Annotated in this window: 40 protein-coding genes and 1 tRNA gene (1 of these 41 running past the window's edge); 34 read left to right on the top strand and 7 right to left on the bottom strand. The window is 42.1% G+C overall.

All coding sequences use genetic code 11. From position 1 onward, the window contains the following. A protein-coding gene (locus WKT12_RS09830) for a SusC/RagA family TonB-linked outer membrane protein (RefSeq protein ID WP_445323133.1) crosses the window boundary here: on the bottom strand, positions 1–820 show its 5' end (the start). The gene continues 2255 nt to the left of window position 1, outside the view; 820 of the gene's 3075 nt are visible here — the first part of the coding sequence; the start codon lies at positions 818–820; its stop codon lies off the left edge, out of view. 367 nt (positions 821–1187) lie between these two features. Between WKT12_RS09830 and WKT12_RS09825 the strand changes: the two genes are divergently transcribed. The 7 genes from WKT12_RS09825 (at position 1188) to WKT12_RS09795 (ending at position 10263) form a co-directional block, all read left to right on the top strand. After that, positions 1188–2339, top strand: a complete 1152-nt coding sequence (locus tag WKT12_RS09825; protein ID WP_340319587.1) for an N-acetyltransferase — start codon at positions 1188–1190, stop codon at positions 2337–2339. Between the two features lie 21 nt (positions 2340–2360). Beyond that, positions 2361–4295 (top strand): DNA topoisomerase IV subunit B, encoded by a 1935-nt coding sequence (locus WKT12_RS09820; RefSeq protein WP_021970237.1) that lies wholly within the window; start codon positions 2361–2363, stop codon positions 4293–4295. Between the two features lie 38 nt (positions 4296–4333). Continuing rightward, complete coding sequence (gene coaD / locus WKT12_RS09815) at positions 4334–4792, top strand: pantetheine-phosphate adenylyltransferase (RefSeq protein ID WP_340319586.1); 459 nt, start codon at positions 4334–4336, stop codon at positions 4790–4792. A gap of 14 nt (positions 4793–4806) precedes the next feature. Continuing rightward, positions 4807–6393 carry a S41 family peptidase gene (locus WKT12_RS09810; protein WP_340319585.1) on the top strand — a complete coding sequence of 529 codons (1587 nt, stop codon included), beginning with the start codon at positions 4807–4809 and terminating at the stop codon, positions 6391–6393. 372 nt (positions 6394–6765) lie between these two features. Beyond that, entirely contained in the window at positions 6766–7455 is a 690-nt protein-coding gene (locus WKT12_RS09805) for a succinate dehydrogenase/fumarate reductase cytochrome b subunit (RefSeq protein WP_340319584.1), read from the top strand. 34 nt (positions 7456–7489) lie between these two features. Beyond that, positions 7490–9472, top strand: coding sequence for a fumarate reductase/succinate dehydrogenase flavoprotein subunit (locus tag WKT12_RS09800; protein ID WP_340319583.1), 1983 nt, complete (start codon positions 7490–7492; stop codon positions 9470–9472). A 35-nt stretch (positions 9473–9507) separates the two neighbouring features. Beyond that, a complete protein-coding gene (locus WKT12_RS09795) occupies positions 9508–10263 on the top strand; it encodes a succinate dehydrogenase/fumarate reductase iron-sulfur subunit (RefSeq protein ID WP_022232475.1) in 756 nt (251 codons plus the stop codon). Between the two features lie 303 nt (positions 10264–10566). Here WKT12_RS09795 and dprA read toward each other — a convergent pair whose 3' ends face one another. Both dprA and WKT12_RS09785 read right to left on the bottom strand, forming a co-directional pair. After that, the gene (gene dprA, locus WKT12_RS09790) at positions 10567–11682 is read right to left on the bottom strand and encodes a DNA-processing protein DprA (protein ID WP_340319582.1); all 1116 of its coding nucleotides are present in this window, start codon (positions 11680–11682) and stop codon (positions 10567–10569) included. Next, positions 11679–12086 carry an acyl-CoA thioesterase gene (locus WKT12_RS09785; protein WP_340319581.1) on the bottom strand — a complete coding sequence of 136 codons (408 nt, stop codon included), beginning with the start codon at positions 12084–12086 and terminating at the stop codon, positions 11679–11681. The genes dprA and WKT12_RS09785 overlap by 4 nt, the downstream gene beginning before the upstream one ends. 60 nt (positions 12087–12146) lie before the next feature. On the opposite strand from WKT12_RS09785, the gene WKT12_RS09780 reads away from it, so the two are divergent. The 6 genes from WKT12_RS09780 to WKT12_RS09755 all read left to right on the top strand — a co-directional run bounded on the left by WKT12_RS09780 (position 12147) and on the right by WKT12_RS09755 (position 19019). Next, positions 12147–13088, top strand: a complete 942-nt coding sequence (locus WKT12_RS09780) for a tRNA-dihydrouridine synthase family protein (protein WP_340319580.1) — start codon at positions 12147–12149, stop codon at positions 13086–13088. Between the two features lie 302 nt (positions 13089–13390). Then, on the top strand, positions 13391–13891 hold the full coding sequence (locus tag WKT12_RS09775) for an RNA polymerase sigma-70 factor (protein WP_340319579.1): 501 nt from the start codon (positions 13391–13393) through the stop codon (positions 13889–13891). A gap of 72 nt (positions 13892–13963) precedes the next feature. Further along, the gene (locus WKT12_RS09770) at positions 13964–14773 is read left to right on the top strand and encodes a FecR family protein (RefSeq protein ID WP_340319578.1); all 810 of its coding nucleotides are present in this window, start codon (positions 13964–13966) and stop codon (positions 14771–14773) included. Beyond that, complete coding sequence (locus WKT12_RS09765) at positions 14773–17373, top strand: TonB-dependent receptor (RefSeq protein WP_340319577.1); 2601 nt, start codon at positions 14773–14775, stop codon at positions 17371–17373. Before WKT12_RS09770 ends, WKT12_RS09765 begins: the two co-directional genes overlap by 1 nt. Before the next feature lie 5 nt (positions 17374–17378). Next, positions 17379–18359: a DUF4249 domain-containing protein gene (locus tag WKT12_RS09760; protein WP_340319576.1), complete on the top strand. Its 981-nt coding sequence runs from the start codon at positions 17379–17381 to the stop codon at positions 18357–18359. A gap of 36 nt (positions 18360–18395) precedes the next feature. Next, positions 18396–19019: a hypothetical protein gene (locus tag WKT12_RS09755; protein WP_340319575.1), complete on the top strand. Its 624-nt coding sequence runs from the start codon at positions 18396–18398 to the stop codon at positions 19017–19019. Here WKT12_RS09755 and WKT12_RS09750 read toward each other — a convergent pair whose 3' ends face one another. Continuing rightward, positions 19020–20291 carry a DUF2851 family protein gene (locus tag WKT12_RS09750; protein ID WP_340319574.1) on the bottom strand — a complete coding sequence of 424 codons (1272 nt, stop codon included), beginning with the start codon at positions 20289–20291 and terminating at the stop codon, positions 19020–19022. Positions 20292–20373: 82 nt separating this feature from the next. Between WKT12_RS09750 and dapB the strand changes: the two genes are divergently transcribed. The 9 genes from dapB to WKT12_RS09705 all read left to right on the top strand — a co-directional run bounded on the left by dapB (position 20374) and on the right by WKT12_RS09705 (position 31500). Then, positions 20374–21129, top strand: a complete 756-nt coding sequence (gene dapB, locus WKT12_RS09745; protein ID WP_340319573.1) for a 4-hydroxy-tetrahydrodipicolinate reductase — start codon at positions 20374–20376, stop codon at positions 21127–21129. 3 nt (positions 21130–21132) lie between these two features. Next, on the top strand, positions 21133–22557 hold the full coding sequence (locus WKT12_RS09740; protein WP_340319572.1) for a S26 family signal peptidase: 1425 nt from the start codon (positions 21133–21135) through the stop codon (positions 22555–22557). Positions 22558–22582: 25 nt separating this feature from the next. Next, positions 22583–23494, top strand: coding sequence for a signal peptidase I (lepB, locus tag WKT12_RS09735; RefSeq protein ID WP_340319571.1), 912 nt, complete (start codon positions 22583–22585; stop codon positions 23492–23494). Between the two features lies 1 nt (position 23495). Then, positions 23496–24140 (top strand): WbqC family protein, encoded by a 645-nt coding sequence (locus tag WKT12_RS09730; RefSeq protein ID WP_340319570.1) that lies wholly within the window; start codon positions 23496–23498, stop codon positions 24138–24140. Between the two features lie 12 nt (positions 24141–24152). Further along, positions 24153–24830 (top strand): rhomboid family intramembrane serine protease, encoded by a 678-nt coding sequence (locus tag WKT12_RS09725; RefSeq protein WP_340319569.1) that lies wholly within the window; start codon positions 24153–24155, stop codon positions 24828–24830. Further along, the gene (locus tag WKT12_RS09720; RefSeq protein WP_021971194.1) at positions 24802–25698 is read left to right on the top strand and encodes a rhomboid family intramembrane serine protease; all 897 of its coding nucleotides are present in this window, start codon (positions 24802–24804) and stop codon (positions 25696–25698) included. Before WKT12_RS09725 ends, WKT12_RS09720 begins: the two co-directional genes overlap by 29 nt. A 68-nt stretch (positions 25699–25766) precedes the next feature. After that, positions 25767–26849, top strand: a complete 1083-nt coding sequence (locus WKT12_RS09715) for an endonuclease/exonuclease/phosphatase family protein (protein WP_340319568.1) — start codon at positions 25767–25769, stop codon at positions 26847–26849. A gap of 267 nt (positions 26850–27116) precedes the next feature. After that, a complete protein-coding gene (gene secDF, locus WKT12_RS09710; protein ID WP_340319567.1) occupies positions 27117–30098 on the top strand; it encodes a protein translocase subunit SecDF in 2982 nt (993 codons plus the stop codon). Between the two features lie 262 nt (positions 30099–30360). Next, positions 30361–31500, top strand: coding sequence for an OmpA family protein (locus WKT12_RS09705; RefSeq protein ID WP_340319566.1), 1140 nt, complete (start codon positions 30361–30363; stop codon positions 31498–31500). Between the two features lie 65 nt (positions 31501–31565). Here the strand turns inward: WKT12_RS09705 and WKT12_RS09700 are convergent. Next, a tRNA-Arg gene (locus tag WKT12_RS09700) sits at positions 31566–31637 on the bottom strand. Between the two features lie 162 nt (positions 31638–31799). Here WKT12_RS09700 and WKT12_RS09695 point away from each other — a divergent pair. From WKT12_RS09695 to WKT12_RS09650, 10 genes are all read left to right on the top strand, one after another. Next, positions 31800–33653 carry a 2-oxoacid:acceptor oxidoreductase subunit alpha gene (locus tag WKT12_RS09695; protein ID WP_340319565.1) on the top strand — a complete coding sequence of 618 codons (1854 nt, stop codon included), beginning with the start codon at positions 31800–31802 and terminating at the stop codon, positions 33651–33653. Between the two features lie 3 nt (positions 33654–33656). Then, positions 33657–34667, top strand: coding sequence for a 2-oxoacid:ferredoxin oxidoreductase subunit beta (locus WKT12_RS09690; protein WP_021971510.1), 1011 nt, complete (start codon positions 33657–33659; stop codon positions 34665–34667). 114 nt (positions 34668–34781) lie between these two features. After that, positions 34782–37712 carry a helix-turn-helix domain-containing protein gene (locus tag WKT12_RS09685; protein WP_340319564.1) on the top strand — a complete coding sequence of 977 codons (2931 nt, stop codon included), beginning with the start codon at positions 34782–34784 and terminating at the stop codon, positions 37710–37712. Between the two features lie 285 nt (positions 37713–37997). After that, positions 37998–40331 (top strand): GH92 family glycosyl hydrolase, encoded by a 2334-nt coding sequence (locus tag WKT12_RS09680; RefSeq protein ID WP_021970035.1) that lies wholly within the window; start codon positions 37998–38000, stop codon positions 40329–40331. 2 nt (positions 40332–40333) lie between these two features. Further along, positions 40334–41143 (top strand): basic secretory protein-like protein, encoded by an 810-nt coding sequence (locus WKT12_RS09675; protein ID WP_340319563.1) that lies wholly within the window; start codon positions 40334–40336, stop codon positions 41141–41143. Positions 41144–41145: 2 nt separating this feature from the next. Further along, positions 41146–43461 carry a GH92 family glycosyl hydrolase gene (locus tag WKT12_RS09670; RefSeq protein WP_340319562.1) on the top strand — a complete coding sequence of 772 codons (2316 nt, stop codon included), beginning with the start codon at positions 41146–41148 and terminating at the stop codon, positions 43459–43461. A gap of 44 nt (positions 43462–43505) precedes the next feature. Continuing rightward, on the top strand, positions 43506–46805 hold the full coding sequence (locus WKT12_RS09665) for a SusC/RagA family TonB-linked outer membrane protein (protein ID WP_340319561.1): 3300 nt from the start codon (positions 43506–43508) through the stop codon (positions 46803–46805). Positions 46806–46816: 11 nt separating this feature from the next. Next, positions 46817–48772 carry a RagB/SusD family nutrient uptake outer membrane protein gene (locus WKT12_RS09660; protein ID WP_021970031.1) on the top strand — a complete coding sequence of 652 codons (1956 nt, stop codon included), beginning with the start codon at positions 46817–46819 and terminating at the stop codon, positions 48770–48772. Positions 48773–48798: 26 nt separating this feature from the next. After that, complete coding sequence (locus WKT12_RS09655; protein ID WP_340319560.1) at positions 48799–50415, top strand: hypothetical protein; 1617 nt, start codon at positions 48799–48801, stop codon at positions 50413–50415. 27 nt (positions 50416–50442) lie between these two features. Next, entirely contained in the window at positions 50443–51642 is a 1200-nt protein-coding gene (locus WKT12_RS09650) for a basic secretory protein-like protein (protein ID WP_021970029.1), read from the top strand. Between the two features lie 368 nt (positions 51643–52010). On the opposite strand, the gene upp is transcribed toward WKT12_RS09650, so the two are convergent. Next, positions 52011–52664 (bottom strand): uracil phosphoribosyltransferase, encoded by a 654-nt coding sequence (gene upp / locus WKT12_RS09645; RefSeq protein ID WP_021970024.1) that lies wholly within the window; start codon positions 52662–52664, stop codon positions 52011–52013. Between the two features lie 564 nt (positions 52665–53228). Between upp and pckA the strand changes: the two genes are divergently transcribed. Both pckA and WKT12_RS09635 read left to right on the top strand, forming a co-directional pair. Beyond that, positions 53229–54833 (top strand): phosphoenolpyruvate carboxykinase (ATP), encoded by a 1605-nt coding sequence (gene pckA, locus WKT12_RS09640; RefSeq protein WP_340319559.1) that lies wholly within the window; start codon positions 53229–53231, stop codon positions 54831–54833. A gap of 236 nt (positions 54834–55069) precedes the next feature. Then, positions 55070–55720, top strand: coding sequence for a nitroreductase family protein (locus WKT12_RS09635; RefSeq protein ID WP_021970692.1), 651 nt, complete (start codon positions 55070–55072; stop codon positions 55718–55720). 109 nt (positions 55721–55829) lie between these two features. Here WKT12_RS09635 and WKT12_RS09630 read toward each other — a convergent pair whose 3' ends face one another. Beyond that, positions 55830–57647 carry an LTA synthase family protein gene (locus tag WKT12_RS09630; protein WP_340319595.1) on the bottom strand — a complete coding sequence of 606 codons (1818 nt, stop codon included), beginning with the start codon at positions 57645–57647 and terminating at the stop codon, positions 55830–55832. Between the last annotated feature and the right edge of the window lie 24 nt (positions 57648–57671).

Genomic DNA, 57671 nt, shown 5'->3' with positions numbered 1-57671 from the left:
CAGCATTCGAGAAGCCACCAGATACATTCAGCGTTACCTGAGCTTTTCCGGCACTACCTTTTTTTGTCGTGATAAGGATGACTCCATTTGCTGCTCTTGAACCGTAAAGAGAGGCTGCTGCTGCATCCTTTATCACTGTAATGTTTTCGATATCAGAAGGATTCAGCGTACTCATAATGTTGGTTTTTGAGTTGTTCATATATGCTGCATCTGAACCTCCGGCACTAAGACTACCTGAAGTAACTGGTACTCCATCAATGACGAACAGAGGCTCTTGGGAAGCATTGAACGAACCCATTCCTCGGATACGGATATTTTGATTGGCTCCTGGTTGACCGGAACTACTGGTGATATTGACACCGGTTGTCATACCTTGGAGTTTTTGTTCTACACTCATGACCGGAATGTCCTTTAGCATATCAGCTTTTAGCGTATTGGCTGATCCGGTAAAAGATGATTTAGTAAAGTTACCATAACCAGTAACAACTACTTCATCCAGATTCATTGATTCCGGTTCCATAACAATGTTCAATACCGAATTTTTACGTGGCACATTGACCTCCATAGTCTTCATTCCGATATACGAAACAATCAATGTTTGATCTGGTTCCGCTTGCAAGGTATATTTTCCGTTTATATCGGTTATGGTACCTACACTTTCGTTACCTTTTACCGTTATGGAAACCCCTATCAAGGCTTCTTTTTCATCTGCCGAAGTTACAACTCCAGAGATAGTTCGCTTTTGTGCAAAGAGTTGTTGAGCAACTATACAAAATAAAGCAAATGTAAAAAACAGTTTTAGCTTTTCTTTCATTCTCATAATTTTTATTTTTGAAATTTTTCTAACAATAATTACACCAATTTTGTTCTTTCTTATTTATAAATGTGCAATGTTTTGATTAAAAGGTGTTTATGTATCTGTAGCTATCTTTCTGGAATAACAGAATTTGTGGATTTTTTACTCAATTTTGAGTAATGTTTCTACAGGCCTTTAGGCGGAAAATTTGTGTAAATCAGATTCCTTTTGTCATTTTATTTTTTGTATTTTGTGTTGCTTATTCTATGTTTCGATGAAAAGAGAATATAGAAATGCAAGAAGAATATGTGTCAAAAACGTTGAAAGAGAACCACTCTTCGGATAAAAAATTGTATCTTTACCCCCTGAAATTTCATACTATAACGAACAGATGGCCATTATCATTAAGAAAGTTAGTTCTAAAAAAGAATTACAGACATTTATTCGCTTCAATTACGAATTATACAAGAACAATCCTTATTCCGTACCCGACCTGTACGATGATATGTTGAATACTTTTAGTCCGAAAAAGAATGCTGCATTCGAGTTTTGTGAAGCAGATTACTTTTTAGCTTATGAGAATAATAAAGTAGTAGGACGAGTTGCAGCTATCATTAATCATCGGGCAAATGAAACTTGGAAGAAAAAAGAGGTCCGTTTTGGCTGGATTGATTTTTTTGATAAACCTGAAATCTCTGAAGCGTTGCTCAAGACTGTAGAAGAATGGGGTAAGGAACGAGGAATGGAAGCTATTGTTGGCCCGTTGGGCTTTACCGATATGGATGCCGAAGGTATGTTGATTGAAGGATTCGATCAGTTGGGTACCATGTCGACTATTTACAATTATCCTTATTATCAGCAACACATGGAACGGTTGGGCTTTGAAAAAGAGGCAGACTGGGTAGAGTTTAAGTTGACTGTACCCGATAAGATACCTGAAAAGTTCGTTCGTATCTCAGAAATTATTCTTGAAAAATATAAGCTGAAAATCAAGAAACTAAAGCGCAGTGAGATTAAGAGTCAAAATTACGGGCAGAAGATATTCGATTTGATAAATGAAGCTTATGCACCTTTGTATGGTTATTCGCAGATGACTCAGGGACAGATCAATCAGTATATTAAGATGTATCTTCCATTGATAGATTTGCGCATGGTTTCTCTTGTAGAGGATGAAGCTGGTAATTTGGTTGCCGTTGGTATTTCTATGCCTTCTCTTTCGGAAGCATTGCAAAAGGCGAAAGGAAAGATGTTGCCTTTCGGGTGGTTCCATTTGTTGAAGGCTTTGTTTATTAAAAAGCCAAAGGTACTCGATTTATTGCTTGTAGGTGTGAAGCCAGAATATCAGAGTAAAGGAGTTAATGCGCTGCTGTTTTACGATTTAGTTCCGGTTTACCAACAGATGGGCTTTAAATACGGTGAAAGTAATCCAGAACTGGAGATGAATAAAAAAGTACAGTCACAGTGGGGAGCATTTGAGGCTGTTCAGCACAAACGCCGCCGTGCTTATAAAAAGGTATTTATTACAGATAAAAAAGAAAATTAGTCTATCGTTTAAGCATTGCTTATGGAAGAAGAATACAATGAACAAATATCGAATCCCGTTTCGTATACCGAAGAGAATATTCGCCATCTGAGTGACATGGAGCATGTACGTACCCGTCCAGGTATGTATATCGGTCGTTTAGGGGATGGATCTCAAGCGGAGGATGGTATCTATGTCTTACTTAAAGAGGTAGTAGATAACTGTATCGACGAGTTTAAGATGGGAGCGGGAAAACGCATTGAGATAGAGATGGAGGATAATCTGCGTGTTTCCGTACGAGATTATGGACGTGGTATTCCCTTGGGAAGTTTGGTCGATGCTGTTTCCATGCTGAATACAGGTGGTAAATACGATACGAAAGCTTTTAAGAAAAGTGTCGGTCTGAATGGAGTGGGAGCCAAGGCGGTTAATGCGTTGAGCTCTCGTTTCATTGCGCGAAGTGTGCGTGACGGCCAGATGCGTGAGGCTGTCTTCGCAAAAGGTGAACTGATAAGCGATACCACTCAGGCTACAGATGAAGAGAATGGTACATATATTTTCTTTGAACCTGATAATACACTATTTTTGAACTATCATTTCCGACCGGAATATATCGAAACCATGTTACGTAACTATACGTATTTAAATACCGGGTTATCGATTTATTATAATGGTCATCGTATTGTCAGTCGTAATGGTTTGGAAGATCTATTGAACGACAATATGACATCTCAGGGGTTGTATCCTATTATTCATTTAAAAGGAGAGGATATAGAGATAGCCTTTACGCATAGTCCCCAGTATGGAGAGGAGTACTATTCGTTTGTTAACGGGCAGCATACAACTCAGGGCGGTACTCATCAAAGTGCTTTTAAAGAGCATATTGCACGTACCATCAAGGAATTCTATGGCAAAAATATGGAGTTTCAGGATATCCGAAATGGATTGGTAGCAGCTATTGCTATCAATGTGATAGAACCTACATTCGAAAGTCAGACAAAGATCAAACTTGGTTCGTTAACAATGGCTCCGGAAAAGGATTCCGATGGAAATCCCTATCCATTGTCGGGTATCAGTGTCAATAAGTTTATCGGCGATTTTGTAAAGGAAAATGTAGACAATTACTTGCATAAGCATCCTGATGTAGCTGATATCATGCTTCAGAAGATTCAGGAATCAGAAAAGGAACGTAAGGCTATTGCGGGTGTTACTAAAATAGCTCGTGAACGTGCGAAGAAAGCTAATTTGCATAACCGGAAATTACGTGATTGCCGTATTCATTTGAATGATTTGAAAGGAACAAAAAAGGACGAAGAAAATGATCCACGCCTGGAGAGTTCTATCTTTATAACTGAGGGAGATTCGGCAAGTGGTTCCATTACCAAAAGTCGCGATGTAAATACACAAGCTGTATTCAGCTTGCGGGGTAAGCCTTTGAATTCGTTTGGATTGACTAAAAAAGTAGTATACGAAAACGAAGAGTTTAATCTGTTGCAGGCTGCATTAAATATAGAGGACGGACTGGACGGATTACGATATAATAAGGTTATTGTGGCTACTGATGCTGATGTGGACGGTATGCATATTCGTCTGCTGATGATAACTTTCTTCTTGCAATTCTTCCCAGACTTAATAAAGAAAGGGCATGTCTATATTCTTCAGACACCACTTTTCCGTGTTCGTAACCGTAAAAAAGGTGTATACGAAACAATTTATTGTTATACCGATGAGGAAAGAATTGCTGCAATCGAGAAGCTGGCTCCCAATCCGGAAATAACTCGGTTTAAGGGTTTAGGAGAAATATCGCCTGATGAATTTCGTAATTTTATAGGAAAAGATATGCGTCTGGAACAAGTTTCTTTGCGTAAGACAGATGCGGTAAAAGAATTGCTGGAGTTCTATATGGGTAAAAATACCATGGAGCGTCAGAATTTCATTATTAATAATTTGGTAATAGAAGAGGATTTGTTGAGTTAGAACAAATGCTTTTCTCTATTTATGATTTGATAATTAAAATGAAAAGAGCAATATTTCCCGGGACGTTCGATCCCTTTACTATTGGACACTTTTCTGTGGTAAAGCGTGCCCTGACTTTTATGGATGAAATTATCATTGGCATTGGCATTAATGACAATAAAAAGACTTGGTTCCCAACTGAAAAACGTGTCGAGATGATCAAGAAGCTGTATAGTAATGAACCTCGTATTCGAGTGGAAGCATACGATAGCTTGACTGTTGACTTTGCACAAAAGAAAGAGGCAAAGTTTATTATCAGAGGTATACGTACAGTACACGATTTTGAATATGAAGAAACTATAGCCGATATCAATCGGAAGCTTGCTGGAATCGAAACGATTTTGCTTTTTACGGAACCGGAACTGACAGCTATCAGTTCTACTATAGTACGTGAATTATTGCAATATGGTAAAGATGTGACGCCGTTCCTTCCAGAAGGATTAAATATTAATTTATGATGAATACGAGCCTTATGAAAAAAAGATTTTGCTCAATATTATGTGTTTTGATAGCTGCTACTGCTGTTGTTGCGCAAAATAAGATACTCAATTCTCCGTCGCGTAAATTACAGCTGGCCGAATTTGCTATATCAAACTTGTATGTCAATAAGGTAGATGAAAATAAGTTGGTCGAGACGGCTATTATAAGTATGCTGGAGCAGTTGGATCCTCATTCTACTTATTCCGATCCGGAAGAAGTGAAAGAGTTGAATGAACCGTTGCAGGGTAATTTTGATGGCATCGGAATTCAGTTTAATATGGCCACTGATACATTATTTGTTATCCAACCTGTATCAGGAGGGCCTTCTGAAAAGGTAGGTATATTGGCAGGCGACCGTATTATAGAAGTAAACGATACTATTATTGCCGGTGTAAAAATGAGTACAGAGGATGTAATGCGTCGCTTACGAGGGAAACGTGGTACGGAAGTAACAGTAAAAGTTATGCGTCGTGGGGTAAAGGAATTACTTCCTTTCACTATTAAGCGTGATAAGATTCCTGTATATAGTCTTGATGCTTCTTACATGGTTGACCGGAAAATTGGTTATATCCGTGTGAATCGTTTTGCTGCTACTACTGGAAAGGAGTTTGCAGACGCACTTCATCGTTTGCAGAAAGAAGGAATGCGTGATCTTATTCTCGATTTGCAAGGAAACGGTGGTGGTTACCTGAATGCTGCTATCGAACTGGCAAATCAGTTCTTGGGTAAGAAAGAATTAATCGTTTATACAGAAGGACGTCGTAATCCTCGTGCTGAATTTGAGGCTGAAGGAAATGGTGACTTTTTAGATGGCCGTTTGGTGGTGCTGGTAGATGAGTTTTCTGCATCGGCAAGTGAGATTGTTACAGGTGCTTTGCAGGATTGGGACCGTGCAATCGTTGTTGGTCGTCGTAGTTTCGGTAAGGGATTGGTTCAGCGTCCGGTTGACTTACCTGACGGTTCTATGATTCGTTTGACTGTTGCTCGTTATTATACGCCTTCCGGTCGTTGTATTCAGAAACCTTACGAGAGTATTGAACAGTACAATAAAGATTTGATAGATCGCTACAATCGTGGGGAAATGTTGAGTGCAGACAGTATCCATTTTCCGGATTCTTTGAAATACAAGACATTGAAGCTGGGACGTACTGTTTATGGTGGAGGAGGTATTATGCCCGATTATTTTGTGCCTGTAGATACGACCATGTATACTGATTATTATCTTGCCTTGCGCGATAAGGGAGCTATTGTACAGATGAATCTGAAATTGGTAGATACGCATCGCGAAGAATGGTTGAAAGAATATAAAGATTTTCGTCATTTTGATAAAGGCTTTGAGGTGACTCCTGAAATGTTGGAGGAGTTGAAAACGTTGGGTGAACAACTTGGAGCAAAATATGATGAGAAGCAGTATCAGACAGCTCTTCCGTTGATAAAGGCTCAGATGAAAGCATTAATTGCCCGGGATTTGTGGGACATGAGTGAGTACTTTCAGATCATGAACCGGATGAATAATAGCGTGCTCAAGGCTGTTGAATTATTAGAAAAGCCGGGAATGAATTTTCCTGAGCGGAAATAGAATAATACCTTTACGGTACTGATGATATAAGAAAGCCGTTTCAGTTGTCCATTAGGAGGGTGCTGAAGCGGTTTTTATCGTTTGTACTTACCAGAATGTTTGTGCGTGCAAGTTAAAAATTGCATTTACAGAATGCAGATTTTAGCCTTGGGGCTCGTTCCTTATTTTTGTCCTTGTCCTTTAATGGAAGTCGTATGGCTGTAAAAGAATAAGAAAAATCCCTTCTTAGAACTGTTTCCTGTGAATATATTAAAGAATTATTTCCGTAATCCTTGTATTATCTATGGAAAACTCCTAATTTTGTATCGTATTTTAGTATATGTGGACAGAATTTTTAGTTCTAACAATTAAATAATTTAAATTCAATCATTTATGTGGTTAAGTAATTCATCTATTGGAAGGAAAGTGGTGATGAGTGTAACTGGTATCGCCCTTGTCCTGTTTCTGACATTTCACATGGCGATGAACTGTGTTGCTTTGTTCTCGGGCGAAGCTTACAACATGGTTTGTGAGTTCCTGGGTGCTAACTGGTATGCACTGGTTGCAACTGTGGGATTGGCTGCCTTGTTTGTAATTCACATTATCTACGCTTTCTGGTTGACAATGCAGAACCGTGCAGCTCGCGGTAGCGAACGTTATGCTGTAAGTGCTCGCCCGAAAAATGTGGAATGGGCTTCTCAGAACATGCTGGTACTTGGTATCATCGTAATCTTGGGTCTGGCTCTTCACTTTATGAACTTCTGGTACAAAATGCAGTTCGCTGAAATTATCGGCAACCCTATGATGGGTGGTCTTCATGCAGCCGACGGTTATGGCTATATCATGCAGACTTTCTCTAATCCATTGTTCTTCGTGTTGTATATTATTTGGCTGATTGCTTTGTGGTTCCACTTGACTCACGGTTTCTGGAGCGCAATGCAGACTTTGGGTTGGAACAACATGATTTGGATTAACCGCTGGAAATGCATCTCTAACATCTATTCTACCATCATCGTTCTTGGTTTCATGCTGGTAGCTATTGTATTCTTCCTGAAGAACATGATGGGTTGCGGTGCTTGCTAATTTAAGTGTAACTGATTTAAACTGAAAAAACATTATGACTAAAATAATTGATTCTAAAATTCCTGAAGGCCCGATAGCTGAGAAATGGACTAATTATAAGGCTCACCAGAAATTGGTAAACCCGGCTAACAAACGTCGTTTGGATATCATTGTGGTAGGTACAGGTTTGGCTGGAGCATCAGCTGCAGCTTCTCTTGGTGAAATGGGATTCCGCGTATTCAATTTCTGTATTCAGGATTCTCCACGTCGTGCACACTCTATTGCTGCACAGGGTGGTATCAATGCTGCAAAAAATTATCAGAACGATGGTGACTCAATCTATCGTTTGTTCTATGATACTGTAAAGGGCGGTGACTACCGTGCTCGTGAAGCAAACGTTTATCGTTTGGCTGAAGTTTCAAACAATATTATCGACCAGTGTGTTGCTCAGGGTGTTCCTTTTGCTCGTGAATACGGAGGTACATTGGCTAACCGTTCTTTCGGTGGTGCTCAGGTTTCTCGTACATTCTATGCTAAAGGTCAGACTGGTCAGCAGTTGCTGTTGGGTGCATACTCTGCATTGAGCCGTCAGGTAGGTGCAGGTACAGTAAAACTGTACACTCGTTACGAAATGGAAGATATCGTAATCGTTGACGGTCGTGCACGTGGTATCATTGCTAAGAATCTGGTTACTGGTAAATTGGAACGCTTCGCAGCTCATGCTGTAGTTATTGCTACTGGTGGTTACGGTAACACTTACTTCTTGTCTACTAACGCAATGGCTTGTAACTGTACTGCTGCAATGTCTTGCTACCGTAAGGGAGCTTGGTTTGCTAATCCTGCTTATGTACAGATTCACCCGACTTGTATTCCGGTACACGGTGACAAGCAGTCTAAGTTGACTTTGATGTCTGAATCTTTGCGTAATGATGGTCGTATCTGGGTTCCGAAGAAATTGGAAGATGCGAAAGCTTTGCAGGCTGGTACTAAGAAGGGTAGTGATATCCCTGAAGAAGACCGTGATTACTACTTGGAACGTCGTTATCCGGCATTCGGTAACTTGGTTCCGCGTGACGTTGCTTCACGTGCTGCTAAGGAACGTTGCGACCACGGCTATGGTGTAAACAACACTGGTCTGGCTGTATTCCTTGACTTCTCTGAATGTATCGAACGTCTGGGTATCGATGTTGTTCGTCAGCGTTATGGTAACTTGTTCGATATGTACGAAGAAATCACCGATGTAAATCCGGGTGAACTTGCTAAAGAAATCAACGGAGTGAAATATTATAATCCGATGATGATCTATCCGGCTATCCACTATACAATGGGTGGTATCTGGGTTGACTACGAACTTCAGACTTCTATCAAGGGTCTGTTCGCTATCGGTGAATGTAACTTCTCTGACCACGGTGCTAACCGTTTGGGTGCTTCTGCTTTGATGCAGGGATTGGCTGACGGTTACTTCGTATTGCCTTACACTATCCAGAACTATTTGGCAGACCAGATTACTGTTCCTCGCTTCTCTACCGATTTGCCGGAATTTGCTGAAGCAGAAAAGGCTGTTCAGGCTAAGATTGATCACCTGATGAACATCAAGGGTAAGAAGTCTGTAGACTCTATTCACAAGGAATTAGGTCGTATAATGTGGGAATACGTCGGAATGGGACGTACTGCTGAAGGCTTGAAGACAGGTTTGGCTAAACTGAAAGAAGTACGTAAAGAGTTCGAAACAGAATTGTTTATCCCTGGTTCTAAGGAAGGCATGAATGTCGAATTGGATAAGGCTATCCGTCTGAACGACTTCATTACAATGGGTGAGCTGATTGCATACGATGCATTGAACCGTAACGAATCTTGCGGTGGTCACTTCCGTGAAGAATATCAGACTGAAGAAGGCGAAGCTAAACGTGATGATGAAAACTTCTTCTACGTTGCTTGCTGGGAATATCAGGGAAGCGATGACAAGGCTCCGGTATTGTACAAAGAACCACTGGTATACGAAGCAATTAAGGTTCAGACTCGTAACTATAAGAGCTAATCAGTGAAGTTAAACAATTAAAGAATCTAAGTAAAATGGATAAAAATATATCATTTACGCTGAAAGTTTGGCGTCAGAACGGACCTAAAGAAAAAGGTCATTTCGATACATTCCAGATGAAAGATATCCCGGGCGATACTTCATTCCTGGAAATGTTGGATATCTTGAACGAACAGTTGATTGAAGAAGGCAAAGAACCGATCGTATTCGACCATGACTGTCGTGAAGGTATCTGCGGTATGTGTTCTTTGTATATCAATGGACATCCTCACGGACCTGCAAAAGGTGCTACAACTTGCCAGATTTATATGCGTCGTTTCAAAGATGGCGATGTAATTACTGTTGAACCATGGCGTTCTGCCGGTTTCCCGGTTATCAAGGACTTGATGGTAGACCGTTCTGCTTACGATAAGATTATGCAGGCTGGTGGTTTTATCAGCGTACGTACTGGTGCTCCTCAGGATGCAAACGCTATCCTGATCCCGAAACCGGTTGCTGACGAAGCTATGGATGCTGCAACTTGTATCGGCTGTGGTGCTTGTGTAGCAGCTTGTAAGAATGGTTCAGCTATGCTGTTCGTTTCAGCTAAGGTTAGCCAGTTGAACTTGTTGCCTCAAGGTAAACCAGAAGCTTTGCGCCGTGCAAAAGCTATGTTGTCTAAGATGGATGAACTGGGCTTCGGTAACTGTACTAACACACGTGCTTGTGAAGCTGAATGTCCGAAGTGCGTTTCTATCAGCAATATTGCTCGTTTGAACCGCGACTTTATCAAGGCTAAACTGAAAGATTAATGCTTTGCTGTAAAGCTTTTATTTGATAAAAAATCCCTGTCGAAGTAAAATTCGGCAGGGATTTTTTCTTTTTTATAATAAACAAACTGTTAGAATGTGTGCGCAAACGCTTTTAAATGTAAAATAGTTTTAAACATTTTGTAATAGTGTTTCCTGCTCTTGCGTGATATGTTGCAAATTGGTACATTTGCACTGTGATTTTTTTCATAGTATTAGATTTAAGGTTAACAAGGTTGGGAGAAAGCGTTCTCCCATTTTTTTTGTCCTTTGGTAAACCTTGTCCCGAAGGTTGTAAGTCGGATATTATATCAGCTTGTATACTCCTCCGGCAAGTGTACGGATAATGCCTTTCATTTCCAGTTCAAACAAGATGCTTGTCATACGGTTGATGGCAATATTGCTCTCTACGACGAGCGAATTAATTTGAATTCCGTCGGGATGCTTTTGGAGCAAAGCCACTATTTTCTCTTCGTTTTCGTCCAGTTCAGGGAATAACTGACGTTGTATGACAGCAGGAGCTTGTGCTTCGCTGTCCCAGTTCATAGCCTTTACCAGTTCCTCTGCACTTTGAAGCAGTATGGCACGGTTGGAACGTATCAATTCGTTGCATCCCGCCGAATATGTATCATGAATGCGGCCCGGAAAAGCGAAACAGTCACGATGATAACTTTCTGCAATTTCCGCCGTAATCAGCGAGCCTCCTTTGTTTGCCGATTCAACCACAATTGTTGCATCGCTAATGCCCGCCACGATACGGTTTCGTTTGATGAAATTCTGCCGGTCAGGATTAGTCCCGCTCATAAATTCGGTCAGCAACCCTCCACATTGCGTCATCTCGGCAGCCGTACGTCGGTGTACCGACGGATAAATTCTGTCCAGCCCATGAGCCAGAACACCTATCGTTTCCATCTGATGCTGCAGGGCGGCGCGATGAGCATGGATGTCGATACCATAAGCCAGTCCGCTTACGATTAATACATCGGGCAACAATTCTTTCAGCTCACCGATAAACCGTAAACATATATCCTTGCCGTAATCGGTCGCATTGCGGGTTCCCACCATGCTGATGATATGCCGCTGGTTCAAATCACTGGTTCCCCGATAGAACAGAACCAGTGGAGCATCGTCGCATTCACGAAGGCGGGAAGGATAGGCCTCGTCGTCGCTGGTAAGGCAGGCTATGTGGTTCTTCTCTGCGAACAAGAGTTCTGCTTCGCAACGGCGCAGTACTTCCGGCGCATCGAAGGCATGGATTATCTTAGGAGAAATCCCCGGAACAATATCTTCCAGTTCTTTGGCATGGTCGAAAAGCAAGGCAGCCTGTCTGTTTACAGCCTGTAACAAGTTATGAGCACCCACGATTCCTATTCCCGGAAGCTGAGTCAGTGCCAGACGGCAGAGTAATTCACGGTCTTTCATTCGGCAAGATAAGGAGCAAAGGTCGTATCAAAAAGTTCGCTGCTGCCCAGTCGCCCGTTGATGACACACACCGTTTCCACTGTCGATTTAATGACAACCTTCATGTCGGGCAGCCGGAATATATCCTGATAGAAGACATATTTTATTCCTTCTTTCTTGAGATATAATTTCGAAACAAACTCGTCACCGCTTTTCAGAGGCGTTTTAAACGCCATTGTCAGGCGTGCTACGACCGGATCTATCCCTTCCTCGTGCAACCGGGCGAAACTGATGCCTGTCGAAGTAAGGAACTCATGTCGGGTATGTTCGATATAATGCTGGTAATTCGCATTGTTTACGATACCTTGCAGGTCGCATTCATAGTCGCGCACCTTCATTTTCAGTTCATAAATATATTTATCCATGGGGATGATTTTTTAATGTATTCTACAAAGGTAACGAATAATCCGTATATTTGCGGCTGTATGAAACAGAATATACCGGCAATATATGCGGCACCGTTGCAAGGATTTACGGAGGCTGCCTGGCGTAATGCGCACGAACAGACGTTCGGGGGCGTAGATGCTTACTATACTCCTTTTATTCGTCTGGAAAAGGGAGAAGTCCGTAACAAAGACAAGCGGGAAGTGATGCCCGGACAGAACACCGTAAGTCACCTGATACCTCAACTGGTTGCGTCGGAGCCGGAAGAACTGAACCGGCTTGCCGGTTTTCTCGCCTCGCAAGGTTATCGGGAAATAGATGTCAATATGGGATGCCCTTTTCCGCTGATTGCCAATCGTGGAAAGGGGGCAGGCATATTGCCTTACCCCGAAAAAATCTCCGCATTACTGGAGGAAATGCGGCAGTTGCCGGAAATCCGTTTCTCCGTCAAGATGCGGCTTGGCTGGCAGGATGCCGATGAATGGAAGCAGGTATTGCCGTTGTTAAACCGTTCGTGTGTGGTTCAGGTAACTCTTCATCCGCGTATCGGGAAACAGCAGTACAAGGGAGAGGTGAATCGTGCGGCGTTCCAGGCATTCTATGCGGCCTGCGAACTGCCGTTAGTCTACAATGGCGATTTGCGTACGCTGGAGGCTGTTCAGAAGCTGATGGATGCCTATCCGCGATTGAAAGGCGTTATGCTGGGCAGAGGCCTGCTTGCCGACCCGTCGCTTGCCCGTTCCATTCGCGAAGGAAAAGCTCCGGATAAGGCTACGCTGTATCGACAGGTAGCCGAAATGCACCGGTTGATGTACGAACATTACAGCCGGACGATTGAGGGAGGAGAGGCACAGTTGCTCGCCAAACTGAAAACCATGTGGGAATATCTGCTGCCCGACATGGAGAAGAAACCTCGTAAAGCGATTCTGAAAAGTAATCGTCTGGATGCTTATCTCAGGGCGGTAGCAGAGGCACTGCGTTGATTTGAAGGAAGCATCGGCAGGAAGTGATGAAAACGTCCTCGTCTTTTTTTATTTTTTGTACAAAACAAAAAAGTTTTTGTACAAAAAACGGGAGGAATGTGCCGGCTCGTTTTTGAATGTGCGCAGAGGACTTTTCCTGCACTGCCTGAAACTTTTCTGCTTCCTCATCTTTCTCTTCTTGTTATCTGAGGTATTCCTGATAAATTAACTTCTTTTGGCAAATGCATCGTAGTGACTTGCCTGCGTTTGTGAGTCATTACAGAAAACCGGATTTCATAATATCAGAAATAAAAGTAAGTAATATGGACTTTGATACGTTGTTCAGATACCATTACCGACCTTTATGCTTGTATGCCATACACTATGTTCACGATATAGATGCAGCGGAAGATGTGGTACAAGAGTGCTTTTCTGTTCTGTGGGAAAAAACGGAACAGGAAGGCGGGGAGATAGCTAATGTCAGGTCGTACCTCTATACGATGGTCAGAAATCGCAGCCTTGACTGGCTGAAACAAAACAGCATGTTCGATACGACTCTTTCTCCATCCGATCTGGAAGACAGGTTACCCGAGGAAGATGTAGAAGAACGTACGATCATGGAGGCACGTATCTGGACTGCCATCGATTCATTGCCCGACCGTTGCAGGGAAGTGTTTCTGCTGAACAAACGGGATGGCATGAAGTATAAAGACATAGCCGACAAGTTTCATATCTCCGTTCATACGGTTGATAACCATATACAGAAAGCACTTCGACTGATACGTGAGGGAGCATATAAAGTATATACTTTCTTTTTCGGCTAAAATTATTCTGTTGGCAATAGTGAATTTCAGCATTCGTACAGTCTTGTCTATGAAACTTAAAATCGAAAAAGTATGAAAGATTTAGAAGAAAAATGTCTCCGGTTCGTGCTGAAGCATTACCGTGTAAATAAACTTGACACACAGAAGGCATTGCAGACTTTTAGGCACAAACATGCTATATCCGAAAGCAAGTCAGGTTCTGGTTCGTATGTGATGGCTTTTGCGGGGATAGCGGCTACCGTACTTTTGGTATTTGTCATAAAGATATACCTGTTTACTGATGCGAAATGGACGGAGATTACGGCATACGAGCATCCGGTCGATTGCCTGTTGCCGGATAGTTCTGCCGTAGTGCTCTATCCTCATTCTTCCATCCGTTATTGTTCCCGTGAATATTTGTCTGTCCGTCGGGATGTCCGTCTACGGGGAAAGGCCTCGTTTAGGGTTCGTCATCATGCTGCCCGACCGTTTACGGCAAGTGGCAGATTGTCGGAAGTAAAGGTTTTAGGAACTCGTTTTCTGCTGGATGAAAGCCGGAATGATACGGCATTTGTACACGTTGAGGCGGGAAAAGTACAGTATACGGCTGTAGGACAACCGGATGCGGTGATTCTGACACGTGGAATGAGGGCGCAGGTTGTCAAAGGGCAACGGAAACCTCAAGTACTTATGCAGGGAGTACAGACACGTAAAGGTAGCTTTGTGTTCAGCAATACGCCTTTGCAAAAGGTACTCGATGAGCTTTCCAAGTATTACAATGTCCGCCTGACGGCTGATGATACGGATAAACGGCTGACTGCCAATTTCAATTCCCGAAGTCTGGATGAAATAATCGAGATAATAGAAAAGGTGCTGAAAGTAAAAATTGAAAAGAAGAAGTGATGAGAACATTTTTCTGCGCTGTTCTGCTGTGGCTGCATGTGGCGGCAAATGCTTCGTCTGAATCCACAGAGATGACAAGAGCAATAGATACCATGCAGGAGGTATATCATGTAAGTTTTGTATACGATTCTGCTTTGGCTGATGTGATACCTTCGGGCAGACCGTTGCCCGACAAGACACTGGCGGAGAATCTGAATATTGTTTTTGGCGGGACTGGCATCAAGTGGGAAATCAAGGATGAATATGTGCTGTTGTTCAGGCAGAACAAGTATACCTTTTCGGGTTATGTCTGTCAGGATAATGGTGAATCACTGATTAATGTGACGGTGTATGACAAGACTACGCGTACCGGAACGCTAACCGATGAGCATGGCTTTTTCAGTATTACTTTACCTGAAGGGAAGCATGTACTTCGTATTTCTTATATCGGCTATGAAGAAGTGGTAAAGGAACTCGATTTGCAGTCTGACTATTTTGGAACTATTTATCTGAAGGAAAGCACAACTGCACTGGCAGGTGTGGAAGTTACAGCTAATCTGAATGATCCGCTTTTTACCACTCAGACCGGAAAGGTTTCTTTTACTCCCGAATTGCTGAATACGGAATTCTCTCTGTTGAGTTCTCCGGATCTTGTCAAGTCCATTCAGAACTTGCCGGGTGTTTCTTCCGGCACGGAATTGCTTTCCGGGCTGTATGTACATGGCGGGCGGAATGATGAGAATCTGTTTTTGCTGGACGGTACTCCGTTGTATCAGGTCAATCATCTGGGCGGATTGTTTTCGGCATTCAATACGGACGTGGTGAAGAATGTAGACTTCTATAAGAGTGGTTTTCCGGCGCGCTATGGAGGAAGAACGGCGTCGGTCATCGATGTTCGAACCAAGGAGGGGGACATGAAAGAATATCATGGCACTTTTTCCATCGGACTGCTGGATGGCAGGTTCCAGTTTGAAGGACCTGTCATCAAAGATAAGACTTCCTTTAGTTTTGGTATGCGAAGGAGCTGGATGGATCTGCTGACCACACCTGCCTTGTGGATAGCGAATCGAAATTTTTCGGATAAAAATATTAAGACCCGTTATGCTTTCCACGATATCAATGCTAAACTTACGCATCGTTTTTCCGATCGGAACAAGTTATCGCTCAGCGCATATTCTGCCCGCGATTTGTTCAAGTCGAGAGTGCTGCAACAATTCCCGGAAGGATATATGTTCCAGAAGTACGAGGAACGGGATGAGAATACATTCCATATCCGTTGGGGCAACTTGTCGGTCGGACTGAACTGGAACGGTCAGCTTACGCCTAAACTGTCGGGCAATGTATCACTGGTGTATGCCCGTAATCTGGCAAAGTATAGTTTCTTGTCGGACGAAAGCTATTATGAACAAGACAAGAGAGTGTCGATGGAACGGATGCAAAGAAGCAATTATTCGACGATTGATGATGTAGGTTACCGGATGGAGTTCAGTTATCGTCCGGCTGCGAGTCATCATATTCGTCTGGGTAGCAACTATTTGTTTCATTTGTATCATCCGCAGCGTATCGCTTCGCAAGATATAAGAGAAACGGCAGGGATTGCCGATACCTTGTTGTCGGCGGGTGAAGGTCGTTATCGGGGGAGTGAAATCTCTTTTTATGTGGAAGATGATATGCAGCTGACCGGAAAGCTGCGGGTAAATGTGGGGCTGCATTCTGTCTTGTATCGGGTTACGGGAGCGACTTATCATTCCTTGGAACCGAGATTGTCGGTCGGTTACCGGCTTTTCGATTGGGCTACCTTGAAGGCTTCTTATACTGAAATGAGTCAGTTTGCCCATCAGCTTTCGAACTCTTACTTGAATCTTCCTACCGACTGCTGGGTTCCTTCTACCAGTCGCATACGTCCGATGCGTTCACGTCAGGTGGCGGGAGGCATTTATATGAAGCTTCCATGGAACTTGAGCATGGATATAGAAGGCTATTTCCGTACCACCGACCGGATGCTGGAATATGATACCGGTGGTAGCCTGACACTTCCTGCCGATAACTGGGAGAAATGGGTGAGGGTAGGCAAAGGAAAATCGTATGGCTTGGAAGCCTCACTGGCGTATCGTCACGCAAAGAATGTCTTTCAGGCCAGTTATACGCTGTCGTGGAGCAAGCAGAAATTCGAAGATTTTTACCCCGACTGGTATGCCAGCAAGTTTGACAACCGTCATAAGCTGAACCTGATGTTCCGTCATAAGTTTAATAACCGTATCGATGCGTATGCAGCATGGACTTTCCGTAGTGGCGATCGGGCTACTGTGCCTATGCAGTCTGTAGAAAATCCTTCTCTGCCTGGAACCGTCCAGCCGTCTGATGCGGCAGGAAGCTGGGCCTACGAAAAGCCGAACAATATTACCCTGCCAGCCTATCATCGGCTGGATGTAGGCATCAATTTCCGGCGGACTACCAAACGAGGTTTCGAACGTATCTGGAATATCAGTATTTACAATGCCTATTGCCGGATGAATGCTTTCTATACTCAAGTAGAACGGCAGGCTGATGGTAGTTTCAGAGGCAAGGCGATAGGACTGTTTCCTGTGATTCCTTCTTTCAGTTATACTTTAAAATTCTAATAAGGATGATGGTAAAATATATTTCTTTCATGATCATACTTGGGGTATCCTTACTGTTTTCATCTTGCGTATATCATTTCGATCTGGATGAGGCGGGAGGAATCCCTAAGTTAGTTGTATACAGTTATCCCGGGAGTGGAGATACAACCGTGGTACGTCTTTCACGTAGTCTTCCAGTTACAGGCAAGGGAGAAATTGTTTCTGGTTTGACAGGAACGGATGTCCGGCTGGAAGTAAACGGTACACCTGTCGGTCTGTTGTGGACGGACAAAGCTTTACCGGGTGTTCCCGCCAAAAGTTATTATACGGTGCAGAGATACGAGGAAGGCGATCGTATCCGGCTGACAGCTTCTGCAGAAGGTCTGGAAACCGTTTCGTCTGTTACGACAATTCCCGCTCCGTTTCCGTTGAATTCTGTTCATATGGAACGAAAGCCATCCGATCTTGGTACGCTTCAGTTTCAGATAAACTTTACCGATGAGGCAAGTACAGTAAACTATTATGCCGTAACGGTGAAAGAAAGAGCGAAGTACTGGAAAGATGGAGATTCACGGGTGTATTATGACAAAGAATATACTGCGTATATGGATTGGAACGATGAACCGCTCCTGAAGGTTTCAGCCGGTTTGGATGAAATTCTTATGGGCGACTATACCTATTATGAGCAGTTGTATATTTGGAGCGATGAGAAGATTCAAGGGAAGAACTACACACTTCGGTTGAACAAGACTTATATATCCGATTATGAAACCTCTATTCAGGATGAAGTTTATACAAACAGGAAACAATATAAGGTTTGTCTATATAGTTTGTCGGAAGAGTTCTATCATTATCTGAAGTCGATGAATGAACAGGTAAACAATAAATTGGGAGAATCGGAATTGGCTCCTGTACGTCCTACCTATACCAATGTAGCAAATGGACTGGGATTGGTAGGAGGTTGCCGGATGATACAAACGGAATGGATGGATAGTGTGAAAGAATAAGTTATAAGTAGTTGATTAAACATAAGAATTGATTGTATGATAAAGCGTTTGACTATACTTTTATTATTGCTTAGTGGCTGGTTGGTTACTTACGGACAGACAGGTCAGTCCTCAGGTCTGACAATTTATGGAGGAAAGGATATGGTAAGTTATGATATGGTTGCTCCATCAGCCGGGTTACCTCCTTTTGATGCCGGGAAGACTTATTTTGATTCCAGATTCTCTTTTGGTTTCGGTTATCGTTGGCGGTTGAAGCCGATTGATTCCCGATGGTTTTTCGATCTTGCGATAACAGCCGGATATCATCGTTATAAGTATGGATTAAGCTATCTCTCTCCGGACGAGCACATAACTTATGCGGGAAATGCAGGAGTTTGCAATTTGTTGTCGGTTTCTCTCTCCGGAAGTGTGGGATATTATTTGTATAAAGGATTGAATTTGTCTGTAGGGTTCGAGCCAGCTTATTATTTTTATGATAAAGATTTTGTGAATGTACCAGTGTTTGCCCGTTTGGGCTATGACTTTGGTTGCATGGAAATTGCCATACAATATAAGCGGGGAATAACCCGGAAATTCGATTTATTCCCTTTTGTGAACAACCGTTTGTCTGGTTGGGAGCTGATGGTATACATACCTTTGTCTAAAAGAAAGACAAATTAATTACTCTTCTTTCTTCTTGAAATATTCATACCCGATGCGGCAGTACAAGCATTTCTTCAGGTCACAGTAATTCTTTTTGAGCTGGATCAGTGCCTGACTGTCGCCTGCATGTGAGGCTTCCAGTCCACATTCTTTCCACATACGGATGATGTAATTGTTTTCCGGCCTCAGCTCCTCCAGCAGTTGGGTGGCACGCAGGCATAAAGCATCGTTCGACTTGTGTTTGCCGTAGGCATAGAGAAATGGAACTACCGTATTGATGATAAGCAAATCGGTTGAGCTTTGGCTGATAGTTTTGGGATGCGAAGGAGAGGGAGTACCGAACGTATAGTGTGTCAGCCAGTATTCCGATGTGCCCCCTTTCAGGAGATTGCGCAGCTCTTTCAGCGATTCCGTTTCCATCAGTTGCGAAAACAAACCTTGCGAACGGTGGTACAGGCAGGCAAGCTGTGCGATACGGATATGCGGAAAGTTGCCCGGACGTAGGCGGAGCAGGCGCCAGCGGCAGTCGGAAGAAGGTTGCAGACCGAATTTCTGCTTCAGATAATTGTATTCCTTGATCATGTTTTCCGTATACGCATCAACCGGCAACTCTTGCAAAAGGCCTGCTTGCCCGAAGAAAAAAGCCTCTATCTGAAACAGATTATCACGGTGTTTGTTGACGGCTGCCAGCGGAATATTCTTTGCCCAAATTTCAAAGGCATCGCTGTTTACTCCAAATCCGAAATTGCGTGCCAGCGTAATGAAAAACACATTTTCCCAGTCGTGGTTGTATTCCTGCAAGAGTTTTTCTATTTGTTGCGTTTTGTGCTCGAAACGTTCCACCTGAAGAGTGGACAGCCAGCTATGCAACAGGAAGGACGGCAGTTGGGGGATGATGCGGAAACAGGCCGGATAGCGGTCGGCACGGATTAGCTCTTCATAATTTTTCAGCAAATAAGGCGGGTAGTGCAGTTCCATTTGTGGAATCACCTCTCCATTACTTCGCGTGGGAGTAGCGTCAATGTCCGAAGCCACGTGCAGGATAACCGAGTCGTATGCCGGATCAAGGTGATGATTGTGGCGAAACCAGTCGGAAGCCTGCTGGTGTATTTCAATGTTTCCCACCCAGGTTACATCGTTTATCTTGATTTTTGCATTGAAAAAATCCGGTCCGGCGTGCATGTTTGCCAGTCCCGGGTCGATGATTTCAATCGGTTGTCCGTCGGTAGTCTGCAAAGGTTTCAGTGCGAAAAGCTTGTGTTTCCACACATAGTGCAAGAGTTCTTCCATGTTAATGAGGTGTAAATGTTCGCTAAATGTAATGATTAATAACGAAAAACGTTATCTTTGTGCCTAAAATAATTTGAGATTTATGAAGATAGCATTAATAGGATATGGTAAGATGGGTAAGGAAATCGAAAAGATTGCAGTTGCCCGCGGACACGAGATTGTAAGTATTATTGATATAAACAACCGTCAGGATTTTGCTTCAGAAGCTTTTCGTTCGGCTGATGTAGCAATTGAATTTACAGCTCCTTCGGTAGCGTATGGAAACTGTCTGGAAGCTTTCAAGAATGGTGTGAAAGTGGTATCGGGCAGTACCGGCTGGATGAATGAGCACGGTGAGGAAATGCGTCGTTTGTGTACAGAAGAAGGAAAGACCCTTTTCTGGTCGTCTAATTTCAGTCTGGGTGTGGCCATTTTCTCTGCGGTCAACAAATACCTGGCAAAGATTATGAATAACTTCCCCAATTACGATGTGTCGATGGTAGAAACACACCATATTCACAAACTGGATGCTCCGAGTGGAACAGCTATAACACTGGCCGAAGGTATTCTGGAGAACTTAGACAGAAAGAACAAATGGGTAATGGGTACACTTACGGCTCCGGATGGTACAGTCAGCGGAACAACCGAATGTGCTGCCGACGAACTGCCTATCAGCGCTATTCGTGAAGGAGAGGTTCCGGGTATTCATACCATTCGTTATGAATCGGAAGCCGATTCCATCATCATCACTCACGATGCGAAGAACCGTAAGGGATTTGCTTTGGGTGCCGTGCTGGCTGCCGAATATACGGCAAAACACGAAGGATTTTTAGGTATGAACGATTTATTTCAGTTTTAAGTTATGATACAGGCCTCACGTAAGCAGTGGATAAAGTTTGGCATCGTACTGGTGCTGTACCTGATTTTTCTGATCTGGTTGCAGAGCTGGCTGGGACTGATTGTGGTTCCTTTTATCTTCGATGCTTATATTTCAAAGAAAATTCCATGGACTTGGTGGAAGAAATCGAAAAATAAGACCGTCTTGACTGTCATGAGCTGGGTGGATGCAATTGTCTTTGCACTGGTAGCCGTGTATTTTGTCAATCTGTATTTCTTCCAGAACTACGTTATACCGTCGTCTTCACTCGAAAAATCGTTGCTGGTAGGCGACTACTTGTTTGTCAGCAAGATGAGTTACGGAGCACGTATTCCGCAGACTCCACTTCACATGCCGCTTACGCAGCATACGCTTCCGATATTCAACTGCAAGTCGTATCTCGACTGGATACATTGGGACTATAAGCGTGTAGGTGGTCTGGGTAAGGTAGAATTGAATGACATTGTGGTGTTCAACTTCCCTGCGGGCGACAGCGTCGCAACAGCCGTTCCTGCCGAAGACTTGTATCGCTTGAGCTATCAGGCTGGGCAGCAGCTTTCACAGCCGGTAGATATGTCGCGTCTGACACTGGAGCAGCAGCGTCAGGTGTACGATTTCTATTATCAGGCGGGACGTAAGTATATCGATGAGAATCCGCAGACTTACGGTAAGATTATTACACGTCCGGTCGACCGTCGTGAGAATTATGTAAAACGCTGTGTCGGATTGCCCGGACAAACGTTGCAGATAAAGAACCGTATTATCTATCTGGACGGGAAAGCCAACAAGGAACCCGATAATGTGCAGTACCGTTATTTTGTGAAGACCAAGGGAATGCTTCCCGACGATTTGTGTCACGAACTGGGTATCAGTCAGGAGGACTTGTCGATGTATTATACCGATGAATCGGTGTATAACATGCCGCTGACGGAGAAAGCTAAAGCTGCTTTGCTGGCTCGGAAGGATTTGGTAGTGTCTATTGAGAATGTGCCCGATGACGATGCGGGAGGATTGTATCCGGTAAACAAGCTGACGGGTTGGACAGTCGATAATTATGGACCGATCTGGATTCCGAAGAAAGGCGCAACAATTGACTTGACACTGGATAATCTGCCTATGTATGAGCGCCCTATCAAGAATTATGAAGGAAACTCACTGGAAGTGAAGGATGGTAAAATCTATATCAACGGACAGGAAACTACGAAGTATACCTTCAAGATGGATTATTACTGGATGATGGGTGATAACCGGCATAATTCAGCCGATTCACGTTTCTGGGGATTTGTGCCCGAGGATCATATCGTGGGTAAGCCTATCTTTATCTGGTTATCGCTCGATCAGGACAGAGGGTGGTTCGATGGCAAGGTTCGCTGGAACCGTTTGTTTAAGTTTGTCGATTCTATAAAGTAATGAGTTATACGACTTCAGATTATTGGTGGATAATAACTGGAAAATAGGACTGAAGCTGGCGGCACTTGTCATTGTTGCCGTATGGCTGGTTAAGACTTTTCTTGTTACCTCTTGCTTTATTCCTTCGTCGGGAATGGAAAATACGCTTTATCAGGGCGAAGGAGTGCTGGTGAACAAGTGGAGTTATGGTTTGCGCATGCCTTTTCCGTCATTTTTGGGTTATCACCGTATCGGAAGTTGTGAGGTAGAGAAGGGCGATATTGTACTCTTTAACGATCCGGGGGCTACTCAGCGGAATAAACGGCTTGAGTGGCGCAGAGTCTTTATCAGCCGCTGTATCGGCACGCCGGGTGATACGCTGATGTTGAACCGGGAGATGATAGATAGCGGCGATGAAGTGCTGAGTCCTGATAGTAAATCGTTGTATGTATATCCTTCATCAAAAGAAGATCTGATGCGTGTGATTCTGGATGCAGTAGGACTGAAGGATAATTCATTGGTGGGATATACTGAAGATGGAAGTTATATTCGTAGTTTCAGCCATTATGAATTTTATCTGGTGTCGCAGAAAGCAGGACAACGGATTGATTTCGTATCATTGAATAGCAAGCTCTCACGGGAAGTACATCCTTATGTTGTGCCTCGAAAGGGAAGGCCTGTAAAGGTGTATCCGTGGAATGTTGTCTTGCTGTGTAATACAATTGTTTCGCACGAAGGAAAGCAGGCTGGCGTGCGGGGCGATACATTATGGGTAGAAGGAAAGCCTGTCAGTTCGTTTACGTTCAGCAAGGATTATTATTGGATGGCGTCGAATGATCCTGTCAACTTGTGTGACTCGCGATTGTTTGGCTTTGTGCCCGAAGATCATATTATCGGTAAGGCATGGCGGATCTGGTATGCTTCTCGCAAAGAACGTTTTTTTCAACGCATACAGTAAAATGAAGAAAGAAGTGATACTTGGATCGGCGTATCTTGCGCCGGTAGAATATTATACAAAATTGTTTGCGTACGATACCGTACATATAGAACGGTTCGACCATTATATGAAGCAGACTTACCGTAACCGGTGTGTAATAGCTTCGGCTGGCGGTGGTCTGGCTCTTACTATTCCGACGGAAAAGAGTGAGGATTTGAAGTGCCTGATGAAAGATATACGCATTTCCGACCATGGCAACTGGCGGCATGTGCACTGGAATGCTTTTGTGGCGGCTTACAAACAGAGCCCTTTCTTCGATTATTATGCCGATGAGTTTCATCGCTTTTTTGAGCAGAAATACGAATTTTTGTTCGATTTCAACTTGGAATTATGCAACTGGGTTTGTGAGCAGATAGACCTTCATCCGCATTTGTTGCCTACTGATGATTATATAACGTCTTCTGATGATTCGGATGACTTTCGCGAGCTGATTCATCCTAAAAAACTTTATGCTGAATGTGATCCGGAATTCTTGCCCAAACCTTATTATCAGGTGTTCGATCAGAAAAACGATTTTTTACCTAACCTCAGCATTGTGGATTTGTTATTTAACATGGGACCTGAAAGTTTGTTGGTTCTGCGTGATAGTATTGTAACACATGAATAAAGTAATATATATATGAATACGATTCCTACAGTAACAAAAAATTTGTTGATTATTAATGTATTGTGTTTCTTCGGCACAATCGTAGCACGACGCTATGGCATCGATGTGGAGAACTTGCTGGGATTGCATTTCTTCCTTGCGTCCGATTTTAATCCGGCACAGCTCATTACGTATATGTTTATGCATGCCAATTTCCAGCATATCTTTTTTAATATGTTTGCTGTGTGGATGTTTGGCCGGGTACTTGAACAAGTATGGGGACCAAAACGTTTTTTATTTTACTATATCTTATGTGGAATAGGAGCCGGGCTGATACAGGAGGCTGTGCAATATACGGAGTATCTGGTTAGCTGGTCCCATTACGATGGGGTAGATACCGGCATGGGAGTTATACCGATGAGTGAGTTCCTGAATCGCTTGAATACGGTTGGAGCTTCGGGTGCCGTATATGCTATTTTGTTGGCTTTCGGTATGTTGTTTCCTAATAGCCAGATGTTTATTTTCCCTTTACCAATGCCAATCAAGGCTAAATATTTTGTTATTGGATATGCGGCATTGGAACTGCTTCTGGGTTTGGCAGGAAGCGATGGTGTAGCTCATTTTGCTCACCTGGGTGGTATGCTTTTCGGTTTGATATTGATTATTTATTGGAGAAAGAAAAATGGCGGCGGACAGCAGATTTATTACTAATTTGAGGGACAGCTTCAGGCGGGGAGATATTGTAACCCGGTTGCTGTATATCAATATAGGAGTCTTTCTGATTGTTACACTGGTAAACATTGCGTTAACCCTGTTCAATCAGCCGGTTGGGTTATGGACTAATTACCTGGAGTTTCCTGCTTGGTGGGAGCGATTCCTCCGGCAGCCTTGGTCGTTGTTTACCTATATGTTTATGCATGCTGGCGTATTGCATATTTTATTCAATATGCTATGGCTGTACTGGTTTGGCCGTCTGTTCTTACAATTCTTTTCTGCGAAGCATTTGCGGGGATTATATGTGCTGGGAGGCATCGTTGGTGGTTTGGCCTATATGGTTGCATACAATCTGTTTCCTTATTTTGCAGATGCGGTATATTCTTCTTATTTGTTAGGAGCTTCGGCATCTGTGCTTGCCATTGTGATAGCGGTGGGAGTACGTGAGCCCAATTATCCCATTCAGCTGATGTTTATCGGAACGGTGAAATTGAAGCATGTCGCTATATTTATGTTGCTGTTGGATTTGCTGTTCATGACTTCAGGAAACGCCGGCGGACATATTGCTCATCTGGGAGGCGCTTTGGCGGGTTGGTGGTTTGCGGCTGGATTACAAAAAGGTCATGATGCTACCAAGTGGATAAACAAGGTGCTTGATTTCTTTTCAGGCAGTTGGAAGTCCTCATCTCGAAAGCCCAAGATGAAAGTGCATTATAGTGACAAGCAGAAAGACTATGATTTCAATGCAAGAAAAAAAGAGCGTACAGAAGAGATAGACCGTATTTTGGATAAGCTTCGTAAATCAGGCTATAATAGTTTGACGGATGCAGAAAAGAAAAGTCTGTTTGATGCAAGTAAAAAATAAGAGTGACAATTCTTGCATCTGCGGTAGCGTGCGCATGTAAGTAAGGGTAATATTAAATAATTACGAATATGAAAAGAGTTGGAAGTTTGATTCGGTGGGTATTGTTTACCTTAAACATACTGGTTGCCATTGGTTTCCTGATAAGTGCCTACAGTCCATATATTTCTCCGGTCAGACATCCATTATGGGCATGTGCAGGCTTGTTTTTCCCTTTTCTGTTGCTTGCAAACTTTCTTTGTCTTTTAGCTTGGATTTGCATCAAGTGGCAGTATGCGCTATTCCCTTTACTGGTATTTATCATTGGCTGGGATAGTGTGTGGACTTATTGTCCGTTAGGTACAGAAAAAGAACCGGAAGGTGGGGAGGTTATCAAGTTGCTGACTTACAATACAAGAGATATTGCTTCTGCAAAGGAGTATGACAAGGAACAGGGAAATCCTATTCTTAATTATTTGCAAAACAGCGATGCCGATATTATTTGCCTACAAGAATTTACTCCGGGAGGAAAAGTGAAACAGAAGGACATTGATCATGCATTGGCTACCTATCCTTATCATGAACGAGTAAAAGGGGAAGGTGGAAGCAGACTGGCCTGCTATTCACGTTATCCTATTCTTTCAGCTACAGCAATAGATTATAAAACTGAGTCGAATGCCAGCATACTTTATCGGTTGAAGATCGGAAAAGATACACTTGTGTTGATTAATAACCATTTAGAATCGAATAAGTTAGATGATCATGATAAAAGTATGTACAATGACATCTTAAAATCTCCAGGCGAAAAAAATATAAAGGACGGTGGAAAGTATCTATTTCGTAAATTGGCAAAAGTTGTTGCTATACGTGCTCCTCAAGCCGATTCTGTAGCTCATGCTATAGCCGGCAATCGTACTCGTTATATGCTGGTTTGTGGTGATTTTAATGATTCTCCTATTTCTTATACTCACCGAGTAATCGGACAAGGGTTGAATGATGTGTATGCGGAAGCGGCTTCAGGCCCTGGGTTTACGTATAACGAGAATCATTTCTATTTTCGTATCGACCATATATTTGCCAGCGATGGCTTTCGTGTCTTGAAATGTAAAGTTGATCGTTCTATCAAGGCATCCGACCATTATCCGGTATGGTGCCTGTTGGAAAAAAAAGAATAATGGAAATCCGGGAATAAACTTCTCGGATTTTTTTGTGCCTATTCCTTATAAAGTAAAGATTTCTTGTAAAGATACTCCTTTTAGTCGTTTGGTAAACAGCGGTAAACCAAATTTCTCAGTCGATATAAATGCGACAAATAGTTGTTTTTTACGCTTTAAAACTTAAATATTTAGAAACCTTTCCCTTTGTGAATGAAAAAAAAACTATATTTGCAACCTTGAATAAACGTATATTAATTAAAAAGTAAATATATAAATTAAAGTAACATGCAAAACAAAGGATTCGTAAAGGTTTTTGCGATATTGCTGACCCTTGTATGTGTGTTCTATCTTTCGTTCTCTTTTGTAACCCGCTATCATATGAAAAAGGCGGCAGAGGATCCGAAAGGGGAAACTCACTACCTTGATTCAGTACAGAATGAAAAGGTATGGTTGGGCAGTTATACGCTGAAACAGTGTCGTGAGATGGAAATCGGATTGGGACTTGACTTGAAAGGCGGTATGAACGTCATTCTGGAAGTTTCAGTACCAGATGTTGTAAAAGCTTTGGCTGACAACAAGACTGATGAAGCATTCAACAAGGCTTTGGCTGAGGCTGCTAAACAACAAGTTACCAGTCAGGATGATTTCATCACAATTTTCGTTCGTGAATACAAGAAGTTGGCTCCTAATGCCAGTCTCGCAGAGCTATTCGCAACTCAGCAATTAAAAGATAAAGTGACTACACGTAGCACAGATGCAGAAGTAGAAGCAGTACTGCGCGAGGAAGTAAAAGCTGCGGTAGACAATTCTTATAATGTCTTGCGTACTCGTATCGACCGTTTTGGTGTAGCTCAGCCTAATATCCAGACATTGGAAGGTAAAATGGGACGTATCATGGTGGAACTGCCGGGTATCAAAGAACCTGAACGTGTAAGAAAATTGCTTCAGGGTTCTGCTAACCTTGAATTCTGGGAAACCTTTGAAGCTAAGGAAATTGTTCCGGTATTGGCTTCGGCCGACAGTCGTGCACGTGAATTACTGAATGCTACAGCTACTGATTCTGTAAAGACAGATACGGTTGCTACTGCTCAGCCTGCTGTTTCAGCAAAAGATAGCCTGGCTGCAGCTTTGAAAGGTGAAAGTACTACAAAGACTACTGCTGATATAGAACAAGTTAAGAAAGAACATCCGTTGCTCTCTGTTCTTCAGTTGAATCAGAATGGCGTAGGTGCGGTTGTCGCTTATGCTGACCGTAATGATACAGCAGAAGTTAATCGTATTCTGAATATGCCGGAAATACAGAAGCAGATGCCTCGTGACTTGAAGTTGATGTGGGGTGTGGCTGCTGCTGATTTTGATAAGAGCGGACGTATTTTTGAATTGTATGCTATCAAGTCAACAGAACGTAACGGACGTGCTCCGTTGGAAGGTGATGTCGTAACTGATGCAAAAGACTCTTACGACCAGTACAACAAGCCTTGTGTAAGCATGTCAATGAATACTGAAGGTGCTCGTCGTTGGGCTACTTTGACTAAGCAGAATATTGGTAAGTCTATTGCTATTGCATTGGATGGATATGTATATAGTGCTCCGCGTGTAAATAGTGAAATCACAGGTGGACAGTCTGAAATTTCTGGTAGCTTTACTCCGGAACAGACCAAAGACTTGGCTAACGTGTTGAAATCTGGTAAGATGCCAGCGCCGGCACGCATCGTTCAGGAAGATATCGTAGGTCCGTCACTGGGTCAGGAATCTATCAACCAGGGTATTGTTTCGTTTATCGTCGCACTGGTTGTCCTGATGATTTACATGTGCGTGATGTATGGATTTATTCCGGGTATGATTGCTAACTGCGCATTGTTCGTCAACTTCTTCTTTACGTTGGGTATTCTCTCCTCTTTCCAGGCGGCATTGACCATGTCTGGTATTGCCGGTATGGTATTGTCACTGGGTATGGCAGTGGATGCGAACGTGTTGATTTATGAACGTACAAAGGAAGAGTTGAGAGCTGGTAAGGGTACTAAGCAGGCATTGTCTGAAGGTTACTCGAATGCGTTCTCTGCTATCTTCGACTCTAACTTGACATCTATTATCACAGGTATTATCCTGTTTAACTTTGGTACAGGTCCTATCCGTGGTTTTGCCACTACATTGATTATCGGTATCCTCTGCTCGTTCTTTACTGCCGTATTCTTGACTCGTCTGGTTTACGAACACTATATGAATAAAGACAAGTGGTTGAACTTGACCTTTACTACAAGTATTTCGAAGAACCTGATGCAGAATGTACATTATAACTTTATGGGTGTTACCAAACGTTCTTTCATGATTTGGGGCGCTGTAATCGTTATCTGTATCATTTCGTTCTTCGTTCGTGGTCTGGCACAGAGTATTGACTTTACTGGTGGACGTAACTTCGTGGTACAGTTCGAACAGCCGGTACAGCCGGAAACCGTACGTGATTTGCTTCAGCCTAAAGTTGGTGATGCGAACGTACAGGCTATCGCATTGGGTACAGATGGTAAGACTATCCGTGTAACAACCAACTATCGTATCGAAGAAGATTCTCCTACAATCGATGCTGAAATCGAAGAGTTCTTGTACAATGCCTTGAAGGAAGGTAACCTGCTGGGTAAAGGAACTACTCTTGAAATCTTTATCGACCGCGATAACCGTGTAGGTGGTTCAATCATCAGTTCACAGAAAGTTGGTCCAAGTATCGCTGATGATATCAAGACTTCAGCTGTCTGGTCAGTTGTTTTGGCACTGATTGCAATCGGTTTGTATATCTTGATCCGTTTCCGTAACATTGCCTACAGTGTGGGTGCTACAGTGGCATTGGTTGTCGATACTGTATTGATTATCGGTATGTATTCTCTTTGGTATGGTATTTTACCATTCTCATTGGAAATCGACCAGACGTTTATCGGTGCAATCTTGACGGCCATCGGTTATTCAATCAACGATAAGGTGGTTATCTTCGACCGTGTGCGTGAGTTCTTCCACCTGTATCCGAAACGTGACCGTGCAAAACTGTTCAACGATTCATTGAACACTACTTTGGCTCGTACTATCAATACTTCATTTAGTACATTGATTGTATTGTTAAGTATCATTATCCTGGGTGGTGACAGTATCCGTAGCTTTGCTTTCGCAATGATTCTGGGTGTTGTTGTTGGTACATTGTCTTCATTGTTCGTTGCAGCTCCGGTTGCTTATCTGACAATGGGACATAAGATGAAAGATACAGAAGACGCAGAAGCATAACGCGTTTTTTAAAATATTTTTTTGAATAATAGCCCCCTGTCATCGTTTGATGGCAGGGGGCTTATGTTTTCTCTTAATTCGTTAATATATAAAGATTTTGCTTTGTTTGGGATTTGCTTTAAGAGAATCTTTTAGTATGGTTGCTGCAATTTGGGCTTTTTATGTACCACCGATTGGTGAACAAAGTTTAGATGGATTTGTTGTATGTACGAACAGTAAGAAACAAAAACAACTAACTAACTATTTTAAAAGATTAGAAAGTATGAGAAAACAATTTCTCTTAGCAATGGCATTTGCTGCTGTTGCTGTAACAAGTAATGCACAAGATGCATACGTAGGTAATAAGTTTTTTGACAATTGGTACATTGGGGTAAAAGGAGGAGGTGTTACTCCAACTACACATTCTGCTTTCTGGAAAAATATGCGTGGAACAGCAGGCGTGGAGCTGGGTAAACAGATTACTCCGGTTTTAGGCGTTTCATTCGAAGGATTGACAACGATTAATACAAGCAATAGCCGTAATGCATTTGATGCGTTGAATTTGGGTGCATTGGGTAAGCTCAACCTAAACAATTTATTTGGAACTTATCAGGGACAACCTCGATTGTTCGAAGTGGAAGCAATTGCCGGTATCGGATGGGGACATGATTTCATGAACTCTGGCATGGGATACGACCAGTCGTATATGGTAAGCCGTTTCGGTGCAAGCTTCAACTTTAACTTAGGTGAATCGAAGGCATGGACTATTAATGTTCGTCCCGCGATTGTTTACCGCATGGATGGTAACAGAGCACACGTCCTGAATGTAAATAAGTCGGCGATAGAGTTGCTGGCTGGTGTAACTTATCACTTCGCGAGCAGCAACGGAAAGCACTATCAGACAATTCAGACACCTTACAACCAGGCTGAAGTTGATATGCTGAATGAGGCGATCAACAACCTGCGTGCAGAATCTGCTGCAAAGAATGCAGACATTGAAGCATTGCAGAATGAGAACGAAGAACTGAAAGGAAAGCTGAACGAGTGCATGAATGCCCCAGCAAAAGTAGAAACTGTCATCCAGAATACTCATTCCAAATCATTGGAATCAGTTGTAACTTTCGGACAAGGAAAAACAACTGTCAGTGTAGATCAGTTGCCTAATGTGGAGCGTATTGCTACTTACATGAAGAACAATCCTGCCAGCACTGTGGTAATTAAGGGATATGCTTCTCCCGAAGGTAGTGCAGAAGTAAATGCACGTATTGCCAAACAGCGTGCAGAAGCAGTAAAAAACATTTTGATAAATAAATATAAGATTAAAGAAAGCCGTATTACGGCAGAAGGTCAGGGTGTAGGCTCTATGTTCTCTGAACCCGACTGGAACCGTGTAAGTATTGCAACACTGAACGAAGCAGAATAAAACTCTAATTTGTTTTTCGGAAAAGGGCTGTGTCAATAAGTTGACATGGCCTTTTTTGGTATAAGTACCCTCGTCGGGAATCGAACCCGAATCAAAAGTTTAGGAAACTTCTATTCTATCCGTTGAACTACAAGGGCAGTGATTGCAAATTTACTGCTTTTTCATAATATCCCAATGTTTTTGTTTGAAAAACTTGAGGCATACCTTTACAAATGAAATAAATGCGGTTTTATTTTGATTTTTAAAGGAAGTTCGCCAATTTTGCGATTAGTGAATTTGTAAACTTTAAATAGCATATTATGGCAGAAGAAATGATAGTCAAGGAGCTGGATGATGTAGTCGTTCGCTTCTCGGGTGATTCAGGCGACGGTATGCAGCTGGCTGGGAATATGTTTTCCAATATCTCGGCTGCCGAAGGAAATGATATCAGCACCTTTCCGGATTATCCGGCTGATATTCGTGCTCCGCAAGGAACATTGACAGGGGTTTCAGGGTTCCAGGTGCATATCGGTTCTGGTAAGGTATATACTCCGGGCGACAAGTGCGATGTACTGGTAGCGATGAATCCAGCTGCATTGAAAACACAGTATAAATTTTGTAAACCGCAGTCGGTTATAATCATTGATACAGATTCTTTTACGAAGCGTGACTTGGAAAAGGCACAGTTCGTATTGGAAAATCCTTTTTCAGAGCTTGGCATTAAAAATGAAGTGGTAGAAGCTGCTATCACCACAATGTGTAAGGAGAGCTTGAAAGATAGTGGACTTGACAATAAGTCCATTATGCGAACCAAGAATATGTTTGCATTAGGATTGGTTTGCTGGCTTTTTCATCGCGATATAAGTGTAGGCGAAAAACTGCTGCGCGAAAAGTTTGCGAAAAAGCCTGAAATAGCCGAAGCTAACGTAAAAGTGCTTTACGATGGTTATCATTTTGGAGAAAATACCCATGCCTCGGTTGCCATGAGTTATTTGGTTCCCAGCAAGGAACAGAAGGTAAAAGGGCGTTATATGGATATTAACGGAAATAAGGCTACTGCATATGGGCTGATAGCTGCTGCCGAAAAAGCTGGCTTGCAGCTCTATTTGGGTTCTTATCCTATTACTCCGGCTACTGATATTCTGCACGAACTGGCAAAACATAAGTCACTTGGTGTAAAAACAGTTCAGTGTGAGGATGAGATTGCTGGATGTGCTTCGGCTGTAGGAGCTGCTTTTGCTGGCGCACTGGCTGTAACCAGCACATCGGGACCTGGTATCTGTCTGAAGAGTGAGGCTATGAACCTGGCGGTTATTACCGAATTGCCTTTAGTTGTAGTCGACGTACAGCGTGGTGGACCATCTACAGGTCTTCCTACCAAATCAGAGCAGACAGACTTATTACAGGTCTTATATGGCCGAAATGGTGAAAGTCCGATGCCTGTCATTGCGGCTTCTTCTCCAACTGATTGTTTTGATGCGGCGTATATGGCTTGTAAGATTGCTTTGGAGCACATGACTCCGGTTGTGTTGCTGACAGATGCATATATTGCCAACGGTTCGGCAGCATGGCGTTTACCCGATTTGAACGAATATCCCGCTATTTGTCCTCCATATGTAACTCCAGATATGGCAGGAAGCTGGACACCATTCCAGCGTAATCCTCAGACGGGTGTGCGTTACTGGGCTACTCCGGGTATGGAAGGCTTTATGCATCGTATAGGTGGTCTGGAGAAAAGTAATGAAACAGGAGCCATTTCTACAGATCCGGAAAATCATAACCTGATGACACGTTTGCGTGCTGAGAAAGTCGCAAAGATTGCCGATTCTATTCCGGAACTGAAAGTAGAAGGTAATCCGGAAGCCGATTTATTGATTGTAGGTTTTGGTGGAACGTATGGTCATTTGCATTCTGCTATGGATGAACTTAACAAGCGGGGAAAGAAGGCTGCACTGGCTCATTTCAGATTTATCAATCCTTTACCTAAAAATACCGCAGATGTACTCCGACGTTATAAAAAGATTGTAGTTGCAGAGCAAAATATGGGTCAGTTGGCAGGCTATTTGCGTATGAAAGTTGAAGGTATTCACCTGCATCAGTTCAATCAGGTAAAAGGACAGCCTTTTGTCGTTCAGGAATTGGTTGATGCGTTTACTAAATTAATGGAGGAATAAACAATGAGTGAAACAAAATATACAGCAGCAGATTATAAAGCAGGGCAGCCACGCTGGTGTCCGGGATGCGGTGACCATGCATTTTTGAATTCCTTTCACAAGGCTTTAGCCGAACTGGGTGTACCTCCCCATGAGATAGCGGTTATTTCAGGTATTGGCTGTTCATCGCGTTTGCCTTACTACATGAATACATACGGCATGCATACCATTCATGGACGTGCTGCTGCTATTGCAACGGGTGCAAAAGTAGTGAATCCTGCTCTTACTATCTGGCAGATTTCAGGTGATGGTGATGGACTTGCCATTGGTGGTAATCATTTTATTCATGCCATTCGTCGTAATGTAGATATTAATATCATTTTGTTGAATAACCGTATTTACGGATTGACCAAAGGACAATATTCTCCTACTTCAGCACGTGGATTCATCAGTAAGTCTTCACCATACGGTACGGTAGAAGATCCGTTCCGTCCTGCTGAATTGTGCTTTGGAGCACGTGGACGTTTCTTTGCTCGTTGTGTGGCTGTAGATGGTGGCCCTTCTGTCGACGTATTGAAGGCGGCAGCTCGCCATAAAGGAACATCAGTAGTAGAGGTTCTTCAGAATTGTGTGATATTCAACGATGGAACCCACAATGCTGTTGCCAAAAAAGAAGATCGTGACCGTAATGCTATTTATCTGGAACATGGCAAACCGATGCTTTTTGGCCCGAATAAGGAATTTGGCTTGATGCAGGAAGGCTTTGGACTGAAGGTCGTCAAATTGGGCGAAAACGGGATTACAGAAAAAGATATCCTGGTACACGATGCCCACTGCGAAGATCATACACTTCAACTGAAGCTGGCACTTATGGAAGGCCCCGATTTTCCGATAGCCTTAGGAGTTATTCGTGATGTGGAAGCTCCTACGTATGATGCGGCTGTCGAAGCACAGATAGAAGAAGTTTCAGCAAAGAAGAAATACCATAATTTCGCTGAATTACTGGCTACAAATGATACTTGGGAAATAGAATAAAGAATAAGGAAATATGAGGAGTCGATAAATTATCATTCGGCTCCTTATATTTTTTTGTTCTTCTTTATTCAAAATTTTGTATTTTTGTAGTATATCTTATATAAAATATGAATTATGGGGAGAGGGTTTCACTATATAAAAATCTGTTTTGCAGCCATTCTTATGGCGTGTGTTCAGTTAGTGTTTGCTTCCGGTTCATATTCTTCTTTTACAATTAATCACCTGCAAGGGCTTTCAAACAGTGCCGTTTTAAGTATTCTGCAAGATAATCAGGGTTTGATGTGGTTCGGTACTTATGACGGTTTGAACTGTTACGATGGAAGGACAATAGAAGTATTCCGTACCGACTTTTCAAAAGGAAGGACACTGGATAATAATATTATTTCCCGTATTCAAATTGCAGCAGATGATAAACTATGGGTACAAAGCTTTTCTGGAGTGAACCTGTTTTCTACCGATTCTTTGTCGGTTATAGATAATTATATTTTCCCAGATGAAGAAACAATTGTTTTTTCTAATCGGAAAGGCAATAGTTGGATTGTCGGGAAAAGGAACATATATTATTACAATGTTCGTCATCGGTGTTTTGTGAAGGCTGGTAAAATGAATTTTCATTTAGACAATCTTCAGCAAAGTGCTTTTGTTGATGAAAAAGGAGAACTTCATATTGTGCCTGTGAATGATACCAAAATGTATCATTTTTCATTAAATTCTTTTTCTACAGATTCTTTACAGACAAATTTGCAGGTTACATCATCTCTTCTACATTCTAAACCGATTAAAAAGACTTTTATTCAAAGTGAAGTAATTTGTTTTATTGATTCGGCGGACGATTTATATCTGTATGATGCTTCAAAGAAGTCTAAAGTGTATATTCGCAATGTAGGCGAACTCCTGAGAAAGTATGGTAGTTTTATGAATGTCTTCCCTTTTTACGATGACGTATTAATTACTCTTCATACAGGTGGCATACTTCGTCTGATGGCTTCACAACAATATCAGGAAGATTTGATGCGTGTCGATTTACGTATATTTTCTGCTTATACAGATAGTCAGCAGGGGATTCTGTGGATGGGTACAGACGGGGCTGGTGTGGTAAAGTTTGCCAAAAAGGATGCATTGGTTACGAATTTAATGTTAAGTCGTATGTCTCCGTCAATTAGTGGACAGGTAAGAGGTATTATGACGGATCATTATGGAACTTTGTGGATTGGAACAAAAGGGGACGGGCTGATACGTATACCCAATTATCAGAAGGAACTTGATATAAATTCACTCTTGATTTATTCTCCCAAAGGGAAGTGGGCTTTATCTGAATATGTGCGTGGTCCCAACTTCTATCCGGTATTTATGTTGAAGAAAAAGAATCATGGCGATGATTTTTGGGTAGGAATGTCCGATTCCTTATTGTATTATTATTCTTATCAGAGCGATAAATTAGTTCCGGTACAGGGGTCTATAAAGTATTCTACAGAAATTCATGGGCTATATGAAGAAAATGATTCTGTCCTTTGGCTGGCTACATTAGGGACAGGACTTATTAAGGTCGTTTTGGATGTTTCACATGATGTTCCGCAGATAAAAAGATTCAGACGCTTTCGTTGTTTTGCAGAGCAAAAGGAGATTGTGGAATATTCTTCTTTGTGGGTGCAGGGTGATTCCGTTTTGTGGATGGGAAGTCGTGGCCAGGGATTGGTTAGGTTTGATATTCGTAAGAATGAATATCAGGTTTATTCTTTACGGGCTATGTTAGGAAAAGCTGTAAATGATGTCTTGTGCTTATGTGAATATGATAAAAGTCATGTCTTTGTCGGGACTACGGCAGGACTGGTTTCTGTTCAGGTTAATGGAAGAAATATTGTACCTTCATATATTGGTCGGGAACAGGGACTTGTTAATGAAATGGTGCATGGCATTGTCAAGGATGATGCTGGAATTTTATGGATGGGTACCAATAAAGGAATGATAAAGTATGACCCGGTAAGTGGAGGATCTTATACATATTATTATAGTAAAGGTATAGAAATAGGGGAATTTAGTGACGACAGCTATTATCGTAGTCCGTATAATGGTGATATCTTTTTAGGAGGTGTTGACGGATTACTTTATATGAACGATCGCCAGTCTTCTATTCCTGAATATTATCCTAAGCTGGTTCTTCGGAAACTGATTATTGATCGTGAAGAAGTCAATCTTAACCGATATTATTCGGATGATAAGAAAATGATTGTATTACCTGAAGGGCAAAATACATTTTCTCTTCAGTTTGTAGCATTGGATTATCTTAATGCTGATATAGAATACGCCTATATACTGGAAGGGTACGATGAAAAATGGAGTCTTTTTTCTAAAGAGAACGAAGCAGTGTTCAAAGACGTACCTCCTGGTAAGTATGTATTCCGTGTACGTTATAAAAAGGATGTACTTGATACCGTTTATGAAGAGTATTCAGTTGTAATTAAGATTGTTCCTTTTTGGTATCATACGATATGGGCTTATTTAGGAATTTCTCTTTTTATTATTCTTTGTTTAAGTGGATATGTTTATAGATTATATAGAAAGGGATTCTTTAGTCGTTTGGCCAGGGCATGGGCAATATCAGGAAGAGGACTTGAAGAAATACGTTTAGAGGAAAATTTGTCGATGAAGGAGAAGGCCTTGGGAAGCTGGTCTGCATATTTCCCTTATTGTATAGAGTCTGAACAAATCACATTTATTCAAAGAATACTTGAAATAATAGAAGCAAACTTAGATAAAGAAGAGTTGGGACCGACCTTTTTAGCAGAGAAAATGCATATAAGTCCTCGTCAGTTTTATCGTAAGTTTAAAGATTTGTCGGGAATTGCTCCCAGCGATTTCATTAAAAAATACCGTATGGATAAGGCTGCCCAACTTCTATCAGATACTGATATGTCTATTCAGGAGGTAATCGAAAGCGTGGGGATTTCCAGCCGTCCTTATTTTTATAAAGAGTTTGCCGATAAGTATGGAACTACGCCTAAAAATTATCGTGCACGACATAAAGGTGCTGCTTCAGCCAATTAAAGGATTACTGTCTGAAATGGTCGCGTTAATGGGTAATATAAGTGTTCCTTTCTTGTTCTTGTATGTTCTTTAATCTGACTTTATGCCTTTTCCTGTTTGTTCTCTATATGCATATTGATGATATTATTATCTTGATAATCAGTAGATTCTTTTGTTCTGTATTTTATTTTTAATTCTTTATTGGGACATTTTAACTTATTAATGAAGAATGTCCTTAAGGAGGAAAGGTTTATGTCTGGTTCTTCCTATTTTTACATATAGAAATTGATTTTAAACCTTGTTCCTATGCTTCGAAAAATACATGTTTGTTTGTTCGCCGGATTATTGTTCTCTCCGGTATTTTCTCAGCAGCGAGTTGTAGATTATGTGAATCCGATTATCGGAACTAACGGTATGGGACATACCTTCCCAGGCGCATGCGTTCCTTTTGGTTTGATACAGCTCAGTCCGGATACCGATACAATTCCACATAATGTAAATGGTATATATCAAAAAGATGCATATAAATATTGTGCAGGTTATCAATATTCAGATTCTACGATTGTCGGATTTAGTCATACTCATCTGAGTGGTACGGGGCATTCGGATTTGGGTGATATCTTGATAATGCCTACTGTAGGAAAGTTGAAATTGAATCCAGGACGTGCAGCTTTTCCCGATGAAGGCTATCGTTCGCGTTATAGTCATGCCACCGAACACGCTTCAGCAGGATATTATGAGGTGATGCTGGATGATTATAAGGTGAAAGCCCAATTGACGGCTACTGCCCGTGTTGGAATTCACAAATATACTTACTCTTCAGAAGATGGGCGTATTGTTCTCGATTTGAATCATGGCATTTATAATTATGATGGTAAAGTTCTTTGGAGTAATCTGAGAGTAGAGAATGATACGTTGCTCACCGGTTATCGGATTACAAATGGTTGGGCTCGGACTAATTATACATATTTTGCCATCTCTTTTTCACAGCCGATAAAGGATTATGGATATATAGATAAAAAGGAACCGGCTTATATCGGATTTTGGCGACGTTTTGATTTAAGTCATAACTTCCCGGAAATAAGTGGCCGCTCTGTTGTCTCTTATTTTAACTTTGATACATCTGCTGATAAAGAATTGGTTGTCAAGGTAGCCCTTTCTGCTGTTAGTACTGAGGGGGCGTTGAAGAATTTATATGCAGAGGCAGGAGGAAAGAGTTTTGAACAAATCGCCAATGAAGCAGCCGAAGTATGGAACAGAAAACTCGATTTGTTTGAAATAGAAGGAACCGAAGACGAGAAGGCAATGTTTTATACATCATTGTATCATACGATGATAAATCCATCGGTATATATGGATGTAGATAAATCTTATCGTGGGTTGGACCATAATATTCATAAGGCAGAAGGCTTTACGAATTATACGATTTTTTCTTTATGGGATACTTATCGTGCAGAACATCCATTCCTGAACCTGATAACTCCCGTAGAGAATGCGGATATGGTAAAATCAATGATTCGCCATCAGCAGCAGAGTGTTCATAAAATGTTGCCGGTATGGAGCTTGATGGGGAATGAAAACTGGTGCATGAGCGGATATCATGCCGTTCCTGTTTTGGCAGATGCCATTGCGAAGAATGTATTCACTGAAAAAGGAGAGGCTTTGCAAGCTATGGTAGAAACATCGAACGTAGATTATTATGACCATTTAGACGATTATAAAAGACTGGGATATATTCCTTTCGAAAAGAGCAGTACAGCAGTTTCATCTACTTTGGAATTTGCCTATGACGATTGGACGATTTACCAAACGGCTTTGAGTGCAGGGAATGAAGATATTGCCCGGCAATATTATACACGAGCCTTGAGTTATCGTAATGTATTCGACCGGAAATGTGGATTTGCTTGCCCACGTTACGCTGATGGAAATTTTAAAAGTGATTTTGATCCTTTGCAGACACATGGTGAAGGCTTTATAGAAGGAAATTCCTGGAATTTTTCTTTTCACGTGCCGCATGATGTGTATGGCGTTATAGACTTGATGGGAGGTGAAAAGGTGTTTTTAAGTCGTTTGGATAAGTTGTTCGAGATGCATCTTCCCAAAAAATATTATGAGAAGAATGAGGATATTACTGAAGAAGGTTTGATTGGCGGATATGTACATGGCAATGAACCAAGTCATCATATTCCCTATTTGTATGCCTGGACTTCACAACCTTGGAAAACGCAATACTGGACACGGGAGATAATTGATCGGATGTATCGTAACGATATTAACGGATTGGGAGGAAATGATGATTGCGGTCAGATGTCTGCGTGGTATATGTTTACGGTAATGGGCTTTTATCCTGTATGTCCAGGAACAGACCAATATGTATTAGGAGCTCCCTATTTCCCCTATCTCAAGTTACGTTTACCTAATGGAAATATTTTGGAGATTAAGGCAAAAGGAGTTAGTGATACCCGACGTTATGTACAGTCACTCAAGATTAATGGGAAAAAATATGAGAAATTGTATGTCACTCATGCAGATTTATTAAAAGGTGGGGTATGGGAGTTTACCATGGGAAGTTCACCGGAGAAAAAACGAGGACAAAAAATAGAAGATAAACCTTATTCATTAACGAACGGAATCAAATAAATATGAAATCACAATTATTGTTGGCTGGTATAATAATAGGAATGACCGGTATATCGGCTTGTATGGGACAGAAGAAAGATGTGACAGCGGAGGAAGCTATGAGCATTTGGAGAGATTATCCGGTTGGACATATAGCCTTCGATGACCAGGCTCCGAAAAGTGAAGGCTCAAAAGTATACCATCGTATTGTAACCAATCCACAGGATTATATAGCAACGCAGGCCCGCACAGTTTTGGCTACATTATACGATTCTCCAGCCGATAGTATTGTCCCTGTCGATACGATTCATTATTCTCTGCAAGATATAGATGGTGTTTCTGCTAAAGATGGAGGAAATGGAGTGGTAAGCATTTTTTATAGTACTCGTCATATTGAGAAATCATTTGCAGAAAATGATACGGCCAAATTGTTTTTCGAAACAAGGGGAGTTTTGTTACACGAACTGACTCACGCTTATCAGTTGGAGCCTCAGGGTATTGGAAATTACGGAACCAGCCGTGTCTTCTGGGCATTTATAGAAGGAATGGCCGATGCGGTTCGTGTGGCTAATGGAGGTTTTACTCCGGAAGATCGTCCGAAAGGTGGAAACTATATGGATGGTTACCGTACTGCGGGATTCTTCTTCGTATGGTTGAGAGATAATAAAGATAAGGAGTTTCTGCGCAAGTTTAACCGGAGTACGCTTGAAGTGATACCATGGTCTTTTAATGGAGCCATTAAATATGCTTTAGGAGAAAAATATGATATAGATGATTTGTGGCATGAGTATCAGGTTGCTGTTGGTGATATTCAGGAAAATGGAAATGTTTGATTATGAAGAAAATACTGAAAATAATACTTTTATGTACTTACCTGCCGGTACTTACGCTCTCTGCTGAAAATTTGACACGGTATGTAAATCCGATGATTGGTACCGATGGTTATGGAAATGTATATCCTGGAGCACAAATACCATTTGGAGGTATACAGATAAGTCCGGATACAGATGCTAAGTTTTATGATGCTGCTGCCGGATATAAATATAATCATACTTCCATATTAGGATTCAGCTTGACACATTTAAGTGGTACAGGTATCCCCGATTTGGGTGATTTCTTGTTTATTCCGGGTACGGGAGAAATGAAATTGGATCCGGGTACGCGTGAGAATCCGACAGAGGGTTATCGTTCTCGTTATTCTCATGAAAAAGAATGGGCTTCGCCTAATTATTATGCGGTGGAATTGTCAGACTATGGAGTAAAGGCAGAGATGACGGCCGGACTTCGGAGTGGTATGTTTCGTTTTACATATCCTAAATCGGATAAAGCATTTATTATGATTGACATGAATCATACCTTGTGGCAGAGCTGTGAGTGGTCGAATCTGCGTATGGAAAACGATTCCACTTTGACTGGATACAAGTTGGTAAAAGGGTGGGGGCCAGAACGTCATGTATATTTTACTGCTGTATTTTCAAAAAAGCTGAAGAATGTGCGTTTTATGCAAGACAAGAAGCCGGTTATCTATAATACTTCTCGTTTTAGAAGCAGCTATGAAGCTTGGGGAAAGAATCTGATGGCTTGTATTTCCTTTGTGGCAGACGAAGGGGAAGAAGTTATTGTAAAGACATCGGTTTCGGCAGTCAGTACGGCAGGAGCTACCTTGAATTTGCAGGAACTGAATGGCATGACGTTCGATAGCTTGAAGGAGAAAGGTGTATCTTTATGGGAAAAGGAACTTTCCAAATACCAGATAGAGGCGAAACCGGAAGTAAAGGAAGCCTTTTACACGGCAGCTTATCGTGCTGCGTTACATCCATTTATTTTTCAGGATGCAGATGGCTGTTTCAGAGGACTTGACAAGAATATTGAAAAGGCAGAGGGATTTACCAATTATACAGTGTTTTCTTTATGGGATACGTACCGGGCTTTACACCCTTGGTTTAATCTGGTTCATCAGGACATTAATGCCGATATCGCTAATTCCATGCTGGCACATTACAATAAGAGCGTAGAGAAGATGTTGCCTATATGGTCATTTTATGGTAATGAAACCTGGTGTATGATTGGCTATCATGCTGTGTCTGTCTTGGCCGATATGATTGTAAAAGGTGTAAAAGGCTTTGATTACGAACGTGCATATGAGGCTATGAGGAATACGGCAATGAATGAGCATTATGATTGTTTGCCTGAATACAGAGAAAAAGGTTATGTACCGTTCGATCATGAAGCCGAATCAGTCTCAAAAACACTGGAATATGCTTACGATGATTATTGTATAGCGCAGGCAGCCAGGGCGTTAGGAAAAACAGAGGACTATCAGTATTTTCTGAACCGTTCACTCTCTTATCAGACGTTGGTCGATCCGGAAACAAAATACATGCGTGGAAAAGACAGCAAAGGAGCATGGCGTACTCCATTCAGTCCTATTGCTTATCAGGGACCGGGATCGGTTAATGGTTGGGGAGATATTACAGAAGGTTTTACAATGCAATATACCTGGTATGTTCCTCATGATGTACAGGGATATATCAATCTGGCAGGGAAAAAACTTTTCCAGAGAAGACTGGATGAATTGTTTACTGTGGAATTGCCGGAAGATATTCCGGGGGCACACGACATACAGGGGCGTATTGGCGGTTACTGGCATGGAAACGAACCTTGCCATCATGTTGCTTACTTGTATAATTACTTGGGACAGCCCTGGAAATGTCAGCGGTGGGTACGTGAAATAGCCTCTCGTTTCTATGGCAATGAACCGGGCTCACTGAGTGGAAATGATGATTGCGGACAGATGTCGGCTTGGTATATGTTTAATTGTCTGGGACTTTATCCGGTTGCTCCTTCCAGCAATATTTATAACATCGGTTCTCCATGTGTTGAAGGTTTGAAGATTACATTAAGCAATGGCAAGCAGATAAAGATGACGACGGAAGGCTGGTCTGAAAAAGCCGTATACGTAAAAGAACTTTATGTAAACGGGCAGAGATATGATAAATCTTATTTGCCTTACGATATGGTACAAAATGGGGTCGACCTTCATTTTGTAATGGATGAGAAACCTTCTTACAAGCGGGGAGTTGCCAAAGGAGATATTCCTCCGTCTATATCCTTGCCGGGAAAAACGGTTGTATATCGTTCGGGAAAGTAAAAAACTGAATAATTCTAATAATGTTTAACTTTAAAAGCGAACCTATGAAAGATGTGAAATTTAGAGGAGAGCAATTCAGGTGTATGCGTTTGGTATATCCTATGGCTTTTCTATGCTTGCTCTCTTCACCCAGCTGGGCAGCCGAAAATCCGGCGTTATCGATTGGTGTTGAACAGTCGAAAGGGATTCAGGTAAAAGGAACTGTCCTTGATGAAGACAAGCTCCCTATTATTGGAGCGAATATTATGGTGAAAGGTACGAGCCTTGGTACAATTACCGATATGGACGGTAATTTTGTTCTGACTGTTCCCTATGAAGATGCTGTTTTAACTGTTTCTTTTATCGGATATACCACAAAAGACATCCCCTTGAAAGGGAAGCGCGAACTGAGTATTACATTGGTAGAAGATTCGAAGACCTTGCAGGAAGTTGTGGTAATCGGTTATGGCTCACAAAAGAAAACTACTTTGACAGGTTCTGTTGCTTCGGTAAACGTGAAGGAGCTTTCGCAAAGTCCGAGTGCAAATATTACCAACGCATTAGCCGGACGTTTGCCTGGTCTGACCGTAACCCAGTTTGGAGGAGGTGAGCCTGGTAAGGATGTTGCGAGCTTTGCAGTGCGTGGTTTGTCCTCATATAATTCAGGTGCTCAGGCGCCTATTGTAATTGTGGATGGAGTGGAAAGAAGCCTTTCCAACTTGGATCCAAATGAAATAGAAACATTCTCTATTTTGAAAGATGCTTCTGCCACAGCCGTATATGGTATCAGAGGTGCAAACGGTGTGGTAATTGTTACAACTAAGAGAGGTGTTTCTCAGTCTAAGCCTACAGTCGAATTTAAAGCACAGGTCGGAATGGCAGAGCCTGTATCATATCCGGACTATTTAGGCTCGGCAGATTATGCTCGTTTGTATAATCAGGCTTTGAAAAACGATAATCCGGGATGGGAAGACGATCTTGCCGTACAGTCTAAGCTGTTCTCTGATGAGATGATTGCAAACTGGGCTCGTGCCAAGGGGGATAACACAGACGGATTAGGTTATAATATCGATTTGTTCGATTATGCTTTTCGCCCTGCCATTCAGCAGAATTATACATTGTCATTGCGTGGAGGTAGCGAACGTGCACGTTATTTTGCAATGATTGGTTATTTTAATCAGGATGGAAACTACCGGTATTCTGATTTGAATGATGCATATAGTACAAATGGTGGCTTTAAACGCTATAATTTACGTACGAGTCTGGATATTGATATTACCAAGAATTTTTATGTCAGTGTAAATCTTGGTGGACAGATTACAGATATGAATGAATCGGGTGGTGGATCTGGAAATATTATTTTCACAGCCAATACTACTCCTCCAATTTATCCGGTTGTACTGGAAAGGAATGGACATCCAAGTAATGAAACCTACTATACCGATCATCCTAACGGACTTTTATTTGGTAATAGCCAGTTCACAAAGAATATTTTGGGTGAAATTGCCTATATGGGATATAAGACCACTCATAAAATCAATTTCCAGGGAAACTTTATCATAGGTCATAAACTGGACTTTATCACCAAAGGTTTGAAAGTAGAAGGTATGTTCTCTTATGATATTGAAGAAACACATGCTATCGACCGCTCTATCCCTCGAAAAGTAGCAAACAACGAGGAATATGGTGGATATGCGACTTTCTATCCTTCGGAAGGATTGGGTATTTATGCTACTCCAGACAGAGTCAGATACAGTGGCGCTTATACTCCGGCTATATCTAACTTTACTGTTGACAATACGAAGCAAAATAGTTATTCGGCAAGCATGGCTATTGCCCGCGTGTATATGCAGGCTAAACTGGATTATCAGCGTAGCTTTGGCGGACACAATGTAACGGGAATGTTTACCATGCATCGTTCGCAGCGTACCATTGGTAATGAGGTTGCCTATCGTTATCAGGGATTTGCTGCCAGAGCAACATACGATTATGAGAACAAATACTTGTTCGAGGCCAATGTCGGTATCAATGGTTCTGAAAACTTCAGTAAGGCACATCGTTATGGTGTATTCCCTTCATTCTCTTTAGGATGGGTACCTACTGAAGAAAGTTTTATGGATGGAACAAAAGGCTGGCTGGATCACTTGAAGTTAAGAGGCTCTGTCGGTTGGGTTGGAAATGACCAGGGTATCGGACGTTTCTTGTATGTACAGTATTACAACTCAACGAATGCCAGTTCTTGGAATACCGGTACAAATTATAACCAGTCAATGGGAGGTGGTTTGCAGGAAGGCGACCTGGCTAATCCCGATTTGACTTGGGAACGTGGCATCAAGTACAATGCAGGTATTGATATGAATATGTTTAATAACCGCCTGAATTTGTCAATCGATGCTTTTTATGAAAAGCGCTGGGATATTATCACAAATACAGGAGGTAGTGATGTCGTAGGTATTCCTGATGTATTTGGAAAGACATCTTCTTATGTCAATGCCGGTAAGGTTATCAACCGAGGTTTTGATTTGGAAGTTGGATGGAATGATCGTATAGGACGCCACTTTAACTATTATATCCGTTTTAATGCCGGATTTGCCCGCAATAAGATTCTGGATATGATGGAAATTGACCGTGCTGTACCTTGGATGCAGCGTACAGGACATCGTGTAGGTGAATATTTTGTATACGAGGTTGACCATTTCGTAAAAGACCAGGCTGAGGCTGACAGACTGAATGCCATGAACGACGGTGCGGGTTTCCAGCCTTGGGGTAAGTTGTCGCCGGGTGATGTTGTTTACAAAGATTTGAATAATGATGGGAAAGTAGACGATCAGCATGATATGAAAGCTATGGGTAATCCGAAGACTCCGGAACTTCAGTTTGGTATTCCATTGGGATTATCATATAAAGGCTGGGATTTGAGTATGCTTTTCCAGGGTGCAGCCCTCACTTCATTGCAGTTGAGTGGTCCGGCAGTATGGGATTTCCCTGTAATGGGTGCTCAAGGAAACAATATGGGTAAAGTAAAGAGCATGCATCTGGATTCATGGACACCCGAAAATCCGGACGCATCATATCCGGCTCTTCACTTGGGTAATCATCCTAACAATAAGAATGCTTCCAGCAGTTTGTTCTTGTACGATGCTTCTTACCTTCGTTTGAAGAATATTGAAATAGGATATTCTTTGCCGCAGAAGCTGATACAGAGAGCTCATTTACAGCAGGTACGTTTCTATGTACAAGGTATGAACCTGTTGACATTCGATAAACTTGGAGATGTGAATATGGACCCTGAAACAGGTAATGGAAATGGTTCATGGTATCCTATTCAGCGAATCTATAATTTTGGAGTAAATGTTACATTCTAATTTGAAGAAAGATGAAATTTATTAATTCTATACTTGCTTGTATTACAATAGGAGGTTTGTGTTTACTTACTCCTTCGTGTAGTGATTATCTGGAAAGAGAAGATGATGGAAAGCTTCAGGAGGCGGAAGTCTTTTCCAGATATACCAAGGTAAACGAACTGGTTACACAGTTATATTCGGATATGTATCTGAACAGTTTGGGACTGAATACAATCTATAGCCATAATATTGGAGCTATTTGTGATGAACTTGAAGCTAACAAGGCGGATGCCGATGCTCCTTATAAAATTCTGAATGGTGAATTAAGTGCCGATCCTACATCAATAGGTAGTATTTATGGTGGTTCGGGCTTTGGCTGGTGGTGGACCTTTTACCAGTCTATCCGAAAGGCGAATAAAATCATTTGGGGAGTAGAAGAATATGATACCCCCGATCATCCTTCGTCTCCGGGGTTGTTGAGCAAGCGTATTGGAGAAACGTATTTTTTCAGAGCGTACTATCATTATCTGATTCTTCGCTGGCATGGAGAAATGGTCTATAGTGACCGGTTGTATTCTCTGAATGAGGATCCTGCTACCTATGCAGTACGTGAATCGGTCCATACAAGCGTTGAAAAGATATGCAATGATTTGGATGAGGCTGCCAGCCGGTTACCGGTAAGACAGGAAGGAGAAGAATTTAACCGTATAGACAAAGGTGCTTGTCTGGCATTGAAGGCTATTGTACGCTGGATTGCAGCGCAACCTTTGTATAACGGAGGTTTGAGAGATGCAGAAGGTAATCCTACAGGTGTTTCTCCTTTGGGTGATAACGATACACGTGTCGGTGCTCAGGAATATAAAGAATACAAGCCTGAACGTTGGCAGAATGCATTGAAAGCGGCCGAGGAGTTTATGGAAATAGTAGATATGGGTAGATACTCGCTTTATAAACAGTATGGTGAAAACGACTTTGTATCGAATTCGGGTGATAAAGTCTACAAGCGTCTGGAGGAAATGTTTAGAGATAATACATTCTACAACAACGAAGCTATTCTGACCTTACTGAACAGCAAGGATACCCGCTGGATTCAGGATAATATTCCGGAGTCGTATGGAAGTGGCCAGACAAGAAATCAGCCTACTCAGGAGCAGGTAGACCAGTATGAAGTTATTGATGGCGATTATGGACGCGATATCTATACAGCCTCCAATTACGATGACAAGAATCCTTATGTAAATCGTGATCCACGTTTCTACAGAGATATTGTATACATGGGTGCTGTTTTGATGGGTAAAGAATATAACATAGCCGAAGGTAGTAGTGATGCTGTTGTAAACAGTACGATACGTGATACACGTAGTACGCGTACAGGTTATGCTTTACGTAAATTTATACAGAACGATTGGTCAATAAATGCCAGCATATCCAGCATGCATTTCCCGTTAATCCGCTTGCCGGAACTGATGTTGATTTATGCAGAAGCGTTGAATGAAACAGATGGTGATGTAAATATCATGAAATCTATGCTTAATCAGATTCGCGAGCGCTCCTTTATGAAGCCAGTACCACCTGAGTTTGATACAGACAAGAAAGTACGTCGTGAGTATATTGACCGTGAACGTCGTGTAGAACTGTTCTTTGAGAATAACCGATATTTTACCTTACGCTATAAAGGAGTGATGACTAATCCTATAGAGGAAAGTAAAGAAAGCCAGTATCTGGCAATGCCGGAAGATACCCGTGCTCAGCAGTGGTTTGACGAAAAGAAGAGTCAGTATCCTCAGACACAGCACTACATACATGGCATGCAGCCGGTTCTGGATGAAAATGGAGCAATCAAGGTAGGTGGAAAATCTTATCATATGGAGCGTTTTGAAGGAAAGCAACTGGCTCCGCGACGAGTGACTTATCGTGATTATTTCTTCCCGATCAATTCGAATGAGATTGCAAAGACTCCTTCTCTGAAACAGAATCCGGGATGGTAAAACTATAACCGAAAAACTAATAGATTATGAAATTACTGAAGAATTTTATATTTATCGCTTTGATGGGTACAATGATGGGTGCATGCGATTGGTATAGCGATCCGCTGGAACTGGTGTACCCGGGTACAGACTTAAGTGGTAATAAAGAAGATAATAAAGAATCGGAACTGATAAAAGATGTAGAACAGGTTCTTACTACCAGTTCGGATGAAGTTTGGAAAATAACGAAAGAAGATATAGCCGTTTACCTGTTCTTTAATGTTGAAGAAGGTAAGTATCAAATGAAATCGACGGTAAATCCGAGATTGGTTTCCTATGAATACAAGATGGCGGTGAATGAGGATGAACAGGTTGAGATTTCATTTGTAGGATCGGATTTGAAGTCGGTTTTGGGAGATGAAACTTTCGTTATCTCCAGTGCAAAGGTCAGTAGCATTACCTGTAAAGGAAAAGAGTCGAATTCAGAATATATGTGGAAGCGTGCACCTCGGAAAGAGATGGATGCAATAATGACTGAAGAAGAAAAAATCGATTATCTGCTGGCTTCTGTAGAAGAAGGCGGAGGATGGAAAATTTCTTTGTCGGGAAATACATGTTACTTTATTTTTGATACGGAACAAAAAACTGTTATAACAAAATCAGAACGTGCTCCTCAGAATGTATCCGGAACTTATTCGTTGAGCCAGAACAGTGAAGGGCAGGTTGAACTGACTTTAGTTCAGTCGCACTTTGAAGAGCTTGCTCAGGAGAATGTACTGGTTATCATGAGTACAGATGAAAATACGATTACTTGCAAAGGTAAATCGAATGGCGTTTCATATACCATGACCAAAGCTTCTAAGGCAGAACTGGATAACATCAAATCTCCGGAAGTACGTTTGATTGAAAAAATGTTTGAACTCGGATGGGGATCGGGTGTAATACGTTCTGCTTCCAATGGCGATTTTGTTGCTTATTATTATGTTACGAAGAATGACCATACAGTTCATTTCTTAAGCTATGCCAATCAGAAAGTCAGTCGGGTTAATGCAGTCTTGACTGTTACGGAAGAAGGTGTACTGAGTTTCCAGTCGCCGGTAGGTGTCGGAAATGAATCCTTGCAGGCTATCAAGGTAGGCGATGAAGCAGTAGAATTGACTGGATTGAGTGCATCCAATAAGCTGACAGCAAATGTATCTTATGGAAAAGATAAGACAAGTTTATATAAGATGGCAGACTGGATTAAACTGCCGGGTGGTAGTCAGCCGCAGTTTAAGAATGTACGATGTGTCATGAGCAGTAATTTGCAGGATGAATACAATAAGATACCGGGCTTTGATAATGTTCCTATCTTTGAGTGGAACGGTGACTGGTCTTCTATTGTAATTTACGTGGATAATTATTACTTCATGCTTTATCAGGGAGGCAATATGACTCCGGTCGAGGGAACGGATATTATCCGGTTCAATAAAGATGCAGGATTGGCTGCCGGTTATGGATCAGACATTAATGTAGTTAAGTCTTATTGTCCTAATATTTACACATTCCTGTTCGATGAGGATCATATAATAGTAAGAAGTAACGATACTCCGGAAGCTGGTTTGTATGTATTCAGTATTGTCAGCGATACCTTTATTTATTGGCCGCAACCGGTATTTCAATAATAATTAGTAACCCAAAAAGAAAAAGATATGCGTAAACTATTAATATGTTTGATGGCTTTGGGCTTGTTTGCCACAAGCTCGTGTGTAAATGACGGAGGACAAGTTTTTGGAGAACTTCCCGAAGGAGTAGTTCCTGTCAGTGGTGAGGCACTGGAAGCCAGAGGGGCTACCTATAATAAAGATTTGAATGAATTGAAGATTTCGTGGCGGACTACTCCCGACCCTAAACTTTATAAAGGAGTTGAAGTCTCTTTTCAGGCATTGGGCGGTCAGTCTAAAACCGTAAAAATCATGGCTAATCCTAATTTTGCGAGTTCTTATGATTATTTTACGGTTGTAACCAAGAATCCTGCTACTGTTCAGTACCGTTGTATATGGAATAAGGATGGAGGTGAGGAAGTCAGTGAGTGGGCTTCGGCCGACGACCTGAAGTTAACCAATGTAACATCTTCAGATGTCTTCTTTGATATTGTTCCTCCTACTTTCAAGCTGGTGACAGAAGACAATGTAAGCAGTCAGGTAAGTGAAGCCTATGATAAAATTGTAGGGAAAACAGATGAAGAGAAAAAATCCTACTATACACAGATTTTGCAGTTGGTTTTATCTTCTATCTATAGTTCGACAGTTGATGCCGGACAGCAGCCAGTATCGTGGATTAAATGTATTTTAGGAAAAATGGATTATCCTGGAGCTGTAGCCTACGTATCGGGAGATAGTGAAGGTCCGTTGATGCGATTAAGTTCTGAGTATGTAGGGCAGGTAAGCGATGGCTCTGTTTCGATAGATGATGCGACTTTTGAGATTCGAGGGGTCTTGATACACGAGTTCTCTCATCTGGTTCAGAAAACCGGAGGGGTAGGCAGTAATCAGCCTTCGTGTATAGAAGGAATGGCTGATGCCATACGAAGCGCTTGTTGTGGAGTTACGGACGCCAGTCGTATCAGTACAGCGTTGAATTCTGGCGCATATTATGATGAAAACCGAAAATCTGGTGAAACCCCTTGTCCTTATGTATGGCAGTTGCCTTATGGTACTTCTGGCTATTTTATGAACTGGCTCAGAACATACGATGGTGATTTTCTTCGCAAGTTGACGATTACGATTGAAAAGATGGGTAGCCAGTGGTCTTTGGAGAAAGCTGTTCAGTATATTCTGGGTGAAGATTATAAGATAGAAGATTTATGGAATGAATATATTGAAGATGCGAAAAGTGAGAATGTAGGATAATATAACTATTGTAGTAAATAAAAGAGTCATTCCTGCGTGTGGCAGGAATGACTCTTTGCGTATAATTAACTGTTTATTTTGCCGTTTTTGCCCTTCACGCCCTTCACGGGGACAATTTTTTGCCCGATTTTCGGCGATTTCTCCGTTACTATGCGGCGCAGGGTTCTGTATTCCCTGAATCAGGTGAAGGCTGTGAAGGGCAAAAACGGGTAATTTTTTCAATATATTGGCCGTTTCTCTGCAGGAAAGAAGAGAAACGGCCTTATCTTTTTATTCTTTTTGTACAAAAAATTTTATTTTTTGTACAAAAAACGATTCAAATTTGCCCGTGAATTTCCGAAACGGAAGCGGGTTTGCTTCGAAACAGCCTATTCTTTTTCTCCGTAGCACAGGTCACCGGCATCGCCCAGCCCCGGTACGATATACGAATGTGCATTCAGTTCCGGATCGACGGCAGCACACCATACCGTAGTCTTGTCTTGTGGAAATACTTTCTGCACATGCTCTACTGCCTGTCGGCTGGCAATGACCGATGCAATATGTATGTGTGCAGGTTCACCCTTGGTGAGCAATGCTTTATAGGCGAGCTCCATCGAACCGCCGGTAGCCAGCATCGGGTCTACCAGAATCAGCGTTTTTCCGTCCAGACGTGGAGAAGCGATGTATTCTATATGGATATCAAAATTGTCGGCGTCTATGTATTTGCGATAAGCCGAAACAAAAGCATTCTCAGCGCGGTCGAAATAATTAATGAATCCCCGGTGTAGCGGCAGTCCGGCACGCAGGATAGTAGCGATGACTGGCTGTATGGCAGGCACGTTTTCGGTTGCCATGGCTAAAGGTGTCTGTATCTCCAGCGGTTGGTAAGAAAGGTCACGGCTGATTTCGTATGCCATGATTTCTCCGATACGTTCGATGTTGCGGCGGAAACGCAGGCTGTCACCTTGTATATTTACATCGCGAATCTCTGCCAGATACTGGTTTAGAATACTATTATTCCGGTTCAGTTCTACAATTTTCATAGATTGGTTCTTTTTTTTGATTATTACATGTTTATGCCGCAAATATACGGATAATTCGTGAAATATATCAGATATGAACACGTTGTGTCTTATGAAGATAGAGTCACAGCTTCTGTTGTTATAACCTGTTCGGGAAAAGATTTATCTTCATCTTTCTAACATAAAAGGCCTTAAGCAGCCTGAGTAAGGCCTTTTATGTTTTGAGTAATGATAAATATCCTTTAATATGAGATAATTACCAAAGTAAGGGTTACGGGGGAGTCAGGCTGCTGTTTGCCGCATGAACTAATGTTTCGTGTGTGCATTACTTTGGGGAATTTCGTAAATATACCTGTTGTTTCAGGTGGTAATATTCATAGTTGCAATGTCGAAATGACAGATTTGTTACACAAGTATAAATCTTTAGTTTATTACGGATTTTTTTCTGTAATAACTTCTTTAGTTTAAAAATAAACTACTACTTTTGTATCGCCAAAGACGAGGGGGTCTGAACTCACTGGTCTATTGGACGGTAAAACGGAAAACTAAACATTTGATATAATAACCAAATTAATCATTTGAACAATGGCAAATTTAGATCTTACTAAGTACGGTATCACTGGAACCGTAGAAATCGTACACAATCCTTCTTACGACGTATTGTTCGCTGAAGAAACAAAAGCTGGTCTGGAAGGTTATGAAAAAGGTCAGGTAACTGAACTGGGTGCAGTAAACGTAATGACTGGTATCTACACTGGTCGTTCTCCTAAAGATAAATTCTTGGTAAAAGACGCTACAAGTGAAAACACTGTATGGTGGACTTCTGAAGAATACAAAAACGATAACAAACCTGTTACTACAGAAACTTGGAACGCTTTGAAAGCTTTGGCTGCAAAAGAACTGTCAAACAAGAAACTGTATGTAGTTGATGGTTATTGCGGTGCTAACGAAGCTACTCGTCTGAAAGTTCGTTTCATCATGGAAGTTGCATGGCAGGCTCACTTCGTAACTAACATGTTCATCCGTCCTTCTAAAGAAGAATTGGAATCATTCGAACCTGACTTCGTTGTTTACAACGCTTCTAAAGCTAAAGTTGAAAACTACAAGGAACTGGGTCTGAACTCAGAAACTGCAGTTGTATTCAACTTGACTACTAAGGAACAGGTTATCCTGAACACTTGGTACGGTGGTGAAATGAAGAAAGGTATGTTCTCTATGATGAACTACTTCAACCCGTTGCGTGGTATCGCTTCTATGCACTGTTCTGCTAACACAGACAAGGAAGGCAAGAGCTCAGCTATCTTCTTCGGTCTGTCTGGTACAGGTAAGACAACTTTGTCTACTGACCCGAAACGTCTGTTGATCGGTGATGACGAACACGGATGGGATAACGAAGGTGTATTCAACTACGAAGGTGGTTGCTACGCTAAGGTTATCAACTTGGATAAGGAATCTGAACCGGATATCTACAACGCTATCAAACGTGACGCTTTGTTGGAAAACGTTACTGTAGATGCTAACGGTAAGATTAATTTCGCTGATAAGAGCGTAACTGAAAACACTCGTGTTTCTTATCCTATCTACCACATCAATAACATCGTTAAACCGGTTTCTAAAGGTCCTCACGCAAAACAAGTTATCTTCTTGTCTGCTGATGCATTCGGTGTATTGCCTCCAGTATCTATCTTGAACGAAGAACAGGCTCAGTACTACTTCTTGTCAGGATTTACTGCTAAGTTGGCTGGTACAGAACGTGGTATCACTGAACCGACTCCGACATTCTCAGCTTGCTTCGGTGCTGCTTTCTTGTCATTGCACCCAACTAAATATGCAGAAGAACTGGTTAAGAAGATGAAGATGACTGGTGCTAAGGCTTACTTGGTTAACACTGGTTGGAACGGAACTGGCAAACGTATTTCTATCCGTGATACTCGTGGTATCATCGACGCTATCCTGGATGGTTCTATCGAAAAAGCTCCTACTAAGACTATTCCTTACTTCGACTTCGTTGTTCCGACTGAATTGCCGGGTGTTGATCCGAAGATCTTGGATCCGCGTGACACTTACGATTGCGCTTGCAAGTGGGAAGAAAAAGCTAAAGACTTGGCTGCTCGCTTCATCAAGAACTTCGCTAAGTTCACAGGTAACGAAGCTGGTAAAGCTTTGGTTGCTGCTGGTCCGAAATTGTAATCAGAACTTAACATTACAAGATAATCAGCGTAAGAGGGTACTCGAAAGAGTATCCTCTTATTTTTTTGTTTTTAGCCTGATGATTGTTGCTGATTTTCTTGAGGAAAAAATATTGTAATAGCAGGAAAAGAATTATTTTTATGCGGACTTTAAACGGATGTCTTCAGTAATTTTAGAACTGTTCGTTGGAAAGTTTATAGACGAAACGTTATTGATTGAATAAAAGAATAATGCTTATGAAAAACTTGAAACAAGCAGCTTTGGCTGTATTATTGTTGCCTTTGATGGCTTGTGGCGGCGGAGCACAGCAGCAACAGGCTCCGGCAGAAGCTCCGGCACAGGATAGTGTAAAGAATCAGGTAGTGGAAACAATTATGACACGCCGCAGTATCCGCCAGTATAAGCCGCAGGCGGTAGAACGGGAAAAGATGCAGACCATTGTGGAATGCGGTATCAATGCTCCTAACTCTATGAACCGTCAGGCGTGGGAAGTGCGCGTGGTAGATAATGCTGATTATATCAATGGAGTAACAGAACTGTATAAGAAAGCCAACCCGAAGGCTGCCGAGGACCCGACTTTCAAGAATATGTTCCGCAATGCGCCTACGGTGGTGTTTATCGGTCGTGATACTCAGTCGGAAAGTTCTCCTTTCGATTGCGGACTGCTGGCCGAGAATATGATGATTTCTGCTTGGTCTATGGGTATTGGCAGTTGCTGTCTGGGCACTCCGGCACGCTTTATGAGAAGTCCTGAGGCCGCCGAATACTTGCAGAAACTGGGATTCAGCGAAGGATATGAACTGTTATATTGTATCGGCTTTGGCTATCCGGATGAAACTCCTGCTGCAAAGCCGCGTGACGCAGCAAAAGTAAAGTTTGTAGAATAATATCTGGTATTTAAAAAATAAGGACTCATCGTCAGAACGAATTGTTATCAAACGGTCTGACGATGAGTCCTTTATTACTGTATATAAAGATTGTTTCTTCTATAGCTCGTTATCTTGCGCCCAAGTCATCGTAAGAACTTTGCAGGATGGCTTTGCCCCGTAAGATACGATTCTCGTTAGGAGAGGGAGTTTCCTGTACCGGCCGGTCTGCGTTGAGGTCCATGAGTGTAACTCCGGTACTGTCGGCAAAGGCAAAACCTCCTCCAAATGTCCAGTAAGCAAACGGATAAGTATATTCGCTGCCCAATATATTCCGGCTGAAATTGAATTCGCTGTGATCGATATCCAGTTGGGCAAGCAGAGTAGCTGCCAGGTCACTCTGATTCATGAGCTGTTCGATGACCATAGGTTGCTTGACAGCTCCTCCCAGCCAGAGCATCGGTATGTGATGGATACGTGCGTCATGTCCGTTGCCCTCGGCAGGATAGTAGAATCCATGATCAGGCAGACATATAATAAGCAGATTATTCCATATTGGCGTTTTGCGGATACGTTCTACGAACTCACCCAGGCAATGGTCTGTAAATGCAAAAGCATTGGGCTGCTTTTCTTTCAGTTGATGATAGGGGACTTCGAAAGGTTCATGGCTGCTCAGAGTCAGAAAGGCGGTATGCCAGGGGGAGTCTTTCCGGTCCTTCAGCATCTGGTAGAGGTGATCGAAGGTAATATCATCGTTCACTCCCCACGCATTCTGGTGCTGGCTCATGGGAAAATCGGTATCGGCAGTAAGTTTTTGATAACCACTTTCCAGCAGATAACTTTTCATATTGGTGAAATTAATGTCACCTCCATACAGGAAGTCGGTACGATAGCCTTCTTTTACCAGTTTTCCGGCGATAGAAGGCAAAGTACGGCTCTTGGCTGGTATCTTCATTACCGAAAGGTCTGGAAAGCTCTGGTAGCCGCTAAAGGTACAGATTGTACCTCTGTCGGTACGAAAGCTGTTGGCATAGCAGTTGGTAAACCAGATACCTTCTTTGGACAGACGGTCGATGTTCGGGCTGGCACCTTTTACACCTCCCAGCGATTCTACCATGGTAGCCCCGAACCCTTCCATCAGGATAATCAGAATATCCGGCCGTTTGGTGTTGAGCAGTTCTACGGTATTTTTTCCTTCGGTGGGATATAAGTCATCGAATAATTCTTTCCGATGCGTTTCATCGAAGAAATTGAACTGCTCGGCGTAGTTCTTAGTCTTTCCGGCTGAGGCTATCAGACTGAAAGCCGGATTGACAGCAGAATGATTCAGAAACTCGTCGTTGCAGAAATATACTTGTCCGATATTTGATGTCGACTCACTTACTCCACCTCGGATGATGACAAACAGTACTCCTCCCAGCAGTAAGGTAGCGATACTTCCTGCTATTCTTCGCTGTGCGGGTGGCAGGTGTCGGGGGGTAACCTTGTATAATATCCATGTGAGAAAGCCCGAAAGCAACAGGATAATAAGTACTCTCAGCAAGATGAATCCGGTAGAAACGCTTGCCATGGCGTTTTTGGGGGAGTCCAGATATAAGAAAATGGAAGCATCGAGCTTGAAGTTCCAGAATGGGTAAAGGCACATGTCACCAACAAAGATAAGTGATACCAGCAGACAGATTACGGCGTAGTATCCGGTAAGTATGCTCCGCAACGGAAATTTCTTAAACCAGATGCTGATGAGTACCGCGAGCCATGGAAGAGCTGTAAGGTAACCTGTGGTTGCGGCATCAAGACTCATTCCATGTAGCATGACCTGCAGGTAGCCGATAAACGGAACTGCTCTTCCGGGTGCATCGTTGTAAAGCATGAAGCATGGCTTTTGCAGCATGAAGAACAGTAACATGATAACGAAAAACAGTGCCAGATAGGCGATTCTTTTTTTCATATATTTCTGAGTAAGTTTAATGAA

Origin of the sequence: Phocaeicola sp. HCN-6420, assembly GCF_037890145.1 — a bacterium.
In the GTDB taxonomy this organism is placed as follows: Bacteria; Bacteroidota; Bacteroidia; order Bacteroidales; family Bacteroidaceae; genus Phocaeicola.
Note: the sequence above shows the minus strand (reverse complement) of the source record. Positions and strands in the feature narration are given on the sequence as shown.

Excerpts from the sequence above, each read along its gene's own strand:
- WKT12_RS09825 (WP_340319587.1), top strand. The coding sequence starts at position 1,188 with ATGGCCATTATCATTAAGAAAGTTAGTTCTAAAAAAGAATTACAGACA.
- WKT12_RS09820 (WP_021970237.1), top strand. The coding sequence starts at position 2,361 with ATGGAAGAAGAATACAATGAACAAATATCGAATCCCGTTTCGTATACC.
- coaD (WP_340319586.1), top strand. The coding sequence starts at position 4,334 with ATGAAAAGAGCAATATTTCCCGGGACGTTCGATCCCTTTACTATTGGA.
- WKT12_RS09810 (WP_340319585.1), top strand. The coding sequence starts at position 4,807 with ATGAAAAAAAGATTTTGCTCAATATTATGTGTTTTGATAGCTGCTACT.
- WKT12_RS09805 (WP_340319584.1), top strand. The coding sequence starts at position 6,766 with ATGTGGTTAAGTAATTCATCTATTGGAAGGAAAGTGGTGATGAGTGTA.
- WKT12_RS09800 (WP_340319583.1), top strand. The coding sequence starts at position 7,490 with ATGACTAAAATAATTGATTCTAAAATTCCTGAAGGCCCGATAGCTGAG.
- WKT12_RS09795 (WP_022232475.1), top strand. The coding sequence starts at position 9,508 with ATGGATAAAAATATATCATTTACGCTGAAAGTTTGGCGTCAGAACGGA.
- dprA (WP_340319582.1), bottom strand. The coding sequence starts at position 11,682 with ATGAAAGACCGTGAATTACTCTGCCGTCTGGCACTGACTCAGCTTCCG.
- WKT12_RS09785 (WP_340319581.1), bottom strand. The coding sequence starts at position 12,086 with ATGGATAAATATATTTATGAACTGAAAATGAAGGTGCGCGACTATGAA.
- WKT12_RS09780 (WP_340319580.1), top strand. The coding sequence starts at position 12,147 with ATGAAACAGAATATACCGGCAATATATGCGGCACCGTTGCAAGGATTT.
- WKT12_RS09775 (WP_340319579.1), top strand. The coding sequence starts at position 13,391 with ATGGACTTTGATACGTTGTTCAGATACCATTACCGACCTTTATGCTTG.
- WKT12_RS09770 (WP_340319578.1), top strand. The coding sequence starts at position 13,964 with ATGAAAGATTTAGAAGAAAAATGTCTCCGGTTCGTGCTGAAGCATTAC.
- WKT12_RS09765 (WP_340319577.1), top strand. The coding sequence starts at position 14,773 with ATGAGAACATTTTTCTGCGCTGTTCTGCTGTGGCTGCATGTGGCGGCA.
- WKT12_RS09760 (WP_340319576.1), top strand. The coding sequence starts at position 17,379 with ATGATGGTAAAATATATTTCTTTCATGATCATACTTGGGGTATCCTTA.
- WKT12_RS09755 (WP_340319575.1), top strand. The coding sequence starts at position 18,396 with ATGATAAAGCGTTTGACTATACTTTTATTATTGCTTAGTGGCTGGTTG.
- WKT12_RS09750 (WP_340319574.1), bottom strand. The coding sequence starts at position 20,291 with ATGGAAGAACTCTTGCACTATGTGTGGAAACACAAGCTTTTCGCACTG.
- dapB (WP_340319573.1), top strand. The coding sequence starts at position 20,374 with ATGAAGATAGCATTAATAGGATATGGTAAGATGGGTAAGGAAATCGAA.
- WKT12_RS09740 (WP_340319572.1), top strand. The coding sequence starts at position 21,133 with ATGATACAGGCCTCACGTAAGCAGTGGATAAAGTTTGGCATCGTACTG.
- WKT12_RS09730 (WP_340319570.1), top strand. The coding sequence starts at position 23,496 with ATGAAGAAAGAAGTGATACTTGGATCGGCGTATCTTGCGCCGGTAGAA.
- WKT12_RS09725 (WP_340319569.1), top strand. The coding sequence starts at position 24,153 with ATGAATACGATTCCTACAGTAACAAAAAATTTGTTGATTATTAATGTA.
- WKT12_RS09720 (WP_021971194.1), top strand. The coding sequence starts at position 24,802 with ATGGCGGCGGACAGCAGATTTATTACTAATTTGAGGGACAGCTTCAGG.
- WKT12_RS09715 (WP_340319568.1), top strand. The coding sequence starts at position 25,767 with ATGAAAAGAGTTGGAAGTTTGATTCGGTGGGTATTGTTTACCTTAAAC.
- secDF (WP_340319567.1), top strand. The coding sequence starts at position 27,117 with ATGCAAAACAAAGGATTCGTAAAGGTTTTTGCGATATTGCTGACCCTT.
- WKT12_RS09705 (WP_340319566.1), top strand. The coding sequence starts at position 30,361 with ATGAGAAAACAATTTCTCTTAGCAATGGCATTTGCTGCTGTTGCTGTA.
- WKT12_RS09695 (WP_340319565.1), top strand. The coding sequence starts at position 31,800 with ATGGCAGAAGAAATGATAGTCAAGGAGCTGGATGATGTAGTCGTTCGC.
- WKT12_RS09690 (WP_021971510.1), top strand. The coding sequence starts at position 33,657 with ATGAGTGAAACAAAATATACAGCAGCAGATTATAAAGCAGGGCAGCCA.
- WKT12_RS09685 (WP_340319564.1), top strand. The coding sequence starts at position 34,782 with ATGGGGAGAGGGTTTCACTATATAAAAATCTGTTTTGCAGCCATTCTT.
- WKT12_RS09680 (WP_021970035.1), top strand. The coding sequence starts at position 37,998 with ATGCTTCGAAAAATACATGTTTGTTTGTTCGCCGGATTATTGTTCTCT.
- WKT12_RS09675 (WP_340319563.1), top strand. The coding sequence starts at position 40,334 with ATGAAATCACAATTATTGTTGGCTGGTATAATAATAGGAATGACCGGT.
- WKT12_RS09670 (WP_340319562.1), top strand. The coding sequence starts at position 41,146 with ATGAAGAAAATACTGAAAATAATACTTTTATGTACTTACCTGCCGGTA.
- WKT12_RS09665 (WP_340319561.1), top strand. The coding sequence starts at position 43,506 with ATGAAAGATGTGAAATTTAGAGGAGAGCAATTCAGGTGTATGCGTTTG.
- WKT12_RS09660 (WP_021970031.1), top strand. The coding sequence starts at position 46,817 with ATGAAATTTATTAATTCTATACTTGCTTGTATTACAATAGGAGGTTTG.
- WKT12_RS09655 (WP_340319560.1), top strand. The coding sequence starts at position 48,799 with ATGAAATTACTGAAGAATTTTATATTTATCGCTTTGATGGGTACAATG.
- WKT12_RS09650 (WP_021970029.1), top strand. The coding sequence starts at position 50,443 with ATGCGTAAACTATTAATATGTTTGATGGCTTTGGGCTTGTTTGCCACA.
- upp (WP_021970024.1), bottom strand. The coding sequence starts at position 52,664 with ATGAAAATTGTAGAACTGAACCGGAATAATAGTATTCTAAACCAGTAT.
- pckA (WP_340319559.1), top strand. The coding sequence starts at position 53,229 with ATGGCAAATTTAGATCTTACTAAGTACGGTATCACTGGAACCGTAGAA.
- WKT12_RS09635 (WP_021970692.1), top strand. The coding sequence starts at position 55,070 with ATGAAAAACTTGAAACAAGCAGCTTTGGCTGTATTATTGTTGCCTTTG.
- WKT12_RS09630 (WP_340319595.1), bottom strand. The coding sequence starts at position 57,647 with ATGAAAAAAAGAATCGCCTATCTGGCACTGTTTTTCGTTATCATGTTA.